Genomic DNA, 57,671 nt, shown 5'->3' with positions numbered 1-57,671 from the left:
CTAGGGATTGATGAGATGATTAATGAAGGAAGTAAATATGGGATGCAGGTAATACCTGCAATTGAATGTGATACAAAATTTGAAGGATTTGAAGTTCATGTATTAGCATATGGATTAGATTATAATACAGAATATTTTAAATCTTTGAATAAAAAAATAAGTGATTTGATTTATGATTCTACAAAGACACGTCTAGAATTATTTGAAACATATTTTAATATAAAATTAGATGTACAACGTCTTATGGACATGGTTGGAGAAAAAGGAAAGATGATTGATGCTATTCTTGATATTCTAAATGATCCACGTTATAAAGATGTTGAAGCATTTCATCCTTTCTTACCAGGAGGTGAGCAAAGTGATTCGCCTACAGCAAATTTCTATTGGAAGTATTGTTTTAAGGGAGCACCGTGTTATGTAGATGTAGCATTTCCTTCTTTAGAAGATACTGTTAAGGAAATTCATAAAGCTGGTGGTATTGCTGTATTGGCTCATCCATGGAAGACATTTTACCAAAGAGAAGATTTGTTGGAAAAAGCTATTTCCCAGGGAATTGATGGAATTGAAGCGTATAGTAATTATCATAATGATGAGCAAAATATATATTATGAAGCATATTGTGATAAGCATCATTTGCTTATGACCTGTGGTTCGGATTTTCATGGAGCTACCAAACCTAAGATTCAGCTTGGTGAATATGGATATAAAAAAAATAATGGACAAGCAATCTTAGCGGCGTTCAATGCATACTTAAAATAAAAATATCACAATGTGATATTTTTTTAATTAGTAAACTGTTCTTTATCAATAAGCGTAATGCAATTTTTGTGTAACCATAAAAAACTTGCAGGTAGGTTTGTTGATATTGTTTTTTTCATAAAACCATGATATGCATCTTCTTTTTTATCACCAGATACTAAAAAGAGGATTTTCTTGGCATCAAAGATACCTTTCATGCCAATGGTTAAGCCACCTTCAAGATTCCTTCCATCCGCCATATCATGCGTTTTGGTTTTTGTATCAAGTGCGGCATAATGGCAAGGTAGCGTTAGTTCATCATTTGGTTCATTTAAACCTAGATGACCATTCATTCCTAAACCTAAAATCATGATATCAATAGGATTTTCATCAATTAATTTTTGTATTCTTTGTACTTCTAAATCGATATCCAAAGCATTTGAAACAAAGGAAATGAATTGCTTTGGTTGCATATATAACTTATCTAAGATATTTTCTTGAATGAAAGTTTCACAAGTAAATGATTCTTTTGGATCTACATCATACCATTCATCGAGTTTTGTAAAAGTGACATTTGAGATATCGATACGTTCTTCATTAATTTGTTGAACCATTTGTTCATATAGCTTTTTTGGTGAGCCACCAGTGGCTAAGCAAATGTTTGCATTCATATTATGCTTAATCTCATCAATGATAATTTCAGCACCAATTCTTGATAATTCATCATAGTTTTGTAATTGTAATAATTTCATATTTCTCCCTTCATATTACATTGCATTATAGCAGTAATTTATCTTAAATTTAGTATAGCATTAAAATAAATTGAATTATAAGCGAAACGCAAAGTAGTGATTTTCAATGTTATTTAAGAGAATCAAACTTTTCTTTCATAGTAGGATTCTTACGGACAAGTTTTTTAACAGTTAAATCTTCAGCTTTGTTATTTGCAATTCGCAAATTATTTTCAGAAGATAATAAAGCATCTTTTGTTTTTTGTAAATGCAAGATAGTTTTATCAATTTCTTCAATTGCAGTATTGAATTTACGACTAGCAAGATTATAGTTTTTTGCAAAAGATGTTTTAAATGTATTAAGGTCTTCTTCAAAATTTGTAATATCAATATTTTGTTCTCGCATCAAAGCAACTTCTTGTTTGAATTTCAACGAATTCATAGCAGCATTGCGTAATAGCGTAATGATGGGGATAAAAAATTGAGGTCTAATTACATACATTTTTTCATATTCATAAGACACATCAACAATACCAGTGTTATATAACTCATTATCTGCTTCAAGCATTGATACAAGGATTGCATATTCACATTTCTTTTCGCGACGATCTTTATCTAATTCTTTAAAGAATTGTTCATTTCGTTTCTTTGTTGCTGTTTCATCTCCTTCGTTTTTCATTTCAAACATGATGGAGATAATTTCGGTTCCATGCTCATCGCTCTCACGATAGATATAATCCCCTTTACTTCCAGTTTTTATATCATTATCCTTTCCAAACTCAGCATTTGGAAATGCGGTCATCCGCAAGCGATTGAATTCGATCTCACAGTGCTGTTCTAAACTTTCACCAACCATCTTTGTAGATTGCTTTGCTTTGAAGTCTTTATAGAAAGCAATTGCTTCATCTTTTTGTTTTAATTCAATTTCATATTTTTCTTTTATTGAATTTTTTTCCAGTTCTTTTTCTTTCTCTTGAAGATCAAACTTAGAAGATAATTCTGTGATTTTTCTTTCTTGTTCAGCAATCGTTTCACGCATAATGTTCTCTGCTTTGATAACAGCAATTTCTTTTTCTTGTTTACTTGCATTGATTTTAGATTGTAATTCAGAGATCTCTTTATCCTTTTGGGTAAGTTCCTCTGCCAATGAATTCTTTGTTTTTTCTTTCATTAAAGCCAATTCATTCGCAAATTGTGCATTGGCTTGTTCTAGTTTTTCATGAACTTCACTATTGAATTCTTTTGTGCGGACCTGGTTTAAAATATCAGCATAGCCAGCTTCATCGATAGTAAATGTTTTGCCACAATGTGGACATTTGATTTCATGCATATTATAGTACTCCTTTATCACATGATATGTGATTTCATTAATTCTAGTTATATATGAATTTTAACACGAAACCATATTTCATAAAAGTAACCTTCTTACTTAATTTCTTTAAAAAGGTATGTATAAAAAAGCTTTGTTATCTCTTCGATTATACAAAGCTTTTTTAGTCTACAGATTTTAAAGACTCTAACATATCAATGTGTTTGATCTTTGGTATTAAAAACATATTTACGATGAGTGTAAAAAACATCGTAAGTATTACTGCAAGTGCATAGCTTTCCCAGGATAGAGAGCGGGTTAAGAAAATGCTACTAGGCTCTACGGTTACAACAACTGCTTTATACAAGAAAGAACCTCCAAATAATCCAAGGATACATGCAATTATTGAAATAGCAATTGTTTCTCTGAAGATATAATTATATGTTTCATTATCATAGAAACCTAATACTTTTAGCGTAGCTAACTCTCTTTGTCGCTCTCCAATGTTAATGTTTGTCAGATTATAAATAACTACAAATGCCAAAAGACCAGCAGCGATGATCAATACCCAGATGATTGTATCGATACTTTTGATAGATTTTTCAATATTCCCCATCAAATCTTTTGTAAATGAGATAACACTCACTCCGTTGATTTCATGTAGTTTTGCTTCCACAATGCGCTTATCTATATTGTCATTTAGGATAGAGAAGTAGTAGTTATAAGAAGCAGGCTCATTAAAGATATCCATATATACATCATCTCCAATATATATGTAATTAAATGTATAGTTTTCTGATATATCTGTTATTTCCAGACTATGATATGTATCATCATTCAAGTATTTTATTTCAATTTTATCACCAATATCAAGATTCAAATTAATTGCTAACTTCTCAGTAATTACAACACTATTGGTAGTAAATTGGATACTTTTGTGATTACTAGGATCGTAGAACTTAACAACATTATTAAATTCCTTGCTGTCTTTGGGTGCTACAACACTAATACTTTCAGTAGTATTTGAGTTCTTTTTATCTCTAGCTATTGCTGCTCCACGATAGGCTTCTACAGCTTCATTAAAGTATGATTCGTTACTCATGAATGTCGCTAATTCATTTGATGGCTTATCACTATATCCTACACTTATATCATATTTTAAAATAGTTTGAAATTGTTTGCTGGATATTGACTGGATAGAATTTTTAATTCCAAAAGCAGTTACTACCAATGCAGTACATCCTAAGATTCCAAGTAAAGCCATGACTAATCGCTTTTTATTAAGTCCTAAATTACGAATCGTTACTTTTCTAGTAAAGCTCAGTCGATTCCAAATTAATTTAATGTTTTCTATAAAAACTCGCTTTCCACTCTTTGGCGCTTTAGGTCTCATTAACTCTGATGGAACTTCATCTAAGGAACGTTTGATTGAAAAACCGGTAGTTAAGCCAATTGTTATTACGATGGCTAATACTGATAGTGTAGCAGTATCTAAGAAAAATCTTGTATGTAGAGTAGGAAAGGCAAAAATAATTGCATAAGCATTCCAAATAATATGTGGTAGTAACCAGAATCCTACAAGCACACCAAGTAAACTCCCAATGAAACTGGCAATAATAGCATAGAGCAAATATCGCATTGCAATGGTTCGTTTTGAATATCCCAAAGCTTTAAATGTACCAATTAAAATTCTGTCTTCATCCACCATTCGTGTCATTGTTGTAAGACACACAAGTGCTGCAACAAGAAAGAAAATTACAGGAAATATTGTAGCAAGATCTCGCATTTTTTTGGTTGTATCATAAAAGTTAATAAAAGACTCATTCATGTTGCGATCCAAAACAAACCATTTAGGAGTTCCCATCTTTGAAACGATATCTTCTTGTTCATTTAGTAATACTTCACTATCTTCTAGCTTTGTTATTGTAGCCTTTTTCTGTTCATCAAACTCTGCCCACTTTATCTTCAGTTCATTTTCAGCAGTTTGGATTTGATTTTCAGCCGTTTTTAAACTAATCTCAGCATTGTACAATTCAGCATCTACAAGTTCTTTATTTTGATTATATGTAATTATGCTATTTTGATAATCTATTTTTGCCTGGTTTATTTCACCTTGCTTTTGATTTAGAAGTATTTGTGCAGCTTTTAACTTATCTGAATTATTAGTATAAGCTTGTTCTTCTTGATCAAGTTGTACCCTATAAGCATTTAATTGTTGTTCAAGAAGTGCAGCTTGTTCGGGATTTGTGCTCCATAAAAAATCCTTTATAGCTAAGTAAGCTGCATATTGCTGATTGTAGTCAGTCCATGCAGTATCTAATTTTCTTCGACCTTCCGCTAATAGTAGTTTATTGTTTTGTAGTTCACTTTGCTTTTTAGAAAGTTCTTGCTCTCCTTGCATAATGTTCTTTTCTGCAGCAGATAATTTATTTTCAGCAATTGTAAGTTCACTTTCAGCTAATCCTTTTTTTGTATTATATTCACTTACACCATTTTGATACAAAACTTTTGAAGTTTCAATCTGAGTTTTTGCTGCTTCAAGTTGAAGTTCAGCATCATCCAATTGCTTTTCTGTATCTTTTCTCACTACTGATAATTCTTTATGACCGTCTTTTAAATCCTTTTTTAGTTTTGTATATCGTAAATCCTGGCGTTCTTTAGCCATTATACTTAATTTATCCAATGGCTTTTCACAGGCTTTAAAATACTCATCTTCAAATGTATTCAAGTTCTTAGTGTTATCAAATGTTACCAACAGTTCAGTGTAACTATCAATTATAAAATTATCTTTAGGTACATAAATGACATAGTCGATAGATCCACTCCCAACAGTTGTACTTCCTTGCATGAATGATAAATAGTAGGGAGACTCTGCAATTCCAACAATTTCAAAATCATTTCTATCAAGGGTTGATGAGAAAGCGGTATTTGAAGATTTATCTAATGTTATATTACTCCCTATTTTTATGTTTTTTAATCCTATAGAAGGTTGGATAATAATTGCTTCATTTTGGGCTTTTGGCATTTGCCCATCAATTAATTTAACCTGATTGATCTGTGCATCTTTACGATCAGGAAATCCACTGATTTTAAATGTATAGTCTTTACTTTCCACACTCCCTGTGGAATCAATTGAATATGTTGCCAAAACTTCACGTATACCATGTATGTCTTTAATAGCATTTATATCGCTGTCATCAAATCCATATGTAGATAGAATCTGAGCATCAGCTACATTATATTTATCATAGTATGCGTCACCAGTTAGTTTCATATTTGGAGATGTTGCACTAAGACCCGCAAAAACTCCTGCACCTAAAAAGGATATTAAAACAATCGAAATAAACCGTGTAAAGGTTGTTTTAACGACTCGTAAAGAACTTTTACGAAAAGCTGCTTTGCTCATTAGTGATCCAGCCTTTCTACTGTCTTATAATGTTTGTTAATATCCATTTCCGCTCCTTTTTGTATAAACCTATTTTTTAATATATTTATATTAGATATAAGTATAGTTTACAAAATTTAAGAATAGTGTGCAAATTTCTATATGCAGATATAATTATAAAAAATATATCAGTGTAGTGACGAGCCAACAATTAATTTATATAATATTAATAAATTATAAAACCTTTTCGAAGTTGGGTGCGTCATAATATATAGAGGGGACATAAAAGGAGGAAATATTATGAAAAGAAAATATATGTTATTATCGCTATTATTTTTATTTGCTGGATGTAGTTTTACCCAAGGAGAAAAAGCATCAATTGTTTTAAAATTAAATGAAAGTCAAAAAAACATTTCATTGAAGGAAGATGATGCACAAAAGGTTTTTCAAATTATTGATGCTGCTACTTATGATGAAGATCAACATCATCCAAAGAAAAATCCAAAAGGGTATCGTGCTACTACATTAGAACCTGTATATGAGTTATTTATTGAATATAATAATGAAGAAATTCATGTCATCTTATGGGAAAGTGGAGATCAAATTAAGGTGAAGAAAAAGGATGATGATCAATTATACTGGTATCAGTTACAAAGTAGTGAGGAGTTGTATTCTATAATAAATACCTATACAAAATAAGAAACATCTTTAGGATGTTTCTTATACGATCATTGGTAATTCAATAAGAATTAGAAAGTGTTGTTCCGTATTCTTTATTTTAATGGTACCATTATGCAGTTTAATGATGCGATCAACACTTTTTAATCCAATGTGGTTGCTTTCGATATCATCGATATCTTTTCGTTTAGAGTTTTCGACCAAAAGGCAGTAATGGCCTTTTTTTATTTCACTGATGATGGTAATTGGAGAAGTGATATCTGCATATTTTTGTAAGTTAGAGAAGATATTATCCATTGCTCTTTTCATCAAAGTCATATTTAAGCGAAGTAATCCACTTCTTTCTAGTTCCATTTTAATTTTATAGTCTTGATACTTTAATAGGTTCACACTCTCTTCGATATAGTTTATCCATTCTTCACAGCTTTGTAATGTTAAATTAGCATTTTCGTCTTGTCCATATACTAAGAAGTATTCAAACATTTGATCCGATAGGGAACGAATTTGTTCTACTTTTTCAGCAGCTTTATCTAAATACACTTGGCTTTGCTTAGGGTCTCCTTTTTGTAAGCGAAGAATGTCTAAGTATCCCATAAGCGATGTAAGGGGTGTTCTTAAATCGTGTGACATGGAAGTGATTAACTTCTTATTTGCATCTTGCATTCGATTTTCGCTTTCCATTGTTTCGTAGAATGAAATTCGCATTTCATTTAGATTTTTTCCTAATTCACCAATTTCATCTCCACCTAAAATGCTGATTTCATGTGTTAAATTTCCAGCAGCAAGAATATCGACATCCTCTTGTAGTTTTAAAATCATTTTCACTTTGTTTTGAATAAACCAAATTAGGGTTATTGCATAAAGTGAGATAGCAATAAAAATAATTGTATATAAATAAGAAGGTGCATAAGGTGCTACAGGCGAGGTTGAAATGAAGGCAAAGATCTTTTTGTTTTTAAATTTTATGGTGTGAGTGGAACTGTTAGCAGAAGAAATTGCTGATACATCATATAAATTATTACTTGAATATAATTCATATGAATAAAATGTAGATAGGTACATTTCTGGTTTTTTTTCATCCATAAGAGTTACAGTTGTATGTGAATCAAAACTATTGTTTAAAGAATTATTGATTTTATTGTAAGTTTTTTCGTTGATATTAACATCTTTAAACATATCTTGTAATTCATCTGCAATCTTCATATTAGTATTTTCAGCGACATTATCTCTTATAAAAGAGAAGTAAGCATAACGATTGTTATACATAAATAAATATGCGGAAATGGCAATTGCTACGGCAAGTAAATTCACTCCAATAAGTTCTACTGATAAGCGTTTTCCAAATCTTGTATTTTGTAATTTTTGGGTTGCTTTGTTGATGAGTTGTTTTTTATCAATGTAGTTAAATAAAAAATAGCATATGATAAAAATAAGAATGCTTATAATGAAATCAACAATTACATAAATTGAAAAATAAGATTTAAAAGTAGGATATATTTCAATATAAGCATCTCCATTTTTAAAATGTAATAGTTCAAATTGTCCTTGAGATAATTTATTGTTATAAATCATAGATTCAAATTTTGTTATTGGAATCGCTATTTCATCATTATCACTTCTCATTAATACTTGGTAATTGTAATTTTCTAATTCACTTTGTAAAATACTGAGTATTTTATCGTTGTTATCTACATTGAGATTAATCTCATAAAGCTTTTGATTAAGTCTTTTTATTTTAACTTCATCTACTATTGAAGAATTCTCATCACTTTCACTCAATTGTAAAACATCAAAGCGAAAAGCATAAATAGTAAAAAAACTAATTATGCTAGTAAGGAAAGCTAAGTATATTTTTAGGAAGGTGCGACCTCTTTTTTTATTATTCAAAGCGATACCCCTTTCCCCATATAGTTTTTATAATCTTAGGATTTTGAGGATCCTTTTCAATTTTTTTACGTAAGTTACGCATATGGACCATTACAGTATTATTTGCAGTATAGTAGTAATCTTCATTCCAAATGGTTTCATATAGTTTTTCTAATGAAAAGATTTGTTGGCGATGAGTTGCCAATAAATGAAGAATTTGATATTCGATATCAGTTAGTTCAATTTCTGTGTTATCAATAAAAACTTTCTCATTTATTTCATCGATGGTTAGAGAAGTAAATTTTAGAATACTCTTTTCTTCTTGTAACGCCTCTTTTCCCTTATATATATGATAGCGACGGAGCATTGCTTTTACTCTAGCAGTAAGCTCATTGTAAGAGAATGGTTTTGTCAGGTAGTCATCTGCACCAGAAGAGAATCCCAATGTTTTATCGCTTTCAGCACCTTTGGCACTGAGAAATAAAACTGGAGCATGACTTTTTTTACGAATTCCAATACATGCTTGATATCCATTTACTTTTGGCATCATAATATCCAAAATGAATAGATCAATATCTTCATTCGCTTTTTCGATTGCTTCTTCTCCGTTTTTAGCTTCGATTACTTCATAGCCTTCACTACTAAGAAGAACAGAAATGACTTCTCTTATTTCGCTATTATCATCGGCAATTAAGATTTTTGTTTTTTCCACAGATACCTCTCATCTCTATTTAAATCTACATAAATTATACAATAAGATAAGGGGTTATGGATAATATTAAGAAAAACTTAAGATTTCTTAAGGTTTCCTTTATGCGGGACTTAAGAAATCTATGACAAAATAATATCGTACGGAGGAGAACGATGAAAGATAAGAAAAATATATATCCATATTTATTCATTAGTGGAATTGCAATCTTGATGATTATATTATATGTCCCTAATGGTTATATGTTTGGTTCCAATACCGATTGGTTATCACAACATGTGCAAATAGCTGATACACTTCGTACAACGATGTATGAACAAGGTTTATTTCCTAACTTTGTGGATGCACTTGGTGGAGGACAAAATGTATATGCATTTTCATATTATGGTTTATTTCGTCCAGATGTCTTAATTTCATTGCTATTACCAATGGTAGCTATGAAGGATGTAATAATTGTATATATGATGATTTCTTTTATTGTTAGTCTAAATCTTTTGTATTATTGGTTAAAGCAGAAAGATATCGATACAGTGATAGCGTTTCTATGTACGATGTTGTTTGCTTTTTCATCTTTCTTCTTTCATTTACATAGACAAATTATGTTTGTGAATTATATGCCATATCTTATTTTATCATTTATTTTTATTGATCGAATATTCAATGGAAAATCAAAACTTCCTTTCATAATTAGTATTGTCTTAATTATTTTACATAGCTTTTTCTTCAGTGTTAGTTGTAGTTTTGTACTCATGATTTATATCTTTTATAACATGAAACTACGACATATAAAACTTTTATCAAAGCAAGGAAAAAAATTAATCTTAAACTTTGTATTTATCTTCCTTGTAGCCTTTATGATATGTGGAATTTTATTGTTGCCAACGGCCTATGTTTTATTGGCAGGAGCACGAGGAGGAAGTAATGGATTTGATATGCGACTCTTGCTTCCCAATATCCAACTTAAAAATTTTCTTTACTATAAATATGGAATGGGTTTGAGTCTGATATCATGGATTGCTTTAAGTTTTGGGTTACGTGATAAAAAGATAAGAGGTTTATCCATAAGCTTACTTATATGTATGTTGTTTGGCCTTATCTGTTATGTATTAAATGGAACGTTATATATAAGAGAAAAAGTGTTTATTCCTTTCATTCCCCTTGTTTTATATGTTACAGCATATGTGCTGCAACATATAAAGAGGGATGGCAAAACATGGATGTATCCAGCTCTTGGAATCGCGCTTCTTCCTTTGCTTAATTTCCGTTTTCTGGTGGTATGGATAGTCGAACTTGTGCTTATTTATATCACAATCATCTTGTATATGAAGACAAAGAAAAGAATGGTATACTTGTTGATTTTACTTGTTCCCTTCGTGAATAGTTATTGGAACAATCATTCAGAAAATTATGTTTCAAAGCAAAAGTATGATGAAGTCATGATGATAAAAGCGGATGAAAAGTTAAAAGATCTACATCTAAATCAAAATTATCGATTTGATGATGTTCGCTATCAACTCAATAATGTAAATCTTGCATTGTCGGGTATGAAACGAACTACGATGTATACATCAATGAACAATCAAGCTTATAATACATTCTTTTATGATATTGCAAAGAATGCAATTCCCACAAAAAATCGAGTCATAACATCCTTGCAACAAAACATTGTGTTTCAAGAGAAGATGGGAGTTCGTTATCTTTATACAAATAAGAAGTATATTCCAAAGGGATATGAAGTTGTATATGAAAATGATGGAGTTAAACTTCTAGAAAATAAAAATGTATTGCCAATCGCATATGCTACGGATGCACTGTATAGTGAAGAAGCATTTGATAAGCTTTCACTACCTTATACCTTAGATGTATTGTACAATCGGACAATTGTTAAGGGAGGAGATAGTAAGTATGAATTTGGTGTTAAGCAAGCTAATCTTACCACCAATGTTTTAGAGAAAAGTGATTGTTTAGAATATTTCAGAGAAGATGGGACTATCTATATTGATAGTAAAAAGAAAAGTAAATTAAAACTTGGTATCAATCACGATTTACATGAGCAAATATTAATCATTACGTTTGATGTGAAGAATATAAGTAATATTAAAAGTAAGGACTTATCTATATCGATCAATGGTGTAAATAATAAGTTATCTAGTAAAAAGGCAGCTTATCCAAATGGTAATACAAACTTTACATATGTATTATCATCAGAAGAGGAATTGGATAGTTTAAATATAACGTTAGGGAAAGGGACGTATGAATTACAAAATATACAGACCTATACATTGCCTTACCACCCAGAAAAACAAGTGATTACACCTTTGCAAACGACTTCGACTAATCATGTTTTAGAAGGCGATATTAGAGTTGATAAGGATTGTTACTTTGTAACATCACTCCCTATTCAAAAAGGATATGAAGTATATGTAGATGGTCAAAAAAAGCCTGTTGAAACGGTCAACAAAGCATTTGTAGGGTTTGCATTAGAGAAAGGAACCCATGAGATTAAAATAACGTTTGTTCCACCAGGAAAAACATTAGGGGCATTTATATCAATTATTGGATTATGTGGATTTATCATAATCTATATCTTAGAAAGAAGGTATCAACATGAGTAAAAAAGTAAAAGAATTATTAAAGTATGGAATCAATGGCGTTCTAACAACCCTAGTTAATTATCTTGTGTTTTATCTGTTGTATAAAATACATGTAAATTATTTAGTGGCGAATACAGTTGCTTGGATGGTTGCCGTGATAACTGCATACTTCACCAATCGTTTGTGGGTGTTTGGTTCATCTGAAAAAGTAGTAAAAGAATTTTTATCTTTTGCATCTTTACGATTACTTACATTGCTTATTGAGAATATCTTGTTGTTTATCTTTATTCAGTTATTCTATGCAAACCCAATTATTGCAAAATGTAGTATTAGTGTAATAACTATTCTTGGTAATTATATGATTTGTCGTAATAAAATATTTTTGAAAGGAGAAAATACATATGGATAAAATCAGTGTTATTATACCTTGTTATAATGAGGAAGAATCGTTACCAATGTTCTATCAAGAGACGGTAAAAGAATTAAATAAAATTGATAATGTGAGTTATGAATTGCTTTTTATTGATGATGGAAGTAGTGATTGCACAATTCAAATATTAAAGTCATTATCAATGAAGGATAAGGATTGTCATTATCATTCTTTTTCAAGAAACTTTGGTAAAGAAGCAGCGATGTTTGCTGGATTACAAAAAGTAACAGGCGACTATTGTGTCATCATGGATGCTGACCTTCAACATCCACCGACCTTATTAGCAGATATGTATCATGCTTTGAAAGTAGAGAAGTACGATTGTTGTGCAGGAAAAAGATTGGATCGTAGAGGCGAAGGAGCATTGCGTAACTTTCTATCAAGAACTTTTTATAAGCTTATTCGCAGTCTTTCCAATATGGATATGAATGATGGAAGTGGAGATTTTAGAATGATGACACGGCAAGTAGTAGATGCTATTTTGGAAATGAAAGAATATAATCGCTATATGAAAGGTATTTTCTCTTTTGTTGGTTTTGATACAAAGTGGGTAACCTTCAACAATGCAGATCGTGTTGCTGGTGAAACAAAATGGAATTTAAAATCTCTGTTTGCGTATGCTTTTGAAGGAATTATTTCCTTCTCTACAAAGCCTTTAAAACTTGCAGGTATTATTGGAATCCTCTTACTTTTCATTGCTGGCTTTTTGGGTGTTGTTATGATTGCCCAATTGCTTATGCAAAATGGTATAAAAGATTTTCTTATCTTATTAGAGATTATTCTAGTATTGAGTAGTTTGCAAATGATTTTTATATCCATTCTAGGACAATATTTATCAAAAGATTATTTAGAAAATAAGAAGCGTCCTATTTATATAATTAAAGAAAGTGATCAAAATCATGCGTAAATCAATAGCGCTTTTAAGTAGTCTATTGTTTGTAGCTATCCTATTTGGATGCGAAGTGATGAAACATGAAGCCAGTAGTAATCAAAATAAAACAAGGCTCATGATTGTGGCACACCCCGATGATGAAGTTCTCTTTGGTGGTAATGAACTTATCAACCATGAGTATTATATTGTCTGTCTTACCAATGGTGATAATGAGCTTCGAGAAGCAGAATTTCAAAACATGTTGGATAAAACAAAAAACACAGGAGTTATCTTATCCTATCCAGATAAAGTAAAAGGAGAGCGAAGCAATTGGTCAAAGGAACAGGAAGTGATCTCTAAAGAAGTAGAAAAAATTATTATCACTGGCGATTGGGATAGAATTGTAACGCATAATCCACAAGGTGAATATGGGCACATCCAACATAAAAAAACGAATGAAATCGTAACAAACGTAGTAAAAGAGTTACATAAAGAAGATACATTATATTATTTTGGTGAATACTTTAAAAAGGATGATATTGCTTTCAAACAAAAAAAGTTAAATAAACAAGAAGCAAATCAAAAACGCGAAGTATTAGCTGTATATGAATCACAGAAAAAGACATTATCAAAATTAGATCATATTGTTGAATATGAGGAACTAGTGCCATATTTAAAATAGCATAAAAAAGTTACTAATAAATTTAGTGACTTTTTTTATGGAATTCAATATGTAATTAAATTAAGAATAAAGTGAAAAAAGAGATTTGTAAATTTAAGGGTGATTGAATCTTCATTTATATTGTACAGAATTAGAAATACGAAACTCTATAATAAAAAACATACCACTTAGATAACTATGTGGTATGTTTGAGATTTTATTTCAAGGCAATTGCTTTATAAACATCAATGAATTCAACTGCTAATATTTTAAAAGACTCCGCACTCATCAATTGATCTTCAGCATGAACCAATAGCAAAGATATAATCGTACTTTCTCCTGCCGCTTCTTTTTGGACTAGTTTTGCATGTGCATGATGACCTTTAACAAATACACTGTTCCCTTCTTCAATCATCTCCCTAGCTTTCTCCATATCCCCTTGCTTTGCTTCTTGAATGGCATTGATATATATACTTCTTGCACTTCCTACATTTGATATTATTTCAAAACAAATTTGTTCTAAGTTTTCCATGTTGGTTCCTCGCTTTCTGATAACAATATAGTCTTCCTTTGTATATTCAAATTATAGTGCAGATAGATAAAATGATTAAGTTAGAAAAAGTCTATAGTGATAAAGACTTTTTTTAGATACGCTTCCTCTAGAGTTCAGTATATAATATAGATAATACAAATGAGGAGGAATTATGATGGTATTCAGTTCAAGATTTATTGAAATAATTCAGCTGCTTTATGAATATCAAGACTATAGTTCTGCAAATGAATTGGCTACTCAGCTGGGGATTAGTGCGAAGACAGTATCTAGAACGATTAATATGTATGAACAAGACCAAAAAGAAATAAGAAAAAGTGGTTTTCATATTGAAGCAAAACAAGGATATGGCTACTTGTTAGTAATTGATGATGAGCATCAATTTGATGAGTTTAAAAACCATCAATTTAAAGTGTTATTCCGCATTAATAATGATGAAAAACAAACACGAGAGATTGCTATAATTCAAATATTGTTAGGGTTAGATGACCAATTTATAATGATTTCAGATATCGCTGATCAGCTTTATGTAAGTGATGCAACCATCTCATCAGATTTAAAGAATGTTAGACATTTAGTTCAAAGGTTTGGATTGGAGATAGAAAATAAAACGTCAAAAGGTATTCGGATAGCAGGAAGTGAAATGAGTTTGCGTTTATGCTATTCAAAATATATGATGAATCAAGATAAGACGTCTATGTTGAAAGATTTTGAATATACAGAAGAAGAATATCGTCATGCTGAAACGATTATATTAAACACTTTACAAACTTATCAAGTACAAATGTCAGATGCAAGCAGAGAACATTTGGTAAATCATATTCTAATATCTGTACATCGAATGGAAAAAGGTTATTTTATAACGTTTGATGAAGAAGAAGTAAAGGTTATTATGGATACGAGAGAATATAGTATTGCGAAATCAATCGTAACCCAATTGAAAGAGTTTTTTGTTATTTTGGATGCAGAAGAAGAGATTATCTATATTGCAATTCAGTTATTGGGGAAACGTTCGCTATCGGGTAAGAATCAACAATATCAACTAGCGAAGGATATTGAAGAAATTCTTGGTGAAATATTTGATGAAATTAATACGAAATTAGCAATTGATTTAAAATCGGATGTAGAAGTGTTTAATTATCTAGCAATGCACTTTGAACCGATGTTAACTAGATTAAAATATGGAATAAAATCAAACAATCCTTTTGTTGATGAAGTAAAAAGCCAACAAGCTACTTCCTTTGAAATGGGATTAATTGCTAAAAAAATCATATTAGATAATTATAATTATAACTTAGATGATAATGAAGTAAGTTATTTGGCAATGTATTTTTCTTTAGCACTAGATCGCTTGAAATATATTCAAAAACCCAAAAATATTTTGGTTGTTTGTGGGTTGGGTGTATGTAGTTCAAGAATTTTAGTTTATAAGCTAAGACAACAATACGGGGATTATATTAATGATATTTTAACTTGTCAGATCCATGAATTGCGTACGATTTCAATGAAGCATTTTGATTGTGTTATATCGACGATTAATAAGCCGATAGCTACGAATTTACCAGTTATTTATATCGATGATTTTTTAAGTGATTTAAAAGATAAAGAGTTGGATGCCTTCTTCTTAAATAATAAGATGGATATGTTTCATATAGAAGATTATTTGAAAAAGGATTTGTTTTTCTATGCAGATCCTATGAATAATGAAGAAGAAGCAATTGAATTTATTATAAATAAATTGAAAGAGAAGATGACAATCCCTCCAGAGTTAAAAACAAATATTTTGGAAAGGGAAAAACTTTCATCTACTGCATTTGGGAATTATAGTGCCATTCCTCATCCGGTAAAAATGTGTACAGAGGAAACTATTTTTGCGGTATTGATGTTAAGCAAGTCTATGATATGGGGAAAGAAAAAAGTGAAATGTATCTTTTTCTTGTCACCTAGTAAAAAATCACCTGGTGACTTACGACATTTTAATGAGGCGTTAGCAAAGTTTATTTTAAATCCTAAATTGTTTGCTAGGTTTTCAAAAAGTACGGACTTTGAAACATTACATGCAATTTTTTCTGAAATCAATAATATATGATGTCTATAGTGATACAGACTTTTTATACCTTAAGGATTGATAATATCTTGCTTATACTAAAGGTGTAGAAATGTAGCTACCAGATTCTATAAACATTACTATTTAAAAAGAGGAGGAAATATAATGAAGAAGTTTTCAGAGTTTTTGCAAAATAAATTAGTTCCAATTACGAATAAATTTGCACAATTACCATTTATGATTGTGTTACGTAATTCAGTAATGACAATTGTTCCATTGATGATTGTTGGGGCAATTGGTACATTTATGACCAATATTCCATTTGAGGGAATTGCGAAAGTGGTAGAGCCAGCAGCTCCGTTCTTTAGTTCACTAGCAACAGTAACAGCAAATATATCAGGATTGGTTGTAGCGATTGCGATTGGTTATTTTGGGGCGAAGCATTATAAGTTAGATTCTATTTTTGGGATTACAACTTCAGTTGCATCATTCTTTGCAGCAACGCTTACACCAGATTTGGTTATTGATACATCAACTTTTGGGGCATCAGGAATGTTTACAGCAATGATCGTAGGGTTCTTTAGTGTCTATATTATTCATCTATGTAAGAAATATCACATTGAGATTAAGATGCCAGATGGTGTACCACCAATGGTAGCAGGGTCATTCTCAGTAATTATCGCTTTGGCAATTTCAGTATCTTTGGTGTTGTTAGTTAGAATTGGTTTGGATTTTGATATCAATGCAGCTATTACAGAATTGTTCTCACCAATTGCAAATGGATTAAATACTCTTCCAGGATATTTGCTATATTCTTTATTAGCGTGTTTATTATTTATTTGTGGAATCAACCCAGCTGTTATTATTGGATTTTTAATTCCTGTTATGGCAATGAATGGTGAAGCAAATGCAGCAGCAGTAGCAGCAGGAACACAACCAGAAGGGTTTGTTACTTGGGGAATGTATACAATCATGTGTTGTGGAGGAACTGGATCAACGATAGGGTTAACAATCTTGGCCTTGTTCTCAAAAGCAAAAGTTCATAAGACACTTGGTAAAATTAGTATCTTCCCAGGAGCTTTCAATATTAATGAACCTATCATTTATGGATTCCCAATTATGTTTAATCCAATTATGATTATTCCCTTTATTTTAGTTCCAGTAATTAATATTACGTCAACATGGTTGTTGATGTCAGCAAATATCATCGGTAGACCATTTGTGGAAATACCTTGGAGTACGCCACCAATCTTTAATGGTTTCTTGATGTCAGGTGGAGATCTTAGAACTGCTGTTTGGACAGGAGTACTAGTATTGATTTCCGTAGCGTGTTATTATCCATTCTTTAAAATTGCTGAAAAACAAGAGTTATTGAATGAACAAGAAGAAGCAACAGCAGAATAGAGGTGAAAGATATGAAAAAAATCATGTTGGTATGTGCAGCAGGAATGTCTACCAGTTTAATGGTAAACAAGATGCAAAAGGCTGCCGATAATAAAGATGAAGAAATTGAAGTTTTTGCAGCTCCAGAAGCAGAAGCGCAATCTTTAATTGAACAAGTAGACGTCATCATGTTAGGGCCACAAGTTTCTTATATTAAAAAGAATTTTGAAGAAGCAGCAAAGCCATATAATATTCCTGTTACCATTATTGAAGCTACTGATTATGGTAGGATGAATGGTGAAAAAGTTTTAAATATAGGATTAAAACTTATCGAGGAATCTAAATCATGAGTAAAGTACAATTTCCAGATCATTTTTTATGGGGTGGAGCAACAGCAGCGAATCAAATAGAAGGAGCGTATGCAGAAGATGGTAAAGGGTTATCAACTTCTGACTTAGTTCCTTATGTGAAACCAGATGCTAAAAATCCAGGGTTACATTTAGATGTATCTTATGATCGATTGATGAAAGCGATGGAAGATTGTGATGGGAATTATCCTAAACGTAGAGGGATTGATTTTTATCATCGATATAAAGAAGATCTTACCTTGTTTTCAAAAATGAATATGAATGCATTTCGTTTCTCAATCGCTTGGACGAGAATCTTTCCTAATGGTGATGATAAAGAGCCAAATGAAAAAGGATTAGAGTATTATGATAATCTAATTGATGAATGTCTACAATTAGGAATGGAACCAGTAGTGACTATTTCGCATTATGAGATGCCAATCCATTTGAGTTTAAAACAAAATGGTTGGGAATCTAGAGCTACGATTGAAGATTTTATGAGGTTTGCGAAAGTTGTTTTGAAAAGATACCATAAAAAAGTTAAATATTGGATTGTCTTTAATGAAATTAATATGATGTTGACAAGTCCATATACAGGTGGTGGAATCTTAGTAGAGAAAGTAAAAACAAATATTGAAACAGCGAAGTATCAAGCAACACATCATCAATTTGTTGCAACCGCATTGACGAAAGCATATGCAAAGCAATTGGACGAAAATTTGATGATTGGTTGTATGATTGCAAGGTTGGAAACGTATCCAGATACTTGTAATCCAAAAGATGTTAGATTAGCACAAGAAGAGAATCAAAAGAATTTGTTTTATACAGATGTTTTAATGAGAGGTTATTATCCAAGTTATATGAAGCGTTTCTTTGAAAAGGCTGATGTACATGTAGAGATAACGGCAGAGGATAAAACCGTATTGCTTGAAAATACATGTGATTTCTTATCGTTTAGTTATTACATGACGTATTTGGCATCGATAGAAGAAGGAGAACAAGTATCAGGTAATTTAATTGGATCAAAGAAAAACCCTTATTTACAAGTGAGTGAATGGAAGTGGCCAATTGATCCAGAAGGGTTGCGAATCACACTTAATAATTTATATGATAGATATCAAAAGCCTGTATTGATATCTGAAAATGGATTAGGTGCTGTTGATGAACTTACAGAAGATAATAAAGTACATGATAAATATCGTATTGATTATACAAAAGAACATCTAAAAGCGGTTCACGAAGCGATTTTAGATGGTGTCGATGTCATGGGATATTTATATTGGGGAATCATTGACTTGGTTAGTTGTGGTACTTCAGAAATGAAGAAGCGCTATGGGTTTGTATATGTAGATCAAGATGATGAAGGTAATGGTTCTTTAAAACGATATAAAAAAGATAGTTTTGATTGGTATAGTAAAGTTATAGAAACTAAAGGAGGAAGTTTAAATGAATAAAATTATTGTAGATACATATGAAGAATTAAGTGAAATGACAGCTTCAATTTTACTTACAGAAATGACAAAGGATAAACGTTCAAACCTTTCTATTACAGCAGGAGCTAGTCCAAAAGGGGTATATGAAAAACTTGCAGTTTGGTATAAGAAATATAAGAATGAGTTTCAAAATACATATTTTTATAATTTTGATGAAATTGAAGATGGAAGTGGAAAACCAGGTGTTACTATTTCAGCGTTATATGAACAATTTTATAAACCAGCAGGAGTAGAAGAAAAAAATATTAAGAAATTATCTTATGCAAATTATGATACATATGATCAAGAAATTAAAGATGATGGTGGAATTGATGTCATGATGATTGGTTTAGGGGGAGATGGACACTTCTGTGGAAATATGCCTGTAGGAACTGATTTTACACAAGAGACATATAAGATGTATGTGAAAAAAGAATATCCTTGGTATGGATTATTTGAAGAAATGTTCCCTAATGGGAACATTCCTGAATATTTTGTAACTATGGGATTAAAAAGCTTGATGAAAGTAAAACATCTTGTATTAATTGTTAATGGTGCATCAAAAGCAGAAGCAGTAAAGAAATTGTTCACATTAGAACCAACGAATGAATTTCCTGCAACAGCATTATTACAACACCCAAACTTTACAATTATTTTAGATAAAGAAGCAGCATCGTTATTATAAAAATAAAAGCCTCTATGAAGAGGTTTTTATTTGCGAGATGATACAAAAGCAAATACATGTTATTTTATAGAAAATCAATTATAATAGATTTAACAAATACTTAGATTGGAGTGATGGCAATGTATCATGAATATGCGAAATATTTTGATAAAATATTTCCAGCAAAAGATCAAATCGTAGCTTTTTTAGAAAAGCATTTAGATGGTAAACGAATTTTAGATGTTGGTTGTGGAAGTGGTGAGTATACAATCGCGTTACATGATAAAGGGTATAGTGTGACAGGGATAGATTTGGACACAGAGATGATTGCGTATGCGAAAAAGAAAGCTTCTGCAATTTATTTTAAAGTCGAAAACATGTTGGATATGGATGATGAAATATATGATAGTTTATATTGTATTGGAAATACATTGGTACATCTTCCAACTAAAAAAGATATTCAAACTTTTTTGAATTCTTGTTATAAGAAAATAGAAGATGGAAATATTGTACTTCAAATAATAAACTATGATCGTATCCTAGAGGAACATATCACTTCATTACCAACGATTGAAAATGAAGAAGTTACGTTTGTTAGAAACTATTCTCACAAAGAAGATAAAATTGTATTTTCTACCATTTTAAAAACCAAAGATAAAAGCTATGAAAATGCTGTTGAATTAATTCCTTTATGCAAAGATGAACTTGTAGAGATGTTGAAAGAAGCAGGATTTAAAACAATAAATAGTTATAAGGGATTCTCTGATGCTCCTTATGAAAAAGATAGTTATGCATTGGTTATAGTTGCATCAAAATAAAATATTGCTTTATAAGTGTACAAACAAAAAAACATCATATTTAATATGATGTTTTTGCTTTCTAATGGCGCCTGAAGCAGGACTTGAACCTGCGACCTGCCGGTTAACAGCCGGATGCTCTACCAACTGAGCTATTCAGGCAAACGCTATATTATAATAGCATATCCACAAGGTTGTGGCAACCCCTTTTCACCTTTTTGTTAAAGATTTCAAGGTAGAAAAATTATTCTTATTTCCGGCAATCAAACCAATTGATTTTCCATACCCCCAAACGTCTGGCTCAATGGCTTCAATAATGCCATTTGCTTCCTTTAAAATGACAGTAGAGGCACTATAATCCCAAGGGGCAACATTGGCCTCAAAGTAAGCGTCAAAGCGCCCACAGGCTACATAACAGATGTCTAAGACAGCACTGCCTGTACGTCTAATGTCACGACCATGTAAAAATAGTTGTTTTAATGTATCAAATGTATAATCAGCTTCTGATTTTTTGTAAGGAGATGAACCAACAACAATTAATGAATTTGATAAATCATTGCTATTTACTTGTAATTGTTTATTATTAAGATAAGCTCCTTCACCTTTGATTGCATAGAAGGTTTCATCTAGGTAAGGGTTGTATACAACACCAGCAACTCCTTCTAATTTATTTAGTAAGGCAATAGAAATACAACTATATTTACAATCGTATGCATAATTAGTAGTTGCATCAATTGGATCTACAACCCAAACATAACTATCATCATAATTATTAAATTCATTTTCTTCAGCAATTACTTTTGCTTCTGGTAAGATTTCAGAAAGTCTTTTCAAGATCATTTCTTGCACTTCTAAATCCATTGTTGTAACAATATTAGCAGCCCCTGACTTTTCCATTACTTTAAACGCTCTGTTATCTTTTATATACTTACCTGCCTCTTGGGCAATCTTAATCATTTCATCTAATATTTGCTTCATTATTTTCGCTCCTATCTATATAAGAATACCGTAAGAAATGGTAAAAGAAAAGGTCAAAATATTTTTTTGTTTTATCCCATATAAAATATTGCATTTTGTTTGGATTATGCTATAATTAAATGGCACTTGCGCGTGTGGCGAAATTGGCAGACGCACCAGACTTAGGATCTGGCGGGCAACCGTGGGGGTTCGAGTCCCTTCACGCGCACCATTTTTGGTTCCTTAGCCAAGTGGTAAGGCAATAGACTGCAACTCTGTGATCACCAGTTCGAATCTGGTAGGAACCTCCAGTTTTAAATAGTAATAATCGGGCCGTGGCGGAATAGGCAGACGCAACGGACTTAAAATCCGTTGAGGGCAACCTCGTGGGGGTTCAAGTCCCCCCGGCCCGACCATTATTTTATTAATTAGTATTTTAAATAAAATAGACAATCAAATTTATGAAAGACAAAGAGCATGTGCTTTGTCTTTTTTTATTATGTAGTTTATTAATCTCTAATATTTAGGATAAAATAAAAAGAGATACAAATCATCTTAGGCTTTATATACCTGTTTATTGTTATCTCTTTTGTAATTAATGAATAAAATCTTATTACTACAATGAATTATGAAATGTTTCTAGATTAGAAACTAGTGTATTATCAATAGCGATACCTAAGTATTTATATGCAATCAAAAGACTTCCAATATCAGCTGAAAACTTTGGTGTTACAAATTCAAGGTTTAAATCGTGTAAATATTCTTTTAATGGTTCTAGGATAAATTCCTTACTTTGAAATACACCACCAATATAAGAAACAGGAATTTTATATTGATAATCTAATTGTTTATAAATTGAACGGTAAATTAAGGATAATTCATATGCAGCTTTTTTAAATATTGCTAGTGCTGCACTATCTTTTTTCTTAGCTAATTCATATACATCTTTAGATAAGGAAGCAATCTTTGTGCGATCATAATCCCAATCAACGATAAATTGTTGAAGGGCATCACTATCGTTATTAAAGTTGTATTTGTCTTTCATATAAGTGTATAGCAACGTTCTAGGGGAACGTAAATCACTTTGTTTTGTGAATTCTTGGATATAATTTTCAGCTATCCAATGGGCACTCCCTTCATCTCCACCAAAGGCATGATGCCAACCTCCACAAATAATAGATTGATCTTTGTTCACTCCTAGACCAATGGATCCTGTTCCTGCAATTACACAAATTCCATCTTGTCCTAATAAGGCACCTGCATGGGCATTAAAAGTATCATTATCAACTGCAAACGGTATCCCTTCTAATCCTTTTGCAATTGCTTGTTTAATAAATTCTTTATCTTCTTCAATATCACCATATCCAGCAGCACCAACAAAACAATAAGCAATTTCATCTCTATGAATCTTTTGTTTATTTATGAAGTAATCAACAGCTTCTTTAATAGTTGATGTAAGACCATCGTAGCCACATTGCATATAATGAATCGTTGGTCCTTTATATTGGTCAATGATTCTTCCGCTTTCATCAGCTAATAAGTAAGCGGTTTTTGTTCCACCACCATCAATTCCTAAAATATAACTCATATGATCTTATTTCTCCTGTAATTGTGCAGTTGATTCTCGAACGATTAGTTCAGTTTCAAAAATAATTGTTTTTTGTTCGATGGTTTTGGTTTCGATCATGTCAAATAATAATTCAGCTGATTGATAACCAATCTTATAAGATGGTTGCATGATGGTTGTAACAGATGGGACTGACATCATAGAAACAAATTCATTATCAAACCCAACTACTGAAATATCTTCAGGAACACGATAACCTAAGCTCTTTGCAGCATTAACTGCTGCTACTGCATAAACATCACTTACAGCAAATATCGCATTTGGGACATTTGGTGATTTTAATAAGCTTTGAATATTGGTAAAGGCAAGTGAATAATCAATTCTAGATAAGTTTAAAATCCAATTGCTTGGAACATCGATTTGATGTTCTTTCATTGTTCTTAAGAATCCTTTTTGACGATGTCTTGCGTATTTATTCTTTGTTGAATTGTTTACAAGTGCAATATCGTTTCTTCCTAAAGATAATAAATATTCAGTAGCGATTTTTGCTGCTTTATTATCATCGATACTTACAAATGATAAAGCACTGTTCTCTGGGTATTCTGAACATAGTACCATTGGGAATTTACGCCCTAATCCCTCCATGATTTCAGGATTTTTCACCGAAGCCAAAGATATAATTCCAGCTAGGGATAAAGATTGACAAAAATCCATATAATCCTCTAATGAATCATTAAAATTTTTTGTACTTGCAAATAGTATTTTATAACCATGGTTATTAATAGATTCTAAAACACCATCGATAACAGTACTAGTAAATGGATTCTCAAAATCAGGAATAAACATTAAAATACATTTTGAAGAATTATCAATCGTATTTGATATATTCTTTTTATTATATCCAAGTTTTCTAGCAGCTTCTAAAACTTGGTCTTTTTTACTGCTTTTTACTTGTCCAATGTTATTTAAAACACGAGATACAGTTGCAATTGAAACATTTGCTTCCTTTGCAATATCTTTAACAGTGATTGTTTTTTTCATTAAAACCTCCTTATTAAATTGATAAATACTTAACTATAGTATGAATATTATAACGTAAAAAGTCAATAATGTAAAATTTACAGTAAAAATAATATAATTTACGTAAATATATTGACACTGTAATTCGGCGGTGCTAAAATACCATTGTGAAACCCCTTACAGGGGAGGAAGGAGAAGTTATGATTAAAGTAGGTGTTATTGGTGCTGGATTCATTGGTAAACAGCATATAGAAGCGCTTGGAAGAATATCAGGTGTAAAAATTGTAGCAATCACAGATAATAACCTTTCTAATTTGGAAGTGTTACAACAAAACGGTGTTTGCGAAAGAATTTATACAGATTTTAATGAAATGCTTGATAAAGAAGAGTTAGATGCAATCCATAACTGTACACCAACAAATGTTCACTTTGCTGTAAATAAGAAAGCAATTCAAAAAAATCTTCATATTTATAGTGAAAAGCCTCTTGTGAAAGAGCTTGATGAGGCAAAAGAACTAATTGAAATGTTGGATGGAAAAAAATTGATTACTGGAGTTAATTTTAACTATCGTACAAATTTATTGGTTCAAGAAATGCACGAGGTTGTGAAAAGTGAAGCATTTGGTAGACCTTTGTTTGTACAAGGGGAGTATTTACAAGATTGGCTAATGTTTGATACAGACTATGATTGGCGTATGGATACAACAATCGGGGGAGCATCAAGAGCATTGGCAGATATTGGATCGCATTGTTTCGATATCATGGAATATGTAATATCGAAAAAAATCACTTCTGTGAATGCAAAGCTATTCAAGGTTCATGAAAAAAGAAAAAGATATGAGGGAGTAGGTACTTTTTCTCAAGTATCATCAGCAGATGAGGAGTACACAGAATTGATAGTTCAAAACGAAGATGGAGGTGTCATTCAAGTAGAATTTGAAGGAGGCCTTATAGGATCGTTTGTAATTTCTCAGGTGAGTGCTGGGAAGAAGAATGGTTTGAAAATTAATATCTCAGGTGAAAAAGAAGCATTGGAGTGGAAACAAGAACAATCAGATAGATTGTGGATTGGACATCGCGACAAGGGAAATGAAGAAGTATTTGCAGATGCTAAATATGTTTCTCAAGGTGCTAAAAAATTTGCTACCCTACCAAATGGACATCCAGTAGGTTGGCATGATGCACTAACCAATGGTATACGTGCATTTTATGAAGCAATCGAAAACAAAGACTATGATGGTCCAAAGCCATTTGCTACATTTGCAGATGGATATCATATTATGAAAGTTGTTGCCGCTTGTTTGGAAAGCGATAAGAAAAAAGTATGGATTGACATACAATAAAGGAGAAAATAAATGAAAAGTTTAAAGAAATTATTAGCAGTTTCATTCGCGTTTATTTTAATTATTAGTGGTTGTAGTTCAGGAGAATCGAAAGATGATAAGAAAGAAGCAAATGCCGATGGACCTATTGGTATTTCAATTCTAGCTGCAGACCATGGTTGGTTAGCAGCATTATCTTATAATGCTGAAAATACTGTGAAAGAATTAGGTTTGGATGCGAAAATCTTAACTTCAAGTAGTGTTAGTGAACAAGCAGCGCATATCGATGATTTGATTGCTATGGATTGTTCTGTAATCGTTTTAGAACCACATACAGATGAAGTAGAAATCTATGCAAAGAAAATTAGAGATGCAGGGATTAAATTAGTACTATTTGACCGTATTGTAGATGTTGATTATACATCTTATGTAACAGGGAATAATCCAGAAGTAGGAACAACCGTAGCGAATTATTTAGGTGAAAAGCTAGGTGGAAAGGGAACAATTGCAGTTCACAATGTACCAAGTGCAGGTTCTGTTAGTACCGAACGTGTTGATAACTTTAAAAAGGTTATGAAAGAAAAATATCCAGATATTAAATTAGTGGAATTCTCAACTGCAAGTTTTACACAAGAAGATGGATTGAAATCAGGAGCAGATTTATTAGTAGCTAATAAACAAATCGATGCAATTTTCTCAATTGATGATGAATCATCATTAGGCTTCTTACAAGCAATTAAAGATGCAGGACGTACAGATATTAAATATATGTCTGGATGTGGAGGAAGTCAAAGCTATATCAATAAGATTAAATCAGAAACTTCGATTAACCTATTCTCAGCAACATATAGTCCTAAAATGATTATTGATGCTATTGAAATGGCTGTGAAAATTCAAAAAGGTGAAAAGTTTGAAAAAGATTATTATGTAGCACCAGAAATCATCAATCGTGATAATGCAGAAGATTTCGTAGATGCAGATTCACCTTATTAATCAGGAGTTATAGAGCCTAATTAGGCTCTTTTATATGAAGAGGTGTAAGAGATGAGTAAATATATTATAGAAATGCAGAATATTGAAAAGTCTTATGGTGTCAACAAAGTATTAAAGGGCGTAGACTTTCAATTAAAAAAAGGTGAAATACACGCATTACTTGGAGAAAATGGAACAGGGAAAACAACCTTGATGAATATCTTAGGCGGTGTAATTGATTACGATGCAGGAAATATTTTATATGATGGTGAAGAGGTAAAGCATACACATCATGGAACGAATATGTTACAAGATAAGATTTCCTTTGTTCATCAAGAGTTAGCATTGTTGCCAGATTTAACGGTTGCTGAAAATCTGTTTTTTGGCCAAGAAATAAAACACAAAGGAATTCTTGATAATAAGAAGATGCGTGAAGAATCCGCTAAGATATTACAACAGTTGGATGTAAACATTGATCCAAATGTGAAAATAGGAACATTGGATGCATCTTATCAACAAGTAATTGAAATATCAAAAGGTTTAATGAAAGAGAGTAAGGTGTTGATTTTGGATGAGCCGACTTCTTCATTAACAGAAAATGAGATTGATCAATTATTTAAAGTTCTAAATAATTTAAGAGATAAAGGACTTGCCATCATCTTTATATCACATAAGTTAAATGAAGTATTAACCCTTTGTGATTCGTTTACAGTACTTCGTGATGGTGAAGTTGTTAAGTCAAAAGAAGTAAGTAAAGGGATAAAGGAGTATGACCTTGCGAAATATATGATTGGGAAAGATGTTGATTCATCGGATATATATCATGAAAGAAAACTAGGAGATGTTATATTAGAAACTAAAAAATTAAGCAGAGATAGAGAGTTTAAAGATGTAGATATAAATATTCGCAAAGGTGAAATAGTTGGTGTAACAGGTTTATTAGGCGATGGGCGAAGTGAATTGTTTGAAACAATTTATGGAAATAAACAAGCTTATGAAGGTTCTGTACTTTTAGAAGGTGAAGAAATTAAATGTAATTCTACGGTTAAGTCAATTAAACGTAAAATTGCTTATGTTCCAAGAAATAGAAAGATAAATGGAATCATTAAAGACTTGTCTATCTCAGATAACATGAATATGACAAATTATGAGCGTTCATCAAAAGCAGGAATATTGAATCGTTCTGCAATCAAGAATAACAATGAAAAGTTTAAAGATAAATTAAATATAAAGTTGGCAAAGTTTAGTGATTTGATTACTAAGTTATCCGGAGGAAATCAACAAAAGGTTATGATTGGTCGTGCTTTAAGTATTGATCCAAAGATTGTAATTTTAGATAATCCTACTCAAGGAGTAGATGTCGGAGCTAAATTTGAAATTTATACTCACATTATGAATCTAGCAGATGAGGGAATAAGTTTCTTTGTGTTATCAAGTGAAGCAAGTGAAATCATGATGATTTGTGATCGTGCATATGTGATGTTCCATGGGGAAATTCGTGATGAATTAAAAAGAGAAGCATTCAATGAAGAACGTATTATGACGATCGCTACAGGAGGTATCAATGAAAAATAAGAAAATACATTACTATTTAAAAGAATATAGTCCAATTATTGCCTTTGTAATTATTCTATTAGTAGCTATAGTTACTAAAGGAACAACTTTTTTAAACTATGATAACCTATCCAATGTAATGCTAAATAATGCAGTAATAGGAATTGTAGCATTAGGAATGACAATGATTATTATTACTGGGGGAATTGATTTATCTGTTGGTTCTCAATTAGCGATGACAGGGTTGGTAGGAATCAGTGTTTTAAATGCAACAGATAGTATACTGTTAGCAATTGGGGCAGCTGTAGGACTTGGGTTGCTTACAGGCTTTATTGCAGGTTTTCTAGTAGCTAAATTTAAGATACCAGCATTTATTGTGACACTGGGTACAACAAGTATCTTTCGATCATTGATACAGTATTATTATCATGGTGGAGGAATTTTAGCCTCAACAACGAAATTAGATGGTTTTTTGGCAATATCAAATGATAAATTATTTGGTATTGTACCATTGCCAATTATTTACTGGATATTATTTGCGTTAATCATTGCCTTTGTGATGAAGAACACATCACTTGGACGTCATATTTATGGTGTTGGAAGTAATGAGCAAGCAACTAAATTATCAGGGGTAAATACAAAAAGAACAATTATACTAACATATGTGATTTCAGGGGTTTTAATTGCATTTGCTTCAATGATTGAAGCATCTCGACTAGGTAGTATGAATTCCGCTTCATCTGGATCATCATATGAAATGGATGCCATTGCAGCTGTTGTTATTGGTGGAACTAGCATGTCAGGTGGGCATGGAAAGATTCTTGGAACTTTCTTTGGTACGTTGACGCTTGGAATTATTAATAATATGTTGAATTTATTAGGTATAAATTCGTTTTTAGTAGGAGCTATCAAAGGTGCTATTATCATAGCAGCAGTGTTGTTCCAAAAATATTTAGAAAGTAAGGAGGATTAAAAAATGAAAATCGGATTTGTAAGTTCTATACTTGCTGATTTAACGTTTGAAGAAGTAATTGATTTCGCTCATGAACAAGCATTTGAAGCAGTAGAGATTGCTTGTTGGCCTGTAGGGAAAGCAGAAAGAAGGTATGCAGGAGTTACACATATTGATGTGGATACTTTGGATGATACAAAAATTGCATATATTCAAAAATATTGTAAGGATCGAAATGTAGAAATATCTTCGCTTGCATATTATCCAAATAATATGGATACAGATGTTGAGAAAAGAAAGTATTACAATCAACACTTATTAAAAGTGATTGATGCAGCAAGTCGTTTAGGTGTAAAAAATGTCACTACTTTTATTGGTAGGATGCAAGATAAGAATTTAGAAGAAAACCTTGCGGAATTAAATACAGTATGGGATCCAATTATAAAAGCTGCAGAAGAGAAAAATATTTTAATTGGTATTGAAAATTGCCCTATGTATTTCACGTATGATGAATGGCCAGCAGGTCAGAACTTGGCTTCTTCACCATATAATTGGGAGTTGATATTTGATCGTTTAAAAAGTAAAAATATAGGAATCAATTATGATCCTTCGCATATGATATTGCAAAGCATGGATTATTTACAACCTATGTTAGACTTTAAGGATCGTTTGTATCATTTACACTTTAAAGATTTAACCCTTGATCAAGCGAAGCTAGATTACTATGGATATTTAGTACCACCTAATATGTTTACGGTACCAAAAATCCCAGGTCAAGGAGATATTCATTGGGGAAAATTTATAACGACTGCTTTAGATGCAGGCTTTGATGGTTATGCTTGTATTGAAATTGAAGATCGCAATTTCGAAGGTGATTTAGAGAGCCGCAAGCAATCTTTAATTATCAGTAAGCGTCATTTGAATAATTATATTTAACATAATAAAACGTGTAGATAAAATATCTATACGTTTTATTTTAGAAAAAGAGTAGCAAAGAGGTTGTATAATATTTTTGAAGTTGATGTCATTTTAATAGACCTATTTAATTTCTGTGGTATAATTCATGACATAAGATACAAATATGTATTTTAATAGGACGGTTAAGACATTGAAAATTTCGAAATTACATACAAAAATATCAAATGATCAAATATATAATGAGTTGGTTTATGAAATATTAAATCATCCCAAAGTACAAGAAATGCATGAATATTTACACCATGCAGATAATACAGTATTTACGCATAGCTTGCATGTTTCTTATGTGAGTTATCGCATAAGTAAGATGTTTCATCTAGATTATCTAGCTTCTGCACGTGGTGGCTTACTACATGACTTCTTTTTGTACGATTGGCATGAAGGAAAACCCGAAAAGGGATTTCATGCACATCTACATCCTAAGATTGCACTTAGAAACGCAAACGAATATTTTTTGCTAAGTGATTTAGAAATAGATATTATTGCTAAACACATGTGGCCTGTTACAATAAAGCCACCAAAACATGCTGAGTCGATGCTTATCTCTTTTGTGGATAAATATTGTGCAGTAAGTGAAGCTTATCAATCGTATACAAAAAGAGTAAAACAAAAAGTAAAAGCAAGCTTTTCTTAAGTCTTAAATCAAGAAGGATTCTGAATTTATCAGGATCCTTTTTTCATTTGTAAGATGTAAAAGAAGGTATTAAATATGTTAAAAATAATGCTAAAAAGTACAAATATGCAAAAAATGTCCTTTTTTTTGTAACCGATTACACAAAAAAAGGGTAATTATGAACGATATTAAGCTAAAAGTGCAAATGATTTGTATAAAACAAAAGTCGATTAGTACAAATAAATGAAAAGATAGATATGCTATATTGATTTTAATAGAGAGATGAACGGGTTGTTCAATGAAAGGAAACGTATATGAAGAAATGTATGAAGATTTTTTTAGCTTTGTCATTTGCACTTTTGAGTTTTCATTTAAATGAAATACCAAAGTTGTATGCAAATGATGATCTTGACCAACATTTAGTGTTGGATGTAGCTTTTGAAGATTCTGTTGAAGATTCTTCGGCATATAAGACGACGGGAACGATTGTTGGGGATGTAACGTTTGAGAAGGGAGTAAAAGGAAAAGCTATTCGAATCACTAATGGTGATAAGGGTAGTAAAGATAGAACCAAAGCGGTTCAATATGTAGATTTTGGAAAAGCAGATAATCTAAAATTTACAGATCAAGATTATACAATGTCATTTTGGATGAATGCAAAAGCTTGTCCAGGAGATGGTGCTGCAGTACTTTCAAATAAAGATTTTTATTCAGGAAGTAACAAAGGGTTTACAGCAGCTATTTTCTCCAATGGATTGCGTTTTAATTTTACACCTGAAGGAGCAAGTCGTCAGGATATTAGTCCTGTAGCTAATGAAAGTGTATTGAATGAAGGATGGCATCATTTTGTAATTTCAGTAAAAAGAAAAGATAAAATAACGGTTTATCGTGATGGTGTACAAACAAATACAAAAGATATAAGTACACTAACGACAACCATTGATACAGATTATAACTTTGTATTAGGGGCATCAGGTGTTTTTGAAAACGGAGTTGTAGATGGTTTGTTTGATGAATTAAAAGTATATAAAACAAACTTATCACTTGATAATGCGAAAACATTATATGTGGATGGACTTGTAAGTCAAACGTTATCTTCAAGTAAAAGAACATATAATCTTTATAAAGGGTTGCCAAGTGTAGATCAAAGTTTGATCACTACTTTAAAAGCAAAGATTGATGAACTTGAAACAATGGTATCTAAAGTAGATGATATTACTTATTATGATCAAATTTTGGGTTTAATTAATGATGTAAATACAGCAGAGAATACAGTGAAGGATGAACTACCTACAGAACCAGAAGAAGGACTGGTATTGTATTTGGATTTTGAAGATGATGTGAAAGATAAATCTGGATATGAGAATGATGGAACCATTGTGAATACTGGTGGCGGTAGTCTTACATATAAACCAGGAGCAGTTGGAAAAGGGCTTCACATTCAAAGTCCAAATGGTTCAAAGGAATCGAATGCTGGTGGCGATGCTAGTGAGTATGTGAAGTTACCAGAAGCAGATAGTTTGAAGTTTAATGATCAAAGCTTTTCAATTGCTTTATGGACAAAATTCCCATCAGCTCCAAGTGGAGTAGGGGATGCCTTGATATCAAATAAAAACTGGTACTCTGGAGCAAATAGAGGATTTACACTAGGAGCATTTTCAAATGGAGTAACAACCAATGCAACAGCAGCAACTGGTGGCAGATATGATACTGGAAGATACTCAATATATGATAACAATTGGCATTTTGTTGTGACGGTTGTAGATCGTGAAAATAAAACTATAAAGTTTTATGTTGATAATGAATTAAAAGAAACAAAGAGCATTCCTAATATGAGTGGTTCTATTGATGTGGATAACTTAAGTTGGGTAATTGGAGCAACTGGTACATATTCAAATGGTATTTCCAATGCATATGTAGATGAAGTGCGCTTTTATTCACAAGTGTTGAGCGAAGCAAGACAAGATAGTTTATATACACAATTTGATAAATCAAATGTGTTATTAACAGAGTTAGAAGCAGCAGAAGCACATGTTAATAAAGTATTTTCTGATGGTGGTACAACACAAAAACGTTTTGATGAAGCACAAGAAGGGTTTACTTATATTAGAAGTAAATTAGCAGGAGCTGATGATAAAACGGTAACAAGATTAACAAGAGATTTAAAAAATATATTGGCTCGTTTCGAACAAGAAACAGATCCTTTGATGACATTTAATGTAGTTACAGATACACATATTGATAGAAAAAGAGGAGAAGTGGATAATTTAGATAATTATTTGCAAGATCTTCGTTGGTTGAATCCAGATAGTAAAGTTGTCATGAATTCAGGAGACTTTACAGATGGTGGATCTTTAAGTGAATATCAAACACATTTTAATATTTTATCTAAAAATGCTATTGAAGGTAGATATTATATGAATACACTTGGTAATCATGATGTTCGTTGGTTATGTTCAACGAACAATCCTGAATCAGGTAGTGATCGTACAGTAGCAACATGTCCAGTTGGCGATCCAAATGCGGATTTATGGAGAACACGTTATTTACAATTTAATACACCATATATGGGTGATGAGTGGAATGGTCAAAGTCCATACCACAAAAAATGGGTAGATGGTTATTTGTTTATTTCTTTAAGTACAGAGAAAGATTTAAAAGACTGGGCGTATTTATCTGAAGAGCAATTGCAATGGTTAGATGATTCACTAAGTGAAAGTGATCCAAACAAACCAGCGTTTATCTCTTTACATCAAATTCTTGATGGAACAGCAAATTATGAAGAAGGTGATTTGGTTGGTGCTCAAGATGAGCAATTGAAAGCAGTTTTACGTAAACATCCACATGCAGTATTATTCACTGGACATATTCATAGTACAGTAGATCGTGCTGATTTATATCATGGAGACTGGGGTTTTATGATGGATATGGCATCATACAGTTATGCATATACGGCAGGTGCAGATAAAAGAAACCAAGTTTCTTATCAAGTAGAAGTATACGATGATGAAGTAGTCATTCGTGTTAGAGATCATGTTTCAGGTGAATGGTTAGATCAATATGAAAAATCATTCTGGATTACAGATCCAGTACCAGCAGATCCATCAGATGATAGTTATGATATTGATGTAAGTAAAATAACACCAACAGCAGGAACAGAACAAAGTGGAGATCCTGTAACTAATTTATTTGATAATGATGATAGCACAATATGGCATTCAAAATGGTCAGGTGAAGGAACTACAAGAGAACAAACATGGGTAAACATGCATTTAGATGAAGCTACCAATGTTGCAGGATTCCGCTATAAACCACGTTCAAATGGAGGAAATGGTTCTATTGCAGGATTTGAAGTATATATCAGTAATGATGGAGGATTGTCATATACAAAACATGCTGAAGGAACATTCCCAGTAGGAAATGCAAGTTGGAAAGTATTTGAATTTGATTCTGTTTTAGCTACGGATGTGAAAATTCAAATTACTTCAAATAATGGTAGTGGTATCTATGGTTCAGGTGCAGAAATGCGATTATTGAGACCTAAGAATGTAGATTTAGGAGAATTACAAGCACTAATTGAACAAGCAGAAGCAATCATCGACAATGATAAAGAAGATACAATGACATCATCTTCATGGAACACATTTATGAATGCTTATGAAACAGCTGTGAATTTGGATGAAAATGCTTCAGCTATTGAAGTAAAAGTAGCTAAATTAGCATTAGAAGAAGCAATTAAGAATCTAGAACCACGTGCATCAGAAACAGCAGTAGATGCATTAGAAACATTAATAGATACTTGTAAAGCAATGGAAGATGATTTCTTAGAAGCAGACTTTGCAGGTATGAAAACACTTATTGAAGCAAGTGAAACATTACTAGCAAAAGGTAGAGAAGACCTTTCATCAAGTGAAGTAAGCAAAGCAATAGAAGACTTATTGGATGCAAAGAAAGCATTAGAAGCGAATAAAGCAGAAACGAATTCTTTACTAGATACACTTGAGATACATGTGGAAATAGCACAAGATATCTTAGATGGAGATACAAGTAGCTATCGACCAGGAAAAGTAAAAGAATTAGAAAAAGCAGTAGATGAAGGAAAAGCATTAGTAGAAGCAAACAGCAAAGACAAAGCAGCGATTATCGCAGCAACAGACAAGATTGCGGATGCAATGAGTCAGTTGTGGGATATTGTTGATAAGAGTGAATTGACATCACTTATCATCATTGCTGAGAAGTATGCAGAAGCAGACTACAGTGCAGAAAGCTGGGTAAAACTAGAAACAGCATTGGCAGCAGCGAAAACGATAGTAGCGAATGATGATGCAACAGAAGCACAAGTGGCGAAAGCATACAAAGACTTGTTTGATGCAATCAATGGATTGGAAAGAAAGATCAATACAGAAGCGTTAGAAAGAGAAATCGCAGCGGTTGAAAAGATCTTAGCAAACAAAGCGAAGTATGTAGCATCATCAATCAAAGGATTACCAACAGCATTAGAAAGTGCTAAGAATGTATTAGCAAATGGTAAAACACAAGCCGAGATTGATGCAGCAACAAAAGCACTAACAAAAGAGAAGTTAAAAGCAAGATTGAAAGCAGATACAAGTGCGTTATCTAAGATGGTTACAAAAGCGAACAACTTAGAAGTAAAAGGATACACAGCAGGTAGTGTAGATACATTAAATGCAGCAATCAAAGAAGCACAAGCAGTCTTGAATAATGAAGAAGTAACACAAGAAGAAGTAAAAGCAGCAGAATTGAAATTAGAAAAAGCGATGAATGGATTAAAGAAAGTAAGTAGTCCAAGCAAAGCAGCAACATCAGCGAAAGGAGTAGCATCAGGAGATACAACAGATGTAAACACTTTACTAAGTTTGATGGTATTATCTGGAGCGATTTTAATTGCGAATAGAAAAAGACTAATTGCTAGTAAAAAGTAAGAAAAGCACTCGAAAGAGTGCTTTTCTTGTGATAAAATGAAATAGGAATTTCTATGGATGTTAGAAATGGTTAGGAGTAGGTAATATGAAGAAGTTTTTAGGAATATTTCTTTGTTTTATGTTTGTAATTAGTGGTTGTGGAAGCAATGACGATACCGAAGATAAAACTACAGATAAAGAGGAAAAAGAAGAAGAGCGTGAAGAATTGACGAGTCTTGCTCAATTTCAAGAGACATATCCAGATGATCAACCAGTAGCTATTGTTGAAACGGACAAAGGAAAAATGGTGATTGTGTTGTTTCCTGAGTATGCACCCAAGGCGGTAGAAAATTTTTCTACACATGCGAAAAATGGCTATTATGATGGATTGAAATTTCATCGTGTAATGAAAGATTTTATGGTTCAAACAGGTGATCCACTTGGTAATGGAACAGGTGGAGAAAGCATTTGGGGTGGTACGTTTGGTACGGAAATCTCATATGAGCTCTTTCATTTCAAAGGAGCGTTAGCAATGGCTAGAGGACAAAGTGAAGATAGTCAGGGAAGTCAATTTTATATTGTTCAAGGAAGTGGAAAACAATTGAATTATCAATATGATAAAATTATTGAAGATAAATATGCTGAAGTTGGTGGAGTATCAAGTTTGGATGGACAATATACAGTATTTGGTCAAACGATCGAAGGCTTAGATGTTTTGGATGCCCTTGCTTCGGTTGAGGTTAAGGAAAGTGCTACTGGAGAAATGAGTACACCAGTGGAAGATATCCATATAATTAAAATTACAATGACTACGTATGGAGAATATAAAGCACAATAAGAGTGATTAAGAGTAGCTGGTATGCTACTCTTTTTTAAATTAAAAAATATCCACTTTATGTAGTGGATATTTTGGGGTTATACTTATGGATTATTCTTTTGGCAAATTCTTTTATTGTTTCAGCATTTCTTCTATCTTTATGATACTGTAATGTTTGAATTGGTGTTTTTTCATCTGAAACATATACATAAACTTTTTGATGATTACGCATTTCAAAAATAACACCAACATATACGTATTTATTAGTGAACATTGTCATTTGAAACATTCCGCTGAGTACAGTATGTTTAAATGGTTCATCCTTTCCTTTGAATTTCGCATCATCGTTGGCAATCATGCAGTTTACAATATCAGCATAAGGATAGGTGCCTTTGCTTCCATTTTTGATTGTAAAAGTTTTACTATCTTTATCAAATGTTATGTTTTTAAACTCCATAGTTCCTTTCATGATAATCCTCCTTTTCTAAATCATAGCACTACTATATATAGTAATCAATTTATCTGGAATAATTCGTATGATTTTTGATAAAACTTGTAAAATTATGATTAATTCAATATTGGAAATATGGTGATTGTTTGACAATTAATTATTGGTGTGCTATTTTGAAATGAGTAAAAAAAGTGGACTTATGCATTTGCCGCCGGGTAAAGAAATAAGCGTTATCTTTCATATCGTTAGGCCATAGAAGATATGAAATGTAGCGCTTTTTATTTTGGAGGTATTATGAAAAATATATGCTTTAAAGAATATTTTCGATACACATCATTGAATGTGCTTGGTATGATTGGATTGTCTTGGTATATCTTAGCAGATACTTTTTTTGTATCAAAAAGTTTAGGAGCGAATGGCCTTACTGCTTTAAATTTGGCTATTCCAATTTATAGTTTTATACATGGTAGTGGTTTGATGTTAGGTGTAGGAGGATCAACAAAGTATGCCATTTTAAAAAGTCAAAGGAAGAGTGAAGAAGCAAAACAAGCTTTTACCAATACAGTTATATTGGCTTTTGTGATCTCAGCATGTTTAACAATGTTAGCACTTTTCTTTTCAAAACCGATAACAGCTTGGCTAGGAGCAGATGAAGCAGTTTTTGAAATGTGTAATACATATTTAAAAGTTATTTTGCTTTTTTCATCGATGTTTATAATGAACAATGTAATTCTATGTTTTGTACGTAATGATGGTTATCCTAACTTATCGATGTTTGCAATGATTGCAGGAAGCTTGTCTAATATCGTTCTTGATTATGTATTTATGTTTCCTTTAAACATGGGTATTTTTGGGGCGGTATTGGCTACTGGAATAGCTCCCATTATTAGCTTAAGTGTATTATCTTGGATCTTTTTAAAAAAGAAAAATGGTTTTCAGATAATAAGATGTAAGCTATCTTTATCGCTTTCAAAATATATCATATCAAGTGGGATACCTTCTTTGATTACAGAAGTATCTTCAGGTATTGTGATGATTGTTTTTAATTTCCTTATTATGCAACTTGCTGGTAATGTTGGGGTAGCAGCATATGGTGTCATTGCAAATCTTTCTTTGGTGGTGATTTCTATATATACAGGAATAGCACAGGGAATACAACCTTTGATGAGTAGAAATTATGGAAGTGGAAAGGAAAAAGAAGTCCATACAATTTTAAAGTATGCACTTCTTAGTGTGACGATTATATATTTATGTATTTATATTTGTATCTTCTTTGGAGCAGATAGTATTGTGAATGTATTCAACAATGATCAAAATCCGAATCTTCAAAAGATTGCTTTTATAGGGTTAAAAGTATACTTTCTTGGTAGTATTTTTGCTGGATATAATATTGTATTATCTACGTATTATACATCAACAGAAAATCCACGACCAGCACATATTATCTCGCTTTTACGAGGGGTTATTCTTGTCATACCGATTGCTTTTTTACTTTCATCAACTGCTGGTATGCTTGGTGTGTGGTGCGTATTTCCACTTACAGAATTTTTGGTAAGTGGAGTTGCGTTAAGGTTTTATCATTTGAATAAACTTGTTTTTGCATAAGTTATGTAAACAGTGATAATGATTTTGAAATCATCTCATGAAGACGATTAGATGGTGAAGTAAATGTTGTTGAAATGACAAGATGTAAGGTTTCATTTTTTTCTGGATGATCTGTATTAGTCCAAAAGGATATATTTTGATCACGTAGAGCTTCCAATTGTTTGCAATAGGAAACGATTTTTGATGCGGAGATTCGATTGTATTGATAATCATCTAACATAAATGATGAAGGAACATCTGCGGTAGTGTCTGTTGTACTCTTGAATTTCACTTCATAAGTTCTAGTGAATAACTGGTCACTAGCAAAGGTAGTGAATGTATATGAATCTATAAAATTATCTTGTGTAGAAAAGCATTCAAGAATAGTAGTAGTTGTTAGTTGTAACGTATTATCGTGGTATTCCCAATAGCCTGTAACACCAATTAAACTTTCATTTTTTTGACGTGATGAAATCCAAGTAAAGTGTCCATTTTCCTCAAACCAATATATTTCTTTCGTATCTTCGGCAGAGTTTTCAATTTCCCAATAACCACTTATTATTTGTGCTTCTGTTATATCTTGATTGATATCATCGTCTGTTTTTTCTTCTGCTTGAGCAGATGAGGAAGAGATACAATAACATAGAAAAAATGATAATGATATGATTAACATACTTATTTTGTGTTTCATGATAACCACCTTTCTTAATTATAAAACGATTGAAAAAGAGAAAAAGTCTCATTCTAAAAAGAAATAAATGATGATATGATGAAATGGTAAAAGAGAGGTTAATCATGATTTTAAGTGTGAGTCAAAGAACAGACATTGTAGCTTTCTATAGTGAATGGTTTATGAAGCAATATCATAAAGGGTTTTGGGATGTTCGAAATCCCTATTATCCTAAACAGGTTAGTCGCATTTATAATGCAGATGTTGATATAATCTTTTTCTGTACGAAAAATCCGCTTCCAATAATTGATCGACTCGATGAAATTACTCAACCAATTGTATTTCATGTGACCTTAACACCATATAAACAAGATGTTGAACCATCTGTAATAAATAAAATAGATATAATTGAAGGTATCAAAGCATTATCAAATAAATTAGGAAGTGATAATGTATTTGTTCGATATGATCCAATCTTATTGAATGATTATTACACGATAGATTATCATATTCGTGCATTTGATCGGGTATGTGAGTTATTAAAAGGGTATGTAAAACATATTATTGTTTCTTTCATTGATGATTATAAAAATGTTAAAGAGCATAAGCATAGTTTACGGATAAAATCATTTACAGAAGATGATTATAAGCAAATTGGACAACATTTTGTAGCCAGTGCTTCACGATGTGGAATGCTTGTACAAACATGTTGTGAAGAAAGAAGACTTTTAGAATATGGGTTTATCAAGGAAGATTGTATGAGTAAAGAATTTGCTTATCGATTAAGTGGAAAGAAGTATTGCAAATGGAAAGGAAGAAATTCTGAATATTGTAATTGTGTGGGGTTTGTTGATATTGGAAGTTACAATAGTTGTGAACATTTTTGTAAGTATTGTTATGCAAATTATGACGAGCAAAAGGTACTTTCTAACTATCGAAAACATAATGAGGATTCATCACTGTTAATAGGAGCTTTAGTAGCAGATGATGTTATTAAAGAGCGAAAAGGATAAGAAACAATTTCTAAATTGGTATATTGTGAATTACAACTATACCAATTTTGGAAAGAGTGATATAATGGCGGTAGTTGAATTTGATTAGTTATCAGAAATGAGGGCTTATGGAAGATAAAGATGTGTATATTTTAAAAGAGCTAGATAAATTTTCTTCGGTTACGGATGCAATTAAAGCGCAAAAATTAAAATATGAATATAAGGTTTTAAAGTGTGAGATTATGGAAGCAAATCGAAGAATTAGTAAACAGTTAGATTTGCCAATTGCAGCAAAGATTTTTCATTTGGAAAAAGTGCGAATTGTGGAAGGTAAACCAAGATCCATTGAAAAAATATATATTGATTATACAATGGTAGAGGGAATTGAAAAATATGATTTTGAAAAAGATTCTTTTTATTATATTTTGAATAGTAAATATGGTATTAGAACAATACGAAGTGAGGAAGAAATATTAATAGTTGATGGGACTGAGCAAGAATTAAAGCTTCTTGAATTAGATGGAGATAATAATGAGGTATTGTTAATTAAGGGGCGTACTTTTATTGATTCTAAGGTGAGTCCGCTTGAATATTTTGAAATCGTATCACTTACCAGTTTTTATCATTTTAGGAGTGTAACGCCTTATGAATAGACCAACTACATTATATGAACAATTAGCAGATAATATAAAAAATAAAATAGTGAATGGGGAGTTGAAGGTTGGTGATCGATTGATGCCAGAAAGAGAGATGTCTACACAGTATGGAATCAATCGAATGACAGTACGCAAGTCATTGAAACTACTTGAAGATGAAGGGGTGATTAAGGCTTATCGAGGAAAAGGAACTTACGTTTTGAAAGTACCATCGATTCAAGATAAGGTAGAACTTGGAGGTACGGATTTGATAAGTTTAAGTATGCAAATTCGTCAAAAAGGATTAAAGTCATCTAGGGAAATATTATCTTTTAAAAAGATAAAATCAACCAAAGAGTTTGAAGATTATTTTCCAGATAGTGAGCAATTATATGAATTAATTCGTTTATCGTTAGTGAATGATGAACCATATGCTATTCAAAAAACATATATTCCTTGTAATTTATTTCATGATGCAGAACGTTTTGATTTCATTGATGAATCGTTGTATGATTACATGGAGGAACAAGGACATTCACCACATAAGATGGTTTCTTATTTGAAGATTGAAAAGATACCTAAAGAATATGTAGATGTTTTAAAATTATCGAAGCAAAAAAATGTCTTCTTATTTGATTATTTTGGGTTTGATGAGAATCATAAATTAGTAGAGTATACGATTTCTTATCACTTACCAGAGTATACTTCATTTAAATATATAACGCGAAGGATTGACTAAAAGTTAATCCTTTTTTTATAAAAGTCTTGTTTTTTTAAAATAATAGTGGTATATATAAAATATACAAAGGTATATTAGGTATACCAATTATACCAAATAGGATAGAAAGGAGGATATTCCTATTGAAGTAAAATTATAGGGAGGACATGTTATGAGTGTTTTACAAGCAGTATTGATTGGTTGTGTTGCAGCGTTAACGCAACTCGAAGGTGGCTGGCTGGGAGAATGTAAATTACGTGAACCAGTAGTTACAGGATTTTTTGTAGGTTTGATTTTAGGGGATGTTGAAAAGGGACTTAAAATCGGTGCGGCATTGCAGATGATGTGGATGGGTGCAACAGGTATTGGACCTACTGCTCAATTGGATATTGGAACTGGAGGTACCATTGGTGCAGCCGTTGCCATTATGACTGGTAAAGGAGCAGAAGCAGCAATTGTCTTTGGATTACCAGTTGCTGTAATTATGCAATTCTTAAATACATTATTGTTAACGGGATTCTCAGGATTTATGCAAGTAGCTGAGCGAAAAGTAGATGAATTGAACTTTAAAGCAATTAAAGCAATTCACTATCTATGCGGCTTTATGACTTTTTTAATCTATTTCTCATTAACTTTCATTGTTATGTATTTTGGAAATGATGCCATTGAATCTATTGTAAATGGTTTACCAGAATGGGCAAATAATGGATTAACAGCCGTTGCTTCAATTTTACCAGCATTGGGATTTGCATTGTTGTTGAATATTATTTTGGAGAGAGATTTGATTCCATTCTTGATTTTAGGGTTTGTAATCGCAGCATATACAGAACTTACGATGGTGGCAGTAGCAGCAATCGCTGTTGCAATTGCATGGGTTATCTTCTTGCTTCGTAAAGATGCAGGAAAAGTCGTACAGGTAAGTGAAGCTGTAGTAGATGAGTGGGAGGATTAAAAAAATGGCTAGAAATGAAATAATAAGTGCAGAAAATAACTTAACAAAAAAAGATTTTAGAGGTGTATTTTGGAGATCTTTCACACTACTTGGTTCATTTAACTATGAACGTATGGAAGGGTTGGGATACCTTTATGCATTGATGCCAGTCTTAAAGAAGATATACAAAGATGATGAAAAGGGATTAAAAGAATCTATGCATCGTCATATAGCAGCTTTTAATATGACAGTAGCACCAGCACCATTTGTTATGGGAATTTCGATAGCAATGGAAGAGTTAGCAAAAAAAGATAAAGACTTTGATGTAACATCAATCAATGCGATTAAAGTTGCATTAATGGGACCCTTATCTGGAATAGGAGACACTTTTTTCTGGGGGATTTTTAGAATTATTGCATGTGCTATTGCTGTTTCTTTTGCACAGGATGGAAATGTATTAGCACCGTTTGTATTACTTGTATTATTTAATATTCCTAACTTTCTAACAAGATGGTTTGGGTTGCGAGTAGGATACAAAAATGGAAGCAGCTTACTACAAGATTTAGAGTCATCTGGAAAAATGGAATTATTTACATATTGTGCAGGTATCGTTGGAGTCGCATCAGTAGGATGTATGATTGCATCATGGGTTGATATTTCATCACCACTTAGCTTTACGATTTCAGGAAGTGAAATCGTAATTCAAGAATATTTAGATCAAGTAGTTCCAAAATTGTTACCACTTGTTGCCACATTGGGTATTTATGGATGTTTAAAGAAGAAAGTAAAAATTGTAAATATCATTGTTGGAATTGTAATTATTGGATTCATATGTGGAGTATGTGGAATTTTGTAGAGAGGAGCTATTAGCATGGCAATTGTAGATGTTAGAATAGATGATCGATTGATTCATGGACAAGTTTGTGGATTTTGGATACCGCATTTTAGTGTAGAGCGGATAGCAATTGTTGATGATGTGATCGTTCACGATGAGGCAAGAAAAACAGCATTGAAATTTGGGTGTCCAGGAAAAGTAAAGTTATCCATTTTTTCACCAGAGGCAGCAGCTGATAAATTTATTCGTAAAATTGATAAGGGAATCAATGTGATGATTTTATGTAATCGTCCTGAGCCAATATTAAAAATGGTTGAAGCAGGATATCAAATTGGTGAAGTGACCGTTGGTAATATGTCAACGAAAGACAAAGCTAAACAAATAAAGAAAACGGTCTTTGTAGATGAAGCAGAAGAAAAAGATTTTGCTTCATTAGTTAAACATGGGGTGAAGATCTTCTCACAAATGGTTCCAAATGAACAAAGAGAAGATATTACAGCAGATTTTAAATAATGGGAGGAAAATTTATGAAACAACCAACAGTATTAGGATATATGGCAGATCAGCCAAGAGCATTACAAGAAGCTTTAAAAAATCATGAAGTGTATACCAAACCATTTGTAGAGAAGTTACACGATAAGAAAATTAAAAAAATTATTTTCTTTGGGTCAGGAACTTCATATAATGCAGCAATTGTTGCAGCATATTATTTTAAACAAATTTTGAATATTGATGCAATTGCACAATATCCTACTGTATTTGAAAAATATGAAAAAGCGGATTGGACAAATACGTTAAAAGATGATGAAATTTTATTTGTGGGTATTTCACAATCTGGAACTTCGATATCTACAGTGGATGTGATGAAGTATGCGAAGGCAAAAGGATATCAAAGTGTTGCATTAACAGAAGCATTGGACAGTGAAATTACAAAACATGTAGATAGTGTTATTCACTTGTTATGTGGAAAGGAAGAGACACCTCCTGAAACAAGAGGATATACAGTTACTTTATTTACATTGTATATGTGGGTGATTACGACAGCATATGATTGGGGTGTTTATGATGAAGTGAGGTATCAAGAAGCACTTCAAGAAGTAAAAGCGTTATGTGACAACTTTGATATAGTTATGAAGGAAAGTGAAGCTTGGTATGATCGCAATAAAGTTACAATGGCAAATAGTGATCGTATTTACATTATTGGGTATGGTGTTGACTATGGAACGGTGTTGGAAGGGATGCTTAAGATTGGAGAAATGTTTAGATTGCCTTCAATTGGTTATGAACTTGAAGAATTTTCACATGGACCAACCATGGCACTGACACCACGTCAAACATTATTTATGATTGGTTCAGAGGATGCTGAATGGGATCGTATGTTAACCTTTAGAACAGCCTTTAAGAAGTATACAGATCGTGTACATTTGGTTACATGTAAAGATACAGAACATGATGATAGAGACTTAGTATTTAGTGTAAAAACAAATAAATATCTTGCTCCGCTTATGTATACCGTACCATTCCAATTTGTTGCCGCAAAAGGAGCAAAGGATATTGGTATTGATACAGGTGTGAATCCATTTAAAGAACCTTTGGCACATTTAGAAGAATGATTCGATATATAATATTTGATATGGATGGTGTTTTAATCAATAGTGAAATTGCATATTTGAATTTGTTTCAAATGTTTCTAAAAGAAAATGGAGTCCATAAAACAATGGATGAACTCCATTTTCTTGCAGGTTCTAGTCGTGCAACAGAAGACAGATATTTGGCAGAGCTTATAAAACAAGATGCGAAAACAACAAATCGTCTAAAACATGAATTTTATAGTCGTTATCCAATTGATTATAATTTGATTAAGCGTCCATATGTGAATGAGGTGTTACAGGAGCTGAAAGCTAGAAAGATTACTTTGGCATTAGCTTCTTCTTCACCTATTGATAATATCTATGAGGTTCTTGATGCATGTAATATAAGAGAATATTTTTCTGTTATTGTTAGTGGTGATAATTTTGAAAGAACGAAACCGGATCCTGAAATATATGAATTTACAGTGCAAGCATTGCATGCGGATAAACAAGAGGTTTTGGTCATTGAAGATTCGGTATATGGAATTCAAGCAGGAAAAGCAGCTGATTTGGAAGTTATCGCATTGTTAGATCCAATATTAGAACATGATACAAGTTCTGCAGATTATCAAATTACAAATTTAAAAGAAATATTTGATATTGTAGATCAACGAAAAGGGGGACTTATGTAATGTTTGGGATTATGGTAATTGGCCATGGTAATTTTCCCAGTGGTATGAAAAGTGCAATTGAAGTAATTGCAGGAAAGCAAGAAAAGATTCAGTATATTGATTTTTCACAAACGGATACGGCGACAGAATTAGAAAAAAATATAAAACAAGGTATTGAAGTATTTAGGGATGAAGATAACATCTTGGTGTTTGCTGATTTGTTGAGTGGTTCACCATTTAATACCGCAATTATGGAAGCTATGAAAGATCAACGAATTAAAGTATTCTATGGGGTAAATTTGGGGATGTTATTAGAAGTAATTGTAAAACGTGGAATGGGCGCTTCAGCTAGTGAGATTGAAGCGAATGCTTCGCAGACAGGAATAGAACAAATTGGAATGTTTAACCCACTTTCAATAGATGATGAAGATGATGAATTTAATTCATAGATTATATTTAAAATTGAAAGATTAAAAAAACTTAACAGAATATTAACCTTATCTATATTGTTCTTTATATCTATATCTTATAGAATGAGTAAAAGGTGAAGGTAGCAATGAAAGATAAGCGTATTTATGCAACATATAAGACAGGATTAACAAATCAAGAAGTGCAACAAAAAGTACAAGTAGGGCTTGTTAATGTAGCACAACAAAAAGTTACAAAATCAACGGTAGACATTGTAAAAGATAATGTTTTTACATTGTTTAATCTATTAAATATTCTAATTGGAATTGCCTTAGCTACGGTTGGGGCTTTTTCTAATATGTTTTATCTTATAGTAATTTTGATTAACATTTTGATTGGAATTGTTCAAGAGATTCAAGCAAAGCGATTAGTGGAGAAATTATCAATTATTACGATTGAAAAAGTAAGTGTGGTTAGAGATTCAAAAATACAAGATCTTAGGATAGAAAATTTGGTACAAGATGATATTGTAATTTTGAAAATGGGAGATCAAATAAGTGCAGATGCATATGTTATCGAAGATGAAATTGAAGTAAATGAATCACTATTAACTGGGGAATCTGATGTTATTGTTAAGAAGAAAGGTGATTTTCTCTATTCTGGTAGTTTTGTTGTTGGAGGAAAAGCATATGCACGAATTGAACGCGTGGGAAAAGATAGCTTTTCTTCTAAAATTGTATCAGAAGTGAAACAGCATAAACGAACACAATCAGAATTGATTGGTGCAATTGCAAAGATATCGAAATTTACTAGCTATGTAATTATTCCTTTTGGTATTATCTTATTTCTACAAGCTTATTTTTTGCGTGATAGTAGTATCTTTGATGCAGTTGTGAATACGGCTGCAGCCCTTTTAGGAATGTTGCCGAAGGGACTGGTTTTGCTTATTGGGATTGCATCAGCAACAGGGGTTATTAAGTTGTCAAAGAAAAAGGTTTTGGTACAAGATATGCATTCTATGGAAACTTTTGCACATGTGGATGTTTTGTGTTTGGATAAAACAGGGACCATTACAGAAGGAAATATGAAAGTAACCAAAGTGCATTCTTTTGGGGATAAAGATGTTACAGATCTGATGTCGTATTATATACAGGCAGTTGATGATAACAATGCAACTTATACAGCGATGAGAAATTATTTTAAAGCGGTTAAGATGAACTATTTTATTGAAAGTAAAATCCCATTTACATCACAGCGAAAGTGGGGCTGTGTAATTTTTGATGAGTTGGGTAGTATTGTTGTTGGAGCTCCTGAATGGATGGTAAAAAAAGATGATATTCCAGAAGTAGTATGGGAAGCACAGAAAAATGGAGCAAGGGTATTGTTGGTAGCACATACGTCCAAAAAGGTTACTTCTACACTTCCTGAATTAGATATTGTTGGGATGATTGAATTAGAAGATCCGATACGTAACAATGCTCCAGCAACGTTTGCGTACTTTAAAAAAGAAGGTGTTCAGGTAAAAGTTATTTCTGGTGATAATCCAATTACTGTATCGAATGTGGCACGAAAAGCTGGTCTTGAAGATTACGCAAACTATGTTGATTTATCTGAGGTTACTTCAGAAGAAAAACTGTATGAGTTAGCTTTTTCGTATTCTGTTTTTGGTCGTGTTAGTCCAAAGCAGAAACAAATTTTAGTGAAAGCTTTCCAACAATATGGTCATACGGTAGCTATGAGTGGAGATGGGGTAAATGATGTATTGGCACTTCGTGAGGCAGATTGTAGTATTGCCATGGCAGAAGGAAGCGCTGCAGCAAAACAAATATCTCAGTTGGTGCTTTTGGATTCAGATTTTTCAAGTTTAATAAATGTGTTATCAGAAGGTAGAAGAACGATTAATAATATTACTAAAGTTTCATCCATTTTCTTTATTAAAACAATTTATTCGGTATTATTGAGTGTTCTTTGTATCCTTATGAATATGCCGTTTCCGTTTATTCCTCTACAAATTACGTTGATTGATCTTATAATTGAAGGATATCCATCGTTCTTTCTATCCTTTGAGGAAGATAAAACGAAACTTGAAGGAAGCTATTTAAAAACAGCATTACGAAAAGCATTACCAAATGCAATTATTATCATTTTAAATATTATCGCAGTTTTGTTATTGGAAAGAATCTTTGTTATTACACAAGATGAAGTAGTAACAATTATGTTTGTAATGGTAGGGTTTATAAGTATCCTTGCTGTATTAAAGGCGTGTTTGCCATTTAATACATTACGCTTCTTTCTTTTTATAAGTGTTAGTATATTATTTTGTTCATCATTATTTATTTTTGATTCAATATTAGGATTATCATGGAGTAACCCTAACACGTTCTTTATTATCATGATATTAATGATTTGTTCGCTGCTATCATGGATATTGTTTCAATATATCGAACCAAAACCTATGTATGAATTACAGGAAGATGAACGCGGATAGTGGTTTATGAAACATTGAATCAAGAATGGCATAGAGATAAAAACTATACCCTTTTGGGTATAGTTTTTATCTGTAAGGTGCAATTTTAGCTAAATAAGCTTCTGAAGCTTCAATCAAGTCCTGTAATTCTTTATCCCCGTCCATGATGTCACTATATTTTTCCACAACATAGTCATGACTTGCCTCTAAAAGCTTTTTCCCTTTTTTAGTAAGTTGGATATATGTTACCCTACCATCATAAGCAGATGGTACTTTTTTTAAATATCCATCATTTACTAAATGTGTTACCACGACAGACATGTTAGCGGTAGCTTTGCTAACTGAGCGAGAAAGGGCATTTAAAGTTAAGTTATCATTTTCTTCAGCTTCTGATATTATTGCTAACTTTAAATAATTCATCCCGTGTTTTTCGTAAAACGGTTGCATGATGACCATGCCTGCACTTTGCATATCCGCTCTTAACTTTTCGGATTTTTTTATTAATTCCCAATTCATAATACTGGTCCCTCCATATTATATGTTTATAGAATTAATTATAATTTATATATGTTATTGCGTCAAACGAATTTGTGGTAATTGTTAATTATGTGATGAATATTACTAGTATTTATCTAGATATGTATATATTAGTTTTGAATGTATAAAGATTTTATAAGAAAAAATTGATTAGTTTCTGATTTCATAATTTAAGCGATAAGTTTTGGACTTTATGTACGGGATTCTATATAATGTTAGTATAAAATTCAATTTGAGAGGAGAACCTATGTTTAATCAATTTAAGGATCAACCATTATGGGAAGTATCCAAGACTTTGTCGGCAGTTGCACTAGGAAATGAAGTTGCTGATATGGTGATTACAAATGCTAATTTAATTAATGTATGTACGAAAGAAATCATTCCTAATACGGATGTTGCAATTGCTTGTGGAAGGATTGCCCTTGTTAAGGATGCGAAGCATTGTATTGGTGACAAAACAACTGTAATCGATGCACAAGGAAGCTATATTGCACCTGGGTTTCTAGATGGACATATTCATGTGGAATCGTCTATGCTTAGTGTGCCAGAATATGCTAAAGCAGTAGTTCCTCATGGAACGATAGGGATTTATATGGATCCACATGAAATATGTAATGTATTAGGCATGGATGGGGTTCGTTATATGATTGATAGTGGTAAAAGCACACCATTAAAAAACATGGTGACGATGCCATCATGTGTTCCTGCTGTACCAGGTTTTGAAGATACAGGAGCTTTTATTGGTCCTGAAGAAATAGCAGAGAGCATGAAATGGGATGATGTTGTAGGTTTAGGGGAAATGATGAATTTTCCTGGGATTCTTAATAGTACAGATCACGCACATGGTGTAGTGGCTGAAACTTTAAAAGCAAATAAAATTGTGACAGGTCATTATTCTTTACCAGATACAGGAAATGGATTGCATTCTTATATTGCATCAGGGGTTCGCTGTTGTCATGAATCGACACGTAAAGAAGATGCTTTGGAAAAAATGCGTTTAGGTATGTATGCAATGTTCCGTGAAGGAAGTGCATGGCATGATTTAAAAGAGGTTGCCAAAAGTGTAACAGAAAATAACATTGATACTAGGTTTGCTGTACTTATTTCAGATGATACACATCCAGATACATTGGTTCGTGATGGGCATTTGGATCATATTGTAAAACGTGCTGTGGAAGAGGGAATTGATGTATTGAGTGCGATTCAAATGGTTACTATCAACTGTGCACAGTGTTTTCAAATGGATCATGATCTTGGGTCAATTGCCCCTGGAAAATGTGCTGATATAGTCTTTATTGATGATTTAGAAAAATTAAATATTACCAAAGTTATCATTGATGGACATTTAGTTGCAGAAAATGGTGAGATGGTAATTGATATGCCAAAATATACGTTCCCGAAAGCCGCTATGAATACAATGCACATTAAAGAAAATATAACAGCGGATTCGTTTAAGATTAAAACAGATAAAACAACAGAGCATGTTCTTACTAGAGTTATGGAAATTATTCCAGCAAGAGTAGGAAATTATGAAAGACATATTGAATTGCCTGTTAAAGATGGATACATACAAGCAGATCCATCACAGGATGTAATGAAAACGGTTGTGTTTGAAAGACATAAAAACACAGGAACCAAAGGGTTTGGTTTTGTGAAAGGGTTTGAAATAAAAAAAGGAGCAGTGGCATCAACTGTTGCTCATGATGCACATAATTTATTAGTAGCTGGTACCAATGATGAAGATATGGCATTAGCAGCAAATACTTTAGTAGCAAGTGGTGGAGGAATGGTTGTTGTTGCTGATGGAAAAGTGTTGGCACATGTACCGTTACCAATTGCAGGACTTATGAATGATAAACCATTACAAGAAATGGCAGATATGGTTGCTGCTTTGGATGAAGCATGGAAGGAAATAGGTTGTCCTCATGTATCTCCATATATGACGATGGCATTGATTAATTTAGCTTGTTTACCAGAACTTCGTTTAACAAATAAAGGATTGGTAGATTGTACAACTTTTAACTTTACTGATTTGGAGGTGTAAAAGACATGCATAAGCATGTTCTTTTCTTATGAGAAATGAAAGTGAAATGTATCGGTTGATTCTTGACGTTGCAAAGAAAGATAGTCGTATTCGTATCGTTGCGATGAATGGATCAAGGGTGAATAAAAAAGCTGTTAAAGATGAATTTCAAGATTATGATATTGTGTATTTGGTAGATAATATAAATGCTTTTATTGATGATCAAAGTTGGATTGATGTATTTGGAAAGCGAATTATCATGCAAACACCAGAAGCTATGCAATCATTTCCGAAAAGTTTTCCCGGTTGGTTTACATATTTGATGCTATTTGAGGATGGAAATCGAATTGACTTGCTATTAGTACCAATATCAGATTTACAAAAGTATTTAGCTTTTGATCCACTAATAGAAATCCTATTAGATAAAGATAATCAAATTAAGGAAATACCAATTTCTTCGGATGATAAATATCAGGTTAAAAAGCCTACAGAAATACAATATATTGAATGTTGTAATGAATTTTGGTGGATTACTACATATGTGGTAAAAGGAATTAAACGAAATGAATTTTTCTATGCAAGCAAACATATTCAATGGATTCTACAAGAACAACTATTGCTGATGCTGAGTTGGAATGTTGGAATAGACTATGAGTTTGAGATAAATGTAGGGAATATGTATAAATATTTACAAAGATATTTAGAGCCTGAAATATATGAACGAGTAAAAGCGTGTTATGATATACGTGATATCGAACATTGTGAAAGAGCTTTACTATTATTGATGGAACTATTCCGTGAAACTTCAAAAAGAGTTGGTAAAGAAATGATGTTTGATTATCCTGATTATGATGAGAAAACGAGTAAATATATTGCGAATAAACTAAAGTGATGGAGGATTATATATATGAGTGTAAAGTTAATTGCTGTAGATATGGATGGAACATTTTTAAATGATCATATGAAATATGATAAAGAACGCTTTTTAAATCAATTTTCGATAATGAAAGAAAAAGGAATAAAATTTGTAGTTGCAAGTGGAAATCAATACTATCAACTCATTTCCTTTTTTCCTGAAATTCGTGATGAAATAGCTTTTGTTTCAGAAAATGGAGCTAAAATTGTTGATTGTAATAAAGAATTGTATTGTGCTGAATTATCAAAAGATAAAGTCGAAAAGGTATTGCATGTTTTAGAAAATATCAATCCTAAAGAATATGTAATGTGTGGATCTAATAGTGCATATGTGCATAGAGACATTAGCGATGCAGCTTATGAATTAACGAAGTTATATTACTATAAGCTTAAAAAAGTAGATGATTTGCATGCAGTAGAAGATACAATTTTTAAATTTTGTACAGATTTTAAAAATAAAGATTTAGATGAAGTTATTCAACATCTAAACCAAGTATTAGAAGGGATTATGATTCCTGTATCAACTGGGCATGATGGGGTTGATTTTATCATTCCAGGAGTTCATAAAGCAAATGGGATTAAACGCTTACAAGAACACTGGGGGATTAAAGATGATGAAGTTGCGGCCTTTGGAGATAGCGGAAATGATTATGAGATGTTGAAACATGCACAATATAGTTATGCAATGGGGAATGCCCATCCAAGAATAAAGAAGGTGGCAAAACAGGTAATCAAGACCAACAATGAATCAGGTGTCTTGGAACAAATAGATAAATTACTAGCATTATAGAAAATCATAGATTTTCTATATAAAAAGTGGCGAGAATAATTCTCACCACTTTTTCATTTGTACCACGATTTGCATATTTTATTTTTACTTAGTTTTTTATTGCTTTTCTCACCATTACAGCGAAACTACTACCAGCTAACAAGAATAGCAATTGAATGTTTGTAGCATCATTCGTTGCTGGTGTTCTTGTTTCTCCTTTTGGGGTAGTGGAAGGTTTTTGTGTAGGCGTTTCTCCTGAATTAAAATTATTAGGTTTTTTAATAATGAATGTATCACTTGCAACATCTGTTTCATCTTCTTGACTTACTTCAGTGAAAATAACAGTGTATTCACCTTCTGGCAAGTTATTGATTACATCATTTGGAACACGATCTCCCATACCCTTTTCAACTGTATTACCGTCTTTGTCTTTGATTTCCCAAAGTAAATCAGAATCATCTAATTTTTTTCCTCCTGTGATTTCAGAAGGATTTTCTTTTTTATCAATATTTACAGATGCTTCTGGGTGACGAATCACAAATGGTTCACTCGCTGTATCCGTTACATCATTTCCTAAAATAGTCGTTATAGTTGCTGTGTTTTCTAATGTATAAGAACCTTCTGGTAAGGTTTTAATAACATCCATCGGATCATCAGTATCGTTTCCACTTCCAACGATATTACCATCTTTGTCTTTGATTTCCCAACTGTTTGTAGCTTCCGTGTTATCTGACCCTACACTTGCTTCAGTTGGGTTGTTTTTACGGTTGATATCAACCGTTGCTTCAACATTTGTAAGATTTACAAAAAGCGTACCAGAATCAGAAATACCTAGAGGGTTATAGGTTTTTAAAACAATTAGATATTGGCCATCATCAATGTCTGGAAGCGTTAAAGTGGAATTATAATTCATCTCTGTTTCTCCAACAATAGGAGTTGGATCAGCCATTATTCCACTAGGGTCAGACTTATAAATTGTATATGTTAATTTTTCATGATAATTAGTATTCGAATAGTCAATTGTAAATTTTGAAACAAGATCATAGGCGTGAGTATCAGTTCCTTTATATGTGTCAGTTACAAAATATCCATCGTAGTCTGTAATTGTAAAACTAGATGTAAATCGTGGTGTGCGTTGTTCACTTTCTGCTTTTACTGTATTTGAAAAGACAGAAAGTCCACATATAGTTGCTACAACTGCAAATATTAGCATTCTTTTTTTCATAATAATCCTCCTTAGTTATCCTTTATGAAATTTTCTTATCGGAATATTAAAACTTTCCGATTCATAAATTATGACGAAATAATCATAGAATGCGTTCTACATATAAAAAAATAGTGGGAGAAATTGCAACAAAAGTGAAAACAGATTATAATATGAAATAGTTAGGATGGATAGTATATGATTCAAGATATTAAGCCTAGAGCACTTCAAAATCAATATAAACATATGGATGCTACACCAGAAAGTTATTTGGTGTATTTTGAAGGGCGTAAGATTTTATGTTTAGAAGGCCCTGTATTAAGACTTCCAAGATTTAAGGATTTAGAAAGCACTAATAATCATTTATATAATCATGATATTTATCTTTTTTCAGTAGATGAAAAGCATTATTTTTTAGCCTATGATATTCATTATCAAAAAATTCCTGGATATCAAATGGTAGATATTCAAACCTTTATTTCTTCAAGTAAACCACATAAAGGATTTGCAGCGGTGACGGCTTTTCAATTGTACAACTGGTATGATCGCCACCGTTATTGTGGACGTTGTGGACATGTGTTTAAACACTCGGATAAAGAGCGAATGTTATATTGTGAGAAATGTGATAATATGGAATATCCTAAACTTGCACCAGCTGTGATAGTAGGTATAAGAAATAATGATAAATTATTACTTACAAAATATCGTGATAGAAGTCATACGAAGTATGCACTAGTTGCAGGGTTTGCCGAGATTGGGGAAACAATTGAAGAAACAGTAGCTCGTGAAGTAATGGAAGAAGTGGGTTTAAAAATAAAAAATCTTAAATATTATAAGAGTCAACCATGGGGATTAACAGATACACTACTAATGGGCTTTTATGCTGATTTAGATGGCGATGATACAATTACCTTGGATGAAGAAGAATTGGCCGTTGGTGAGTGGGTACATCGCGAAGATATAGAAGATGATTATTCACGGATGAGTTTAACTGGAGAGATGATTCAAGCATTTAAAGATGAGAGAAAATAAGTGGGTAATCCACTTTTTTTGTTAAGAAATGGTTAAATAGATAATTCATACGTTTCACAATCTTGACAGCGAAATAGAAAACTTATACTATTTTAATATATACATATATAAAGGAGACTTTAACAGTGGAAGAAACAGATTCGAGCAGTTGCTTAGAAGTTATAAATGGGAAAGGGGGACTATCATATGATTAATATAATAATCCTCATCATTTTAGTTTTAGTAAACGCTTTTTTTGCAGGAAGTGAAATCGCACTGATTTCGCTTAATAAAAACAAGATAAGATCAATGCGAGATGAAGGCGATAAAAAAGCGAATATCGTTTATAAATTGATTGAAATACCGACAAGGTTGTTATCTATGATTCAGATTGGTGTTACATTATCTGGGTTTTTAAATAGTGCTTTGGCATCCGATGTATTCGCAGATAATCTAGTAGAGTTAATGTTGAATTTAGGGCTTACAATTAATGTAGGTTCTTTACGCTCGATTGCGATGATTATCATCACCTTGCTATTAACGATTGTAACTTTGATTTTTGGAGAATTAGTACCAAAGCGAATAGCGATGAATAATCCAGAAAAATTCTCTTTTGCTGTAGCATATCCACTTTATTTACTATATAGGTTTGTACTACCATTAGTACACATCTTGTCTTTTATGACAAACATTGTATTACGTTTGGTAGGGATTGATCCAAATAAAAATGAAAATCAAGTAACCGAAGAAGAAATTCGCTTAATGGTTGCTACTAGTAGTGAAGAGGGTGAAATTGCAAATACGGAAAAAGAAATGATTGATAATATTTTTGAATTCAATGATACAACGGTTGAAGATGTTATGACACATCGAGTTGATGTAGAAGCCCTTGATATTGATTGTAGTTATGATGAAGTTATGAAGTACTTTAAAAGTGCACAGTATACAAGGATTCCTATCTATGAAAATACATTGGATAATGTAGTTGGAATTTTAAATGCAAAAGATGTATTACGTTTTATTTCGAAGATGAAAGATGTGAAGGATTTTTCTTTGAAAAAGATTATGCGTAAACCCGTTTTTGTACCAGATTCAAAACCAATCGATAAATTGTTTTATGAGTTAAAGGTTAAAAAGACACATATTGCCATCGTTATTGATGAGTATGGTGGTACAGCTGGAATAGTTACAATGGAAGATTTGATTGAAGAAATCGTTGGCGAAGTATTTGATGAATATGATATTGTGCCAGTTGAATATCAAAAAATCAGTGATGATAAATATATTATGGATGGTTCTATTGAATTAGATGAGGTAGAAAAGTTATTGGGCATTGAAATGCCAGTAGATGAATATGATACTTTAAATGGTTTTATGATTGCTCAACTTGGAAGATTACCAAATGAAAATGATCATGATAAAATTTTATATGGAGATTATCAATTTGAAATTTTAAAAGTTGATGAAAAAGTAATTGAAAAAGTTAAAGTAGAGAAGTTTGAAAAAGAAAGTGAAGAAGGATAAAAGAAGTAACTTGTTGGAAACAATAAGCTGCTTTTTAGATTGCTGTTTTAAAGACTTTGAAATGAGAATATAGTTAAAATACAAGAGTTAATAATTATAATCTATGTACACGATAAGAATGGTTTAAAATAAAAATAAAGTATGCTATTATATAGTAGTCATAAGAAGAAATGCAAAGGTGATAAATTTATGGATAGGAATATGGACAATAAGCAAAAGATAAGATTAGGAATGTATGTTACTGGAATCGCAATTGTGATTTTGAGTAGAATTACGACATTGATTGAATATAATATAGCAATGACCATTGCTAGTTTTTTGTTGTCCTTAACACTATTTATCGATGCTTATAATTATTATCAAAAAAACAGAAAAATTAGAATGGCATTCTGTTTGTTCTTTGCACTATTATTGATTGTATTACTTATATATTTATGGATGTTTATGATATAAAAAAGTTCCTTTAATTAGGAACTCTTTTTTTGTTATTGAAAAGCATAATATTCACTTCCAAATGAATTTCTTAATTCACTAGGAACAAAAGCAGTGATCTCGTCATTGTCGAAGCCAACAACAAAGCTTTGATTATCCATGATGATTGGTCTTTTAAGTACAGTAGGATTTTCTTGGATAAAATCAACTAAATCATTAATTGATAAATCATCCATGTTTTTCTTAAGTTCTTTAAATGCTTTAGATCTAGTCGAAATGATATCTTCAGTTCCATTTGGACATCTTTGCAATAAATACTTAATTTCCTGGTATATTAGAAATGACTTATCTAAGTCTCTAATATACACTCCTTTCTTTCTTAAATTTATTCATAATTTTTGTTAGAATTGAATCGTG

General features: G+C 32.0%; 51 protein-coding genes and 4 tRNA genes (1 of these 55 running past the window's edge). 40 read left to right on the top strand and 15 right to left on the bottom strand.

The features are described 5' to 3' along the window. A protein-coding gene (locus tag M2475_RS03895; protein WP_277489696.1) for a PHP domain-containing protein crosses the window boundary here: on the top strand, positions 1 to 759 show its 3' portion. It extends 126 nt beyond the left edge of the window; the window shows 759 of its 885 coding nt (coding positions 127–885); its start codon lies beyond the left edge, outside the window; the stop codon is at positions 757 to 759. 23 nt (positions 760 to 782) lie between these two features. On the opposite strand, the gene M2475_RS03890 is transcribed toward M2475_RS03895, so the two are convergent. The 3 genes from M2475_RS03890 to M2475_RS03880 form a co-directional block, all read right to left on the bottom strand. Then, on the bottom strand, positions 783 to 1,490 hold the full coding sequence (locus tag M2475_RS03890) for a 6-phosphogluconolactonase (RefSeq protein WP_277489695.1): 708 nt from the start codon (positions 1,488 to 1,490) through the stop codon (positions 783 to 785). A 109-nt stretch (positions 1,491 to 1,599) separates the two neighbouring features. After that, a complete protein-coding gene (locus tag M2475_RS03885) occupies positions 1,600 to 2,799 on the bottom strand; it encodes a DUF2130 domain-containing protein (RefSeq protein ID WP_277489694.1) in 1,200 nt (399 codons plus the stop codon). Positions 2,800 to 2,962: 163 nt separating this feature from the next. After that, on the bottom strand, positions 2,963 to 6,184 hold the full coding sequence (locus M2475_RS03880; protein ID WP_277489693.1) for an FtsX-like permease family protein: 3,222 nt from the start codon (positions 6,182 to 6,184) through the stop codon (positions 2,963 to 2,965). Positions 6,185 to 6,463: 279 nt separating this feature from the next. On the opposite strand from M2475_RS03880, the gene M2475_RS03875 reads away from it, so the two are divergent. After that, positions 6,464 to 6,862, top strand: a complete 399-nt coding sequence (locus M2475_RS03875) for a hypothetical protein (protein ID WP_277489692.1) — start codon at positions 6,464 to 6,466, stop codon at positions 6,860 to 6,862. Between the two features lie 21 nt (positions 6,863 to 6,883). Here M2475_RS03875 and M2475_RS03870 read toward each other — a convergent pair whose 3' ends face one another. Together M2475_RS03870 and M2475_RS03865 are read right to left on the bottom strand one after the other, a co-directional pair. Then, on the bottom strand, positions 6,884 to 8,728 hold the full coding sequence (locus tag M2475_RS03870; RefSeq protein WP_277489691.1) for a HAMP domain-containing sensor histidine kinase: 1,845 nt from the start codon (positions 8,726 to 8,728) through the stop codon (positions 6,884 to 6,886). Beyond that, positions 8,721 to 9,419, bottom strand: a complete 699-nt coding sequence (locus tag M2475_RS03865; RefSeq protein WP_277489690.1) for a response regulator transcription factor — start codon at positions 9,417 to 9,419, stop codon at positions 8,721 to 8,723. Before M2475_RS03865 ends, M2475_RS03870 begins: the two co-directional genes overlap by 8 nt. A 152-nt stretch (positions 9,420 to 9,571) precedes the next feature. Between M2475_RS03865 and M2475_RS03860 the strand changes: the two genes are divergently transcribed. The 4 genes from M2475_RS03860 to M2475_RS03845 are packed head-to-tail and all read left to right on the top strand — an operon-like array spanning position 9,572 to position 13,993. Further along, the gene (locus M2475_RS03860) at positions 9,572 to 12,031 is read left to right on the top strand and encodes a YfhO family protein (protein ID WP_277489689.1); all 2,460 of its coding nucleotides are present in this window, start codon (positions 9,572 to 9,574) and stop codon (positions 12,029 to 12,031) included. Further along, positions 12,024 to 12,419: a GtrA family protein gene (locus tag M2475_RS03855; RefSeq protein ID WP_277489688.1), complete on the top strand. Its 396-nt coding sequence runs from the start codon at positions 12,024 to 12,026 to the stop codon at positions 12,417 to 12,419. Before M2475_RS03860 ends, M2475_RS03855 begins: the two co-directional genes overlap by 8 nt. Next, a complete protein-coding gene (locus M2475_RS03850; protein ID WP_277489687.1) occupies positions 12,412 to 13,347 on the top strand; it encodes a glycosyltransferase family 2 protein in 936 nt (311 codons plus the stop codon). Before M2475_RS03855 ends, M2475_RS03850 begins: the two co-directional genes overlap by 8 nt. Next, positions 13,340 to 13,993 (top strand): PIG-L family deacetylase, encoded by a 654-nt coding sequence (locus M2475_RS03845; RefSeq protein ID WP_277489686.1) that lies wholly within the window; start codon positions 13,340 to 13,342, stop codon positions 13,991 to 13,993. Before M2475_RS03850 ends, M2475_RS03845 begins: the two co-directional genes overlap by 8 nt. 196 nt (positions 13,994 to 14,189) lie before the next feature. Here the strand turns inward: M2475_RS03845 and M2475_RS03840 are convergent, their stop codons facing one another. Then, positions 14,190 to 14,504, bottom strand: coding sequence for a PTS lactose/cellobiose transporter subunit IIA (locus M2475_RS03840; protein WP_277489685.1), 315 nt, complete (start codon positions 14,502 to 14,504; stop codon positions 14,190 to 14,192). Between the two features lie 172 nt (positions 14,505 to 14,676). On the opposite strand from M2475_RS03840, the gene M2475_RS03835 reads away from it, so the two are divergent. The 6 genes from M2475_RS03835 (at position 14,677) to M2475_RS03810 (ending at position 21,253) form a co-directional block, all read left to right on the top strand. After that, positions 14,677 to 16,611, top strand: coding sequence for a BglG family transcription antiterminator (locus tag M2475_RS03835; RefSeq protein WP_277489684.1), 1,935 nt, complete (start codon positions 14,677 to 14,679; stop codon positions 16,609 to 16,611). Between the two features lie 123 nt (positions 16,612 to 16,734). Next, complete coding sequence (locus M2475_RS03830) at positions 16,735 to 17,973, top strand: PTS transporter subunit EIIC (protein ID WP_277489683.1); 1,239 nt, start codon at positions 16,735 to 16,737, stop codon at positions 17,971 to 17,973. An 11-nt stretch (positions 17,974 to 17,984) separates the two neighbouring features. Continuing rightward, complete coding sequence (locus M2475_RS03825) at positions 17,985 to 18,302, top strand: PTS sugar transporter subunit IIB (RefSeq protein ID WP_277489682.1); 318 nt, start codon at positions 17,985 to 17,987, stop codon at positions 18,300 to 18,302. Further along, positions 18,299 to 19,753: a glycoside hydrolase family 1 protein gene (locus tag M2475_RS03820; RefSeq protein ID WP_277489681.1), complete on the top strand. Its 1,455-nt coding sequence runs from the start codon at positions 18,299 to 18,301 to the stop codon at positions 19,751 to 19,753. Before M2475_RS03825 ends, M2475_RS03820 begins: the two co-directional genes overlap by 4 nt. Next, on the top strand, positions 19,746 to 20,456 hold the full coding sequence (locus M2475_RS03815; protein WP_277489680.1) for a glucosamine-6-phosphate deaminase: 711 nt from the start codon (positions 19,746 to 19,748) through the stop codon (positions 20,454 to 20,456). The genes M2475_RS03820 and M2475_RS03815 overlap by 8 nt, the downstream gene beginning before the upstream one ends. 119 nt (positions 20,457 to 20,575) lie before the next feature. Beyond that, complete coding sequence (locus M2475_RS03810) at positions 20,576 to 21,253, top strand: class I SAM-dependent methyltransferase (protein ID WP_277489679.1); 678 nt, start codon at positions 20,576 to 20,578, stop codon at positions 21,251 to 21,253. A gap of 65 nt (positions 21,254 to 21,318) precedes the next feature. Here M2475_RS03810 and M2475_RS03805 read toward each other — a convergent pair. Then, positions 21,319 to 21,394 (bottom strand) — tRNA-Asn (locus M2475_RS03805). Between the two features lie 48 nt (positions 21,395 to 21,442). After that, positions 21,443 to 22,210: an inositol monophosphatase family protein gene (locus M2475_RS03800; protein WP_277489677.1), complete on the bottom strand. Its 768-nt coding sequence runs from the start codon at positions 22,208 to 22,210 to the stop codon at positions 21,443 to 21,445. Positions 22,211 to 22,338: 128 nt separating this feature from the next. Between M2475_RS03800 and M2475_RS03795 the strand changes: the two genes are divergently transcribed. The 3 genes from M2475_RS03795 (at position 22,339) to M2475_RS03785 (ending at position 22,605) form a co-directional block, all read left to right on the top strand. Next, positions 22,339 to 22,421, top strand: a tRNA-Leu gene (locus M2475_RS03795). A 5-nt stretch (positions 22,422 to 22,426) separates the two neighbouring features. Next, a tRNA-Cys gene (locus tag M2475_RS03790) sits at positions 22,427 to 22,500 on the top strand. Positions 22,501 to 22,518: 18 nt separating this feature from the next. After that, a tRNA-Leu gene (locus M2475_RS03785) sits at positions 22,519 to 22,605 on the top strand. A gap of 200 nt (positions 22,606 to 22,805) precedes the next feature. Here M2475_RS03785 and M2475_RS03780 read toward each other — a convergent pair. Both M2475_RS03780 and M2475_RS03775 read right to left on the bottom strand, forming a co-directional pair. After that, the gene (locus tag M2475_RS03780; protein ID WP_277489676.1) at positions 22,806 to 23,777 is read right to left on the bottom strand and encodes a BadF/BadG/BcrA/BcrD ATPase family protein; all 972 of its coding nucleotides are present in this window, start codon (positions 23,775 to 23,777) and stop codon (positions 22,806 to 22,808) included. A 6-nt stretch (positions 23,778 to 23,783) separates the two neighbouring features. Continuing rightward, a complete protein-coding gene (locus M2475_RS03775) occupies positions 23,784 to 24,797 on the bottom strand; it encodes a LacI family DNA-binding transcriptional regulator (RefSeq protein ID WP_277489675.1) in 1,014 nt (337 codons plus the stop codon). A 179-nt stretch (positions 24,798 to 24,976) separates the two neighbouring features. On the opposite strand from M2475_RS03775, the gene M2475_RS03770 reads away from it, so the two are divergent. From M2475_RS03770 to M2475_RS03735, 8 genes are all read left to right on the top strand, one after another. Then, positions 24,977 to 26,119 carry a Gfo/Idh/MocA family oxidoreductase gene (locus tag M2475_RS03770; protein ID WP_277489674.1) on the top strand — a complete coding sequence of 381 codons (1,143 nt, stop codon included), beginning with the start codon at positions 24,977 to 24,979 and terminating at the stop codon, positions 26,117 to 26,119. A 12-nt stretch (positions 26,120 to 26,131) separates the two neighbouring features. Beyond that, the gene (locus tag M2475_RS03765; RefSeq protein ID WP_277489673.1) at positions 26,132 to 27,091 is read left to right on the top strand and encodes a substrate-binding domain-containing protein; all 960 of its coding nucleotides are present in this window, start codon (positions 26,132 to 26,134) and stop codon (positions 27,089 to 27,091) included. 51 nt (positions 27,092 to 27,142) lie between these two features. After that, a complete protein-coding gene (locus M2475_RS03760) occupies positions 27,143 to 28,645 on the top strand; it encodes a sugar ABC transporter ATP-binding protein (RefSeq protein ID WP_277489671.1) in 1,503 nt (500 codons plus the stop codon). After that, positions 28,635 to 29,597: an ABC transporter permease gene (locus M2475_RS03755; RefSeq protein WP_277489669.1), complete on the top strand. Its 963-nt coding sequence runs from the start codon at positions 28,635 to 28,637 to the stop codon at positions 29,595 to 29,597. Before M2475_RS03760 ends, M2475_RS03755 begins: the two co-directional genes overlap by 11 nt. 3 nt (positions 29,598 to 29,600) lie before the next feature. Then, on the top strand, positions 29,601 to 30,512 hold the full coding sequence (locus tag M2475_RS03750; RefSeq protein WP_277489667.1) for a sugar phosphate isomerase/epimerase family protein: 912 nt from the start codon (positions 29,601 to 29,603) through the stop codon (positions 30,510 to 30,512). A 172-nt stretch (positions 30,513 to 30,684) separates the two neighbouring features. Further along, a complete protein-coding gene (locus M2475_RS03745) occupies positions 30,685 to 31,188 on the top strand; it encodes an HD domain-containing protein (RefSeq protein WP_277489666.1) in 504 nt (167 codons plus the stop codon). A gap of 305 nt (positions 31,189 to 31,493) precedes the next feature. Next, positions 31,494 to 36,110 (top strand): LamG-like jellyroll fold domain-containing protein, encoded by a 4,617-nt coding sequence (locus M2475_RS03740; protein WP_277489665.1) that lies wholly within the window; start codon positions 31,494 to 31,496, stop codon positions 36,108 to 36,110. Between the two features lie 85 nt (positions 36,111 to 36,195). Then, positions 36,196 to 36,927 (top strand): peptidylprolyl isomerase, encoded by a 732-nt coding sequence (locus M2475_RS03735; protein ID WP_277489662.1) that lies wholly within the window; start codon positions 36,196 to 36,198, stop codon positions 36,925 to 36,927. Positions 36,928 to 36,982: 55 nt separating this feature from the next. On the opposite strand, the gene M2475_RS03730 is transcribed toward M2475_RS03735, so the two are convergent. Beyond that, the gene (locus M2475_RS03730) at positions 36,983 to 37,375 is read right to left on the bottom strand and encodes a hypothetical protein (RefSeq protein ID WP_277489661.1); all 393 of its coding nucleotides are present in this window, start codon (positions 37,373 to 37,375) and stop codon (positions 36,983 to 36,985) included. 276 nt (positions 37,376 to 37,651) lie between these two features. Here M2475_RS03730 and M2475_RS03725 point away from each other — a divergent pair, with 276 nt between their 5' ends. Next, positions 37,652 to 38,962 carry an MATE family efflux transporter gene (locus M2475_RS03725; protein WP_277489660.1) on the top strand — a complete coding sequence of 437 codons (1,311 nt, stop codon included), beginning with the start codon at positions 37,652 to 37,654 and terminating at the stop codon, positions 38,960 to 38,962. 1 nt (position 38,963) lies between these two features. Here M2475_RS03725 and M2475_RS03720 read toward each other — a convergent pair whose 3' ends face one another. Continuing rightward, a complete protein-coding gene (locus tag M2475_RS03720) occupies positions 38,964 to 39,632 on the bottom strand; it encodes a hypothetical protein (protein WP_277489659.1) in 669 nt (222 codons plus the stop codon). Between the two features lie 104 nt (positions 39,633 to 39,736). On the opposite strand from M2475_RS03720, the gene M2475_RS03715 reads away from it, so the two are divergent. The 10 genes from M2475_RS03715 (at position 39,737) to M2475_RS03670 (ending at position 48,860) form a co-directional block, all read left to right on the top strand. Next, a complete protein-coding gene (locus tag M2475_RS03715; RefSeq protein ID WP_277489658.1) occupies positions 39,737 to 40,624 on the top strand; it encodes a DUF1848 domain-containing protein in 888 nt (295 codons plus the stop codon). Between the two features lie 107 nt (positions 40,625 to 40,731). Beyond that, positions 40,732 to 41,256: a UTRA domain-containing protein gene (locus M2475_RS03710; RefSeq protein WP_277489656.1), complete on the top strand. Its 525-nt coding sequence runs from the start codon at positions 40,732 to 40,734 to the stop codon at positions 41,254 to 41,256. Further along, positions 41,249 to 41,977: a GntR family transcriptional regulator gene (locus M2475_RS03705; RefSeq protein WP_277489654.1), complete on the top strand. Its 729-nt coding sequence runs from the start codon at positions 41,249 to 41,251 to the stop codon at positions 41,975 to 41,977. Before M2475_RS03710 ends, M2475_RS03705 begins: the two co-directional genes overlap by 8 nt. A 151-nt stretch (positions 41,978 to 42,128) precedes the next feature. Further along, on the top strand, positions 42,129 to 42,908 hold the full coding sequence (locus tag M2475_RS03700; protein ID WP_277489653.1) for a PTS sugar transporter subunit IIC: 780 nt from the start codon (positions 42,129 to 42,131) through the stop codon (positions 42,906 to 42,908). A gap of 4 nt (positions 42,909 to 42,912) precedes the next feature. Continuing rightward, positions 42,913 to 43,743: a PTS system mannose/fructose/sorbose family transporter subunit IID gene (locus tag M2475_RS03695; RefSeq protein WP_277489652.1), complete on the top strand. Its 831-nt coding sequence runs from the start codon at positions 42,913 to 42,915 to the stop codon at positions 43,741 to 43,743. Positions 43,744 to 43,758: 15 nt separating this feature from the next. Then, entirely contained in the window at positions 43,759 to 44,235 is a 477-nt protein-coding gene (locus tag M2475_RS03690; protein ID WP_277489650.1) for a PTS sugar transporter subunit IIB, read from the top strand. 14 nt (positions 44,236 to 44,249) lie between these two features. Further along, positions 44,250 to 45,335, top strand: a complete 1,086-nt coding sequence (locus M2475_RS03685; RefSeq protein ID WP_277489648.1) for an SIS domain-containing protein — start codon at positions 44,250 to 44,252, stop codon at positions 45,333 to 45,335. After that, positions 45,332 to 45,985: an HAD family phosphatase gene (locus tag M2475_RS03680; RefSeq protein ID WP_277489647.1), complete on the top strand. Its 654-nt coding sequence runs from the start codon at positions 45,332 to 45,334 to the stop codon at positions 45,983 to 45,985. The genes M2475_RS03685 and M2475_RS03680 overlap by 4 nt, the downstream gene beginning before the upstream one ends. Then, positions 45,985 to 46,413, top strand: coding sequence for a PTS sugar transporter subunit IIA (locus tag M2475_RS03675; RefSeq protein WP_277489646.1), 429 nt, complete (start codon positions 45,985 to 45,987; stop codon positions 46,411 to 46,413). Before M2475_RS03680 ends, M2475_RS03675 begins: the two co-directional genes overlap by 1 nt. 107 nt (positions 46,414 to 46,520) lie before the next feature. Beyond that, entirely contained in the window at positions 46,521 to 48,860 is a 2,340-nt protein-coding gene (locus M2475_RS03670) for an HAD-IC family P-type ATPase (RefSeq protein WP_277489645.1), read from the top strand. A gap of 66 nt (positions 48,861 to 48,926) precedes the next feature. Here the strand turns inward: M2475_RS03670 and M2475_RS03665 are convergent, their stop codons facing one another. Then, a complete protein-coding gene (locus M2475_RS03665) occupies positions 48,927 to 49,355 on the bottom strand; it encodes a winged helix DNA-binding protein (RefSeq protein WP_277489644.1) in 429 nt (142 codons plus the stop codon). A 268-nt stretch (positions 49,356 to 49,623) separates the two neighbouring features. On the opposite strand from M2475_RS03665, the gene ade reads away from it, so the two are divergent. The 3 genes from ade to M2475_RS03650 are packed head-to-tail and all read left to right on the top strand — an operon-like array spanning position 49,624 to position 53,104. Then, positions 49,624 to 51,420, top strand: a complete 1,797-nt coding sequence (gene ade, locus M2475_RS03660; RefSeq protein ID WP_277489643.1) for an adenine deaminase — start codon at positions 49,624 to 49,626, stop codon at positions 51,418 to 51,420. A gap of 28 nt (positions 51,421 to 51,448) precedes the next feature. Beyond that, positions 51,449 to 52,291, top strand: a complete 843-nt coding sequence (locus M2475_RS03655; protein WP_277489642.1) for an aminoglycoside 6-adenylyltransferase — start codon at positions 51,449 to 51,451, stop codon at positions 52,289 to 52,291. A 15-nt stretch (positions 52,292 to 52,306) separates the two neighbouring features. Further along, complete coding sequence (locus M2475_RS03650) at positions 52,307 to 53,104, top strand: Cof-type HAD-IIB family hydrolase (protein ID WP_277489641.1); 798 nt, start codon at positions 52,307 to 52,309, stop codon at positions 53,102 to 53,104. 88 nt (positions 53,105 to 53,192) lie between these two features. Here M2475_RS03650 and M2475_RS03645 read toward each other — a convergent pair whose 3' ends face one another. Beyond that, positions 53,193 to 54,308: a hypothetical protein gene (locus M2475_RS03645; protein ID WP_277489639.1), complete on the bottom strand. Its 1,116-nt coding sequence runs from the start codon at positions 54,306 to 54,308 to the stop codon at positions 53,193 to 53,195. 177 nt (positions 54,309 to 54,485) lie between these two features. Here M2475_RS03645 and nudC point away from each other — a divergent pair, with 177 nt between their 5' ends. The 3 genes from nudC to M2475_RS03630 all read left to right on the top strand — a co-directional run bounded on the left by nudC (position 54,486) and on the right by M2475_RS03630 (position 57,275). Next, positions 54,486 to 55,319, top strand: coding sequence for an NAD(+) diphosphatase (gene nudC / locus M2475_RS03640; RefSeq protein WP_277489638.1), 834 nt, complete (start codon positions 54,486 to 54,488; stop codon positions 55,317 to 55,319). Between the two features lie 186 nt (positions 55,320 to 55,505). Then, the gene (locus tag M2475_RS03635) at positions 55,506 to 56,822 is read left to right on the top strand and encodes a hemolysin family protein (RefSeq protein ID WP_277489637.1); all 1,317 of its coding nucleotides are present in this window, start codon (positions 55,506 to 55,508) and stop codon (positions 56,820 to 56,822) included. Positions 56,823 to 57,011: 189 nt separating this feature from the next. Next, on the top strand, positions 57,012 to 57,275 hold the full coding sequence (locus M2475_RS03630; protein WP_277489636.1) for a hypothetical protein: 264 nt from the start codon (positions 57,012 to 57,014) through the stop codon (positions 57,273 to 57,275). Between the two features lie 32 nt (positions 57,276 to 57,307). Here M2475_RS03630 and M2475_RS03625 read toward each other — a convergent pair whose 3' ends face one another. After that, positions 57,308 to 57,565, bottom strand: coding sequence for an ArsC/Spx/MgsR family protein (locus tag M2475_RS03625; protein WP_277489635.1), 258 nt, complete (start codon positions 57,563 to 57,565; stop codon positions 57,308 to 57,310). Positions 57,566 to 57,671 lie beyond the last annotated feature (106 nt).

This window comes from Breznakia sp. PF5-3, assembly GCF_029504745.1.
In the GTDB taxonomy this organism is placed as follows: domain Bacteria; phylum Bacillota_I; class Bacilli_A; order Erysipelotrichales; family Erysipelotrichaceae; genus Breznakia.
The sequence above is the reverse complement of the archived record's forward strand: the minus strand, read 5'-3'. Positions and strand labels throughout refer to the sequence as shown.

Excerpts from the sequence above, each read along its gene's own strand:
- M2475_RS03630 (WP_277489636.1), top strand. The coding sequence starts at position 57,012 with ATGGATAGGAATATGGACAATAAGCAAAAGATAAGATTAGGAATGTAT.
- M2475_RS03710 (WP_277489656.1), top strand. The coding sequence starts at position 40,732 with ATGGAAGATAAAGATGTGTATATTTTAAAAGAGCTAGATAAATTTTCT.
- M2475_RS03680 (WP_277489647.1), top strand. The coding sequence starts at position 45,332 with ATGATTCGATATATAATATTTGATATGGATGGTGTTTTAATCAATAGT.
- nudC (WP_277489638.1), top strand. The coding sequence starts at position 54,486 with ATGATTCAAGATATTAAGCCTAGAGCACTTCAAAATCAATATAAACAT.
- M2475_RS03700 (WP_277489653.1), top strand. The coding sequence starts at position 42,129 with ATGAGTGTTTTACAAGCAGTATTGATTGGTTGTGTTGCAGCGTTAACG.
- M2475_RS03755 (WP_277489669.1), top strand. The coding sequence starts at position 28,635 with ATGAAAAATAAGAAAATACATTACTATTTAAAAGAATATAGTCCAATT.
- M2475_RS03855 (WP_277489688.1), top strand. The coding sequence starts at position 12,024 with ATGAGTAAAAAAGTAAAAGAATTATTAAAGTATGGAATCAATGGCGTT.
- M2475_RS03885 (WP_277489694.1), bottom strand. The coding sequence starts at position 2,799 with ATGCATGAAATCAAATGTCCACATTGTGGCAAAACATTTACTATCGAT.
- M2475_RS03705 (WP_277489654.1), top strand. The coding sequence starts at position 41,249 with ATGAATAGACCAACTACATTATATGAACAATTAGCAGATAATATAAAA.
- M2475_RS03675 (WP_277489646.1), top strand. The coding sequence starts at position 45,985 with ATGTTTGGGATTATGGTAATTGGCCATGGTAATTTTCCCAGTGGTATG.
- M2475_RS03780 (WP_277489676.1), bottom strand. The coding sequence starts at position 23,777 with ATGAGTTATATTTTAGGAATTGATGGTGGTGGAACAAAAACCGCTTAC.
- M2475_RS03845 (WP_277489686.1), top strand. The coding sequence starts at position 13,340 with ATGCGTAAATCAATAGCGCTTTTAAGTAGTCTATTGTTTGTAGCTATC.
- M2475_RS03695 (WP_277489652.1), top strand. The coding sequence starts at position 42,913 with ATGGCTAGAAATGAAATAATAAGTGCAGAAAATAACTTAACAAAAAAA.
- M2475_RS03645 (WP_277489639.1), bottom strand. The coding sequence starts at position 54,308 with ATGAAAAAAAGAATGCTAATATTTGCAGTTGTAGCAACTATATGTGGA.
- M2475_RS03735 (WP_277489662.1), top strand. The coding sequence starts at position 36,196 with ATGAAGAAGTTTTTAGGAATATTTCTTTGTTTTATGTTTGTAATTAGT.
- M2475_RS03670 (WP_277489645.1), top strand. The coding sequence starts at position 46,521 with ATGAAAGATAAGCGTATTTATGCAACATATAAGACAGGATTAACAAAT.
- M2475_RS03880 (WP_277489693.1), bottom strand. The coding sequence starts at position 6,184 with ATGAGCAAAGCAGCTTTTCGTAAAAGTTCTTTACGAGTCGTTAAAACA.
- M2475_RS03860 (WP_277489689.1), top strand. The coding sequence starts at position 9,572 with ATGAAAGATAAGAAAAATATATATCCATATTTATTCATTAGTGGAATT.
- M2475_RS03850 (WP_277489687.1), top strand. The coding sequence starts at position 12,412 with ATGGATAAAATCAGTGTTATTATACCTTGTTATAATGAGGAAGAATCG.
- M2475_RS03725 (WP_277489660.1), top strand. The coding sequence starts at position 37,652 with ATGAAAAATATATGCTTTAAAGAATATTTTCGATACACATCATTGAAT.
- M2475_RS03800 (WP_277489677.1), bottom strand. The coding sequence starts at position 22,210 with ATGAAGCAAATATTAGATGAAATGATTAAGATTGCCCAAGAGGCAGGT.
- M2475_RS03815 (WP_277489680.1), top strand. The coding sequence starts at position 19,746 with ATGAATAAAATTATTGTAGATACATATGAAGAATTAAGTGAAATGACA.
- M2475_RS03740 (WP_277489665.1), top strand. The coding sequence starts at position 31,494 with ATGAAGATTTTTTTAGCTTTGTCATTTGCACTTTTGAGTTTTCATTTA.
- M2475_RS03760 (WP_277489671.1), top strand. The coding sequence starts at position 27,143 with ATGAGTAAATATATTATAGAAATGCAGAATATTGAAAAGTCTTATGGT.
- M2475_RS03650 (WP_277489641.1), top strand. The coding sequence starts at position 52,307 with ATGAGTGTAAAGTTAATTGCTGTAGATATGGATGGAACATTTTTAAAT.
- M2475_RS03810 (WP_277489679.1), top strand. The coding sequence starts at position 20,576 with ATGTATCATGAATATGCGAAATATTTTGATAAAATATTTCCAGCAAAA.
- ade (WP_277489643.1), top strand. The coding sequence starts at position 49,624 with ATGTTTAATCAATTTAAGGATCAACCATTATGGGAAGTATCCAAGACT.
- M2475_RS03665 (WP_277489644.1), bottom strand. The coding sequence starts at position 49,355 with ATGAATTGGGAATTAATAAAAAAATCCGAAAAGTTAAGAGCGGATATG.
- M2475_RS03750 (WP_277489667.1), top strand. The coding sequence starts at position 29,601 with ATGAAAATCGGATTTGTAAGTTCTATACTTGCTGATTTAACGTTTGAA.
- M2475_RS03765 (WP_277489673.1), top strand. The coding sequence starts at position 26,132 with ATGAAAAGTTTAAAGAAATTATTAGCAGTTTCATTCGCGTTTATTTTA.
- M2475_RS03770 (WP_277489674.1), top strand. The coding sequence starts at position 24,977 with ATGATTAAAGTAGGTGTTATTGGTGCTGGATTCATTGGTAAACAGCAT.
- M2475_RS03635 (WP_277489637.1), top strand. The coding sequence starts at position 55,506 with ATGATTAATATAATAATCCTCATCATTTTAGTTTTAGTAAACGCTTTT.
- M2475_RS03720 (WP_277489659.1), bottom strand. The coding sequence starts at position 39,632 with ATGAAACACAAAATAAGTATGTTAATCATATCATTATCATTTTTTCTA.
- M2475_RS03820 (WP_277489681.1), top strand. The coding sequence starts at position 18,299 with ATGAGTAAAGTACAATTTCCAGATCATTTTTTATGGGGTGGAGCAACA.
- M2475_RS03655 (WP_277489642.1), top strand. The coding sequence starts at position 51,449 with ATGAGAAATGAAAGTGAAATGTATCGGTTGATTCTTGACGTTGCAAAG.
- M2475_RS03690 (WP_277489650.1), top strand. The coding sequence starts at position 43,759 with ATGGCAATTGTAGATGTTAGAATAGATGATCGATTGATTCATGGACAA.
- M2475_RS03835 (WP_277489684.1), top strand. The coding sequence starts at position 14,677 with ATGATGGTATTCAGTTCAAGATTTATTGAAATAATTCAGCTGCTTTAT.
- M2475_RS03890 (WP_277489695.1), bottom strand. The coding sequence starts at position 1,490 with ATGAAATTATTACAATTACAAAACTATGATGAATTATCAAGAATTGGT.
- M2475_RS03775 (WP_277489675.1), bottom strand. The coding sequence starts at position 24,797 with ATGAAAAAAACAATCACTGTTAAAGATATTGCAAAGGAAGCAAATGTT.
- M2475_RS03730 (WP_277489661.1), bottom strand. The coding sequence starts at position 37,375 with ATGAAAGGAACTATGGAGTTTAAAAACATAACATTTGATAAAGATAGT.
- M2475_RS03840 (WP_277489685.1), bottom strand. The coding sequence starts at position 14,504 with ATGGAAAACTTAGAACAAATTTGTTTTGAAATAATATCAAATGTAGGA.
- M2475_RS03685 (WP_277489648.1), top strand. The coding sequence starts at position 44,250 with ATGAAACAACCAACAGTATTAGGATATATGGCAGATCAGCCAAGAGCA.
- M2475_RS03825 (WP_277489682.1), top strand. The coding sequence starts at position 17,985 with ATGAAAAAAATCATGTTGGTATGTGCAGCAGGAATGTCTACCAGTTTA.
- M2475_RS03715 (WP_277489658.1), top strand. The coding sequence starts at position 39,737 with ATGATTTTAAGTGTGAGTCAAAGAACAGACATTGTAGCTTTCTATAGT.
- M2475_RS03830 (WP_277489683.1), top strand. The coding sequence starts at position 16,735 with ATGAAGAAGTTTTCAGAGTTTTTGCAAAATAAATTAGTTCCAATTACG.
- M2475_RS03875 (WP_277489692.1), top strand. The coding sequence starts at position 6,464 with ATGAAAAGAAAATATATGTTATTATCGCTATTATTTTTATTTGCTGGA.